Source organism: Streptomyces sp. NPDC049954, assembly GCF_040656295.1.
Lineage (GTDB): Bacteria > Actinomycetota > Actinomycetes > Streptomycetales > Streptomycetaceae > Streptomyces.
This window is the reverse complement of sequence record NZ_JBFALS010000006.1, coordinates 263,657-321,327: the sequence shown is the minus strand read 5'-3', so window position 1 is coordinate 321,327 and position 57,671 is coordinate 263,657. Positions and strand designations below refer to the sequence as shown.

Below are 57,671 nucleotides of genomic sequence, written 5' to 3'. Positions count from 1 at the left end.
GGCACGGAGGGGTCCTCGGTGACCGCCTCTCCTGCGGCCTCGTCCTCGGTGCGGCTCGCTGCATAAGGCGGTTCGACAGTCGCGGTCATGTGATCCGGCCCCTCCCTGGCGTCCCGGGCCGCGCGGCGGCGCCATGAACGAACGACGTGAACAAACGATCGGTACGGGAAGGCGTATGCCCCGTCCGGGGCGGCTGACCGCCTGAACACGCCCGTGAACCCGCACCCCTTCCCCCTAGGGCGGTCGTCCCGTCGTGCCGCGAAGCTCAGATCCAGCTCTGGAAACGCGCGGACAGGGTTCGGACGGCCGCGCCGGGGCCATCACCAGGGCACGCGGCACACGCGCGAAGAGGGGGAGATCACATGACGGCAGCGGGTACGGCGGCGGCGAGCGCGCGGCGTACGGGGGCGGGGGCCCGGCCGCCACGCCTGGGCGCCGGGATCGGGTGGCGGCCCGAGATCGCGGAGGCCGTGGAGCGGATGGACGGGGTCGACTGGGTCGAGGCCGTCGCCGAGAACCTGTGCCCCGGACACCTGCCCGAGTCCCTGCTGCGGCTGCGCGCCCGCGGGGTGACCGTCGTCCCGCACGGGGTGGGCCTCGGGCTCGGCGACGCGGAACGCCCCGCGGAGCACCGGCTCGCGGCCCTCGCGGAACGGGCCCTGACGCTCGGCTCCCCGCTCGTCACCGAGCACATCGCCTTCGTCAGGGCCGGCGGTCCGCGTACGGCGACGCCCGCGCTGGAGGCCGGTCACCTGCTGCCGGTGCCGCGTACCCGTGCGGCCCTGGACGTGCTGTGCGAGAACGTCCGGATCGCCCAGGACGCGCTGCCGGTGCCGCTCGCCGTGGAGAACATCGCCGCGCTGTTCGGCTGGCCCGGGGAGGAGCTGACGGAGGGGCAGTTCCTGTACGAGCTGGTGGAGCGTACGGGGGTGCGGCTGCTCATCGACGTCGCGAACCTGTGGACCAACCAGGTCAACCGGGGCGAGGACGCCGCGCGGGCCCTGGCCGAACTGCCCGTCGAGGCCCTCGCGTACGTCCACGTCGCGGGCGGGGTGCTGCGCGAGGGCGTGTGGCACGACACCCACGCCCACCCGGTGCCGCCCGAGGTCCTCGGCGTCCTCGCGGCCCTGTGCGCCCGCGCCGAACCGCCGGGCGTCCTCCTGGAGCGGGACGACGCGTTCCCGCCGCCCGCCGAACTGGAGGCGGAGCTGCGGGCGATACGCGAGACGGTGCGGGGCGCGGGGGCGCGGCGGGACGCGGAACCGGTACGGGCCAAGGTCGCCGGAGCCGTACCGGGCCCCGTCCGGGAGGCCGCGCCGGACGCCGTCGCCGACCCGGTGCGCACCGGACTCGGCCTCGCCCAGGCCGCGTTGCTGTCCGCGCTGGTGGCCGGCGCGCCCGCCCCGGAGGGCTTCGACGCCGCGCGGCTGGCCGTGCAGAGCCGGGCGCTCGCCGGGAAGCGGGCGGAGGTCGTCGCGAAGGTGGCGCCGGAGCTGCCGGTGATCCTCGGTCCCGCGTACCGCCCCGCGTTCCTCGCCTACGCCCGTCGCAAGCCGCTGACCGGCGGCTACCGGCGGGACGCGCTGGACTTCGCCGGGCACGTGCTGCGCGAGGACGACTCCCTGGGACGCCGGGCCAGGCGCCGCCTCGACGTCTGGTGGCGCGAGCGGTCGGGGCCCACTGCGCCACGCCCCGGACCGCGCGCGCTCCTGCGCGTGGGACGAGGCCGCCGGCCGCACGGGTGACTGAGCATCATCCGCGCCCGCTTCCCGCCCCCTTGCCCGTGCGGGCGGAGACCGAGCCGTTCAGCCGTGGTGGGCCGTTCAGCCGGAAGTCCCCGGCCGGAGCCGGTCCACCACGGCACGGGTCGCCCTCACGTACCGCTCCCGCTCCCGCGCCCGGTCCTTGACCGAGGGGCCCGCGATCCCGCTGTATGCCACGAGCCGGAAGATCAGCGCGCGGATCAGCATCTGCCGCCAGTGCGGATGGCCGGAGGCGCTCGTCAGCAGCCCGGGCGGGGGGTCGAACCACAGCAGTCCGTCCACGACCACGACGGCCTCGGCGAACAGCGGCGGCCGCCAGTACGGCGAGAAGTCGATCACCACGGGCGGTTCGCCGGGGGCGAAGAGCACGTTGCCGGTGAGGTCGCCGTGGACGAGTTGCGCCCCGTCCTGCGGCACCGGGCGCCTCAGCCTCAGCAGGGTGGCGAACGGCGCGGCGAGTTCCTCGATCACCTCGACGTCCTGTTCGCCCCACGCGACGCGGTCGGCCACGGCCCAGGGGTGCGTACGCCGGTCGAGGAACGCGGGCCTGGGCGCGCCTCGCAGGGCGGCATGGAACGCGCGGCCGGCGTCGAGCACCCCCGCCCAGTGCCCCTGCGGACCCGGCTCTCCCGGCAGGAACCGGGCGGCGGTCCAGCCGTCCACGACGCTGTGCCCCTGCGCCGTCCGCAGGGGCGGGGGCACGCGGAATCCCTCGCCGGGCGACAGGCTCTCCAGCAGGGAGGCCGCCCACTCCGACTCGTCCTCGTCCGGACCGGCGGGCTTGAACACGTATCCGTCGACGCGCACGCTCCGCCCCTGACCCCCGGGCAGCGGGACAGGATCGCCCCGTACGCCGAAGGCAGCGAGGACGGAGGCGGGCGGGAGCGGGCTGGTCCGGTTCGGCTGATCGGTCACCCCGGGCATCCTGCCGCCACCGCCCGCCCGGCGCATCCACGTTTCGCCCAGGCCCGGGCCCAGCACGAGGCGGTCAGGCCCGCCCAGACAACTTCACAAGACAACTGCCCACCTGAAACTGGACAGTCTGGACTGTCGGTTTTACGGTGGAGGCATGTCCGAGAGCAACGACGTGCGCGGAAGTGCATCCCGAAGCAACGAGCCCCCGCTGTCCGAGGCGGCGGTGCGGGCGGCGGGAGACGCCCGGGTCGTCTTCAGCCGGCTGCGCCGCAAACTGCGCGAGCTGGCCGCCGAGGGCGATCTCACCCCGGCCCAGTCCTCCGTCCTGATCCGGCTGGACAAGCACGGGACGGCCACCGCGAGCGCCCTCGCCGACGCGGAGCGGGTCCGGCCCCAGTCGATGGCGAAGATCGTCCTCGCGCTGGAGGGGGCGGGGCTGGTCGAACGCAACCCCGATCCGCACGACGGCAGACGGCAGCTCGTGAGCCTGACCGAGCGGGGTCGCGCGCAGCGCCTCGACACCCGCCGGGCCGGTACCGAGTGGATGGCCCGGGCGCTCCAGGAGCGCTGCACCCCCGAGCAGATCGAGACGGTCATCGAGGCGATGGCGCTGCTCGACGACGTGACCCAGTCGTGAGCCGGTCCCCCGTGCGCTTCCGCCTCCCGGGCCTTCGCGGCCGGCGGGCCTCCGGCCGGGCCGAGGGCTTCGACCGGAGGCTCGTCGCGCCGATGATCCTGGGTTCGATCCTGAACCCGGTCAACTCCTCGATGCTCGCGGTGGCCCTCGTGCCCATCGGCCGGGCCTTCGACGCACCGCCCTCGCAGACGGCGTGGCTCGTGTCCGCGCTGTACCTGGCGACGGCGGTCGGACAGCCCGTCATCGGGCGGCTCGTCGACTCCTTCGGCCCCCGCACCCTCTACCTCGTCGGCACCTCGCTGGTCGGCGTCGCCGGGCTCCTCGGGGTCCTGTCCCCCAGCCTCGCGGTGCTCGTCGTCTCCCGGGTCCTGCTCGGGTTCGGGACCTCGGCGGCGTACCCGGCCTCCATGTACCTGCTGCGCAGCGAGTCGGACCGTACGGGACTGAAGAGCCCGAGCGGCATCCTGTCGGCGCTGTCCCTCTCGAACCAGGTGATCGCGGTCGTCGGGCCGACCCTCGGCGGGCTGCTGATCGGCGCGGGCGGCTGGCACCTCGTCTTCGGGATCAACGTGCCGCTGTCGGCGGCCTGTCTGCTGCTCGGCGCACGGCGGCTGCCGAGGCTGTCGGCGCTGCGCGCGGCGGCGGCCGAGCGGGCGGCGGCCGGGGGCGGGCCGGTCCCGGCGGCGCCCGCACGGGAGAGCGTGGACGTGCCCGGCATGGTCCTGTTCGCCGGCACGCTCACGTCCTTCCTGCTGTTCCTGATGAACCCGGGGCTCGCGCACTGGTACCTGCTGGTGCTCGGCACGCTCCTCGGGACCGGCTTCGTCCTGCGGGAGCTGCGGGTCGCGCGGCCGTTCATCGACCTGCGGGTCCTCGGCGGCAACGCCCCGCTGCTGGCCACGTACGCGCGCGGACTGCTCGCCGCCATCAGCTCGTACTCCTTCCTGTACGGCTTCACGCAGTGGCTGGAGGAGGGGCGCTCACTGAGCGCCTCGGGCGCCGGGCTCCTGCTGCTGCCCATGTCGGCCATGGCGATCGTGGTGACGGCGGTCACCGGCCGCCACGCCGCGGTGCACGGAAAGCTCGTCGCGGGCGGGCTCGCGCAGGTGCTGGGCTGCGGGGCACTGCTGCTGCTCGGGCCCGGCTCCCCGGTGTGGGTGCTGGTCCTGGTCGCCGCGTTCATGGGCCTCCCGCAGGGGCTCAACGGGCTCGCCAACCAGAACGCGCTGTACGGGCAGGCCGATCCGGCCCGTATGGGCTCCTCGGCCGGGCTGCTGCGCACCTTCATGTACCTGGGCGCCCTGGTCTCCTCCGCCGCCAACGCCACGTTCTACAAGGACGGGGCGACGACCGGCGGAATGCACGAACTGAGCGCGCTCCTGGTCGGCGTGTCCGGTCTGCTGCTCCTCCTCACCCTCCTGGACCGGTCCCTGCGGCACGTCGGCAAGGACCGGGGCCGCGACCGGGCCGAGGAGAAGGCACCGTCGCGGACCTGACGGGGTGCCCCGCGAGGCCCCGGCCGCCCTCTTCCTCTCCACACCCCCGCTCACGAAAGGCTGTTCCATGACCGCCACCACGCTCGACCCCGCCACCGCGCTCGTCGTGATCGATCTGCAGAACGCGCTCCTGTCGGTGCCCGGCTCTCCGCACACCGTCGCCGAGGTCGTGGACCGCAGCGCCGAACTGGCCGAGGCCTTCCGGCGGCGCGGGCTGCCCGTCGTCCTCGTCCGGGTCGCCTTCGCGGCGGACGGCGCCGACGCGACCCCCGGGCGCAGCGAGACCGGCTCGCGCCACACCGTCCGGCCCGAGGGCTACGAACTGATCGCCGAGCAGCTGGCCGGGCACCCGGAGGACGTCGTCGTCACCAAGCGTTCCTGGGGCGCCTTCTACGGCACCGACCTCGACCTCCAGCTGCGCCGGCGCGGGGTCACCCAGATCGTGCTGACCGGGGTGGCGACGAGCGCGGGCGTCGAGTCCACGGCCCGCGCGGCGCACGAGCACGGCTACCACCTGACGCTCGTCACCGACGCCATGACCGACCGGGACCCGGACAACCACCGGCACAGCGTCGAGAAGATCTTCCCGCGCATCGGCGAGCGGGGCACCACCGCCGAGGTGCTCGGCCTGCTCGCCACGACCCATCCCGAGCGGACCGGGACCGGGCGGACCGGCGCCGGGCAGTCCTGATCCCGGACCGTCGCCGACCGAAGCGAGCCGGACGCGGACCCGTTGCGGGCCGAGGCGAGCCGGACGCGGACCGGCCCGAACCACGCACCGACCGACCCGAAGGAACCGCATGCCGACCCTCGCCCTCGCCCCGGGTGTCACCCAGATCCCGCTCGGCTCGCGCGTCAACGTGTTCGCCGTCGCCGGGGACGACGGGCTCACCCTCGTCGACGCCGGGATGGGCCGCAAGGCGCCCGGCCAGGTGCTCGACGCGCTCGCGGGACTCGGGCACCGCCCGTCCGACGTCCGGCGCATCGTGCTGACCCACGCGCACCCCGACCACGTCCAGGCCGTGCCGGAGCTGCGCCGGGCGACCGGCGCGAAGGTCCTGATCCACGAGGGGGACGCGGGCTGGCTGCCCGTGGGCCGGGTCCCCGCGGGGCAGCGCTCCACGCGGGCCGGCTCGCTCCTGGACCGGCTGCCGCTCGTGCACTGGACACCGTTCGAGGCGGACGGACTCCTCGCCGACGGCGCGGTGATCGAGGGCTCCGGCGGGCTGCGGGTCCTCCACACGCCGGGCCACACCCCCGGTCACGTCGTCCTGTTCCACGAGCCGGGCCGGACCGCGCTGGTCGGCGACGCCGTGTTCCACCGGGGCGCCCTGTCCTACGGGCCGGAGGCGATGGCCGCCGACCCCGCCCGGCGTCCGGCGGGCGCCGCACGCGTCCCCGCCGAGACCGCCGTCGTCGGCTTCTCGCACGGTACGGCCATCACCGGTTCCACGGGCGGTACGGGCGGCACGGGCATCGAGGAGTTCCACACCTTCCTCGGGCGCCGCTGACCCCCGCCCCGACCGGCGGCCGGGGGCGAACGCGCAGGTCACGTGCCGCACATCACCTCCCCTGTGTGAGGCGGGACATGGCTGGGGCCCCGGCCCGGGCGGTATAACTCGCTGGTGCTGTGGATACCGCTCCTGCTTCTCGCGTGCGGGGCGTCCGCCCTCGCCTCCGCCCGGCTCTGTCTGGCCGCCGTCCGGGCCGCCGACCCCGGCTTCCGGCTCACCGACCGGCGGGGCCGGCCCGGCGCCCGTCCCCTCACCCTCGCGGAGACGGCCTTCCTCTCCGGCGGACCCGCGCGGGTCGTGGAACTGACGCTCGTGGCGATGGCCAGGCGCGGCCGGCTGCTCCTCGCGCACACCGGCTGGGCCACCGCCGTCGTCCCCGACAGCAGCGATCCCATGGAGCGGGCCGTGCTCGGCGCGCTCGGCCCCGAGGGGCAGTACCCGGTGGCGGGGCTGCGGACCCGGCTCGCGGACTCCGAGGCGGTACGCGCCCTCGCGGCGCGGCTGACCGCCGCCGGGCTCGCCGTGCCCGAGGAGATTCGGTCCCGGGTGTACGGCGCGATGCGCCAGGTGCGGGCCAGTGTCCTGCTCGTCCTCTTCGTGGGCCTGGGCACGCTGCTCGGCGTCCCGCACCCCGGGCACTCCACCGCCGAACTCGCCGGGTGGTTCGGGCTGCCCCTCCTGCTCGTGGCGGGCTGCGCGCTGATCGGCCGGATCGAGGTCCTGCCGTACGCGCGCTGGGCGTCGCCGCTCGGCGAGGAGGCGCTCGAACAGGCGGCGGCCGACGCCGACACCGCGCTCGCCGTGCACGGGCTGCGCGTCGTGCACGAACCGCAACTGCGGGCGGCCTTCACCACGGTCGCCTCGGCCGACACGGTCTGACGGTCCTTTACTTCATACGACCACACCCGAAGTATCCCTTTTATCCTCCCGCTGCTTCCGCCGCTCGAAGGGATACTGATGAGAGCCCCCCTCCGTCACGGGCTGCTGTCGGCCGCCGCAGGTTCACTCCTGCTCGGCTCGCTCGCCACCCCGGCCGCCTCCGCCGCCTCCCCCCTCGCTCCGCGCTCCCCGGCGCTCCGTGCCCAGGCGCAGGGCACCGAAGTAGCCGCCCGGCGGGCCGCCAAGAGCGGTCTGGCCTTCGGGACCTGTCCCAAGGAGGAGCGGCTGCCCGCCGCCGTGCGCTGCGCGACGGTGCGGGTCCCGCTCGACTACGCGGACCCGGACGGCAAACAGATCCCGCTGACGGTGAGCCGTACGCCCGCGACCGGGAAGCCCGCGAAGAAGGACGGCCCGAAGCCGAAGCGGCAGGGCGCCCTCGTCTTCAACCCGGGCGGTCCCGGCGCCTCCGGCACGTACTTCCCGATGATCGGGGTGCTGCCCGAGTGGCGGAAGCTCGCGGCGGCCTACGACTTCGTGGGCTACGCGCCGCGCGGGGTCGGCCGCTCGGCGCCGCTGTCCTGCCAGGACCCGAAGACGTACGCGAAGGCGCCCAGCGACTCCCCCGTGCACCCCGACGAGGCGTACAAGCGCGAGCGGGTCAAGCGGGCGAAGGCGTACGCGCGGGGCTGCGCGCGGCGTTCGGGGCCCGGCCTCAAGCACTACACCTCGCTCAACAACGCGCGGGACCTGGAGGTGATCCGGGCGGCGCTCGGCGAGCGGCGGCTCACGTTCATGGGCGCCTCCTACGGGACGTACTTCGGGGCGCTGTACGCGACACTGTTCCCCGGCCACGTACGGCGCATGGTCTTCGACTCCGTGGTCAACCCGGACCCGCGGCAGATCTGGTACCGCAACAACCTCGACCAGTCCCTGGCCTTCGAGTCGCGCTGGCGGGACTTCCGCGTGTGGGTCGCGCGGCACGACGCCGCCTACCACCTCGGGACGACGCCCGCGCAGGTTCAGCAGGCGTACGACGAGGCGCGGGAGCGGGTGGCGAGGAAACCGGCGGGCGGCACGGTGGGCCCGGCCCAGCTCCAGGGCGCCTTCCTCCAGGCCGGTTACTACGACGACTACTGGCGTTCGCGCGCCGAGGCCCTGTCCCGCTTCCTCAAGGGCGACGAGAAGCCGCTGCTGAAGCTGGCCGCGCCGGTCGCCGGGGCGGAGAAGGAGAACGAGAACGGCACCGCCGTCTACACCGCCGTCGAGTGCAACGACGCGGCCTGGCCGACGGACTTCCGCACCTGGGACCGGGACAACACCGCGATCGCCTCGGTCGCGCCGTTCGAGACCTGGGACAACGCCTGGATGAACCTGCCGTGCGCCTACTGGCCCGCGCCCCGGCAGCAGCCCCTCGACGTGGGCACCCGCCCCGGGGCGCTGCCCCCGACGCTGATCCTCGCCGCCGAACGGGACGCGGCGACGCCGTACACGGGGGCGCTTGAGCTGCGGCGCCGACTCGGCGGGGCGGCGATCGTGACGGAGCGCGACGCCGGGACGCACGGCATCGCGGGCGGGGCGAACGACTGCGTCAACGAGGCCGTGGACGCGTACCTGCTGCGCGGCGAGGTCCCCGCGAACGGCTCGGCGAGCTGCGCCCCGCACGCGGAGCCGACGCCCGCCAAACCGGCCCAGGACAAGGACGCCGCCCCGCGGGACGAGGCACGGGAGCGGACGCGGGAGCTGCGCGTGCACCGCCCGGCCTGAGCCCGGCGGTGACCTGGTCAGATGTGAGGGCGCGGGGCGCCGGACCGGACGAGGAGTCCGGTCCGGCGCCCCGCGCCGTTTCCCGCGAGCCGACGGGGCCGGATCAGGCGAGGCCGGCGACCAGTTCGGCGACCGAGCGGCGGCGGCCGGTGTAGAAGGGGACCTCCTCGCGCACGTGGCGGCGCGCCTCGGAGCCGCGCAGGTGCCGCATGAGGTCGACGATGCGGTACAGCTCGTCGGCCTCGAAGGCGAGCATCCACTCGTAGTCGCCGAGCGAGAAGGAGGCGACGGTGTTGGCGCGCACGTCGGGGTAGCCGCGCGCCATCTTGCCGTGGTCGGCGAGCATCTTGCGGCGCTCGTCGTCGGGCAGCAGGTACCACTCGTAGGAGCGGACGAAGGGGTAGACGCTCACATAGTCGCGGGGCGTCTCGTCGGCGAGGAAGGCCGGGATGTGGGACTTGTTGAACTCGGCGGGGCGGTGCAGCGCCATGTTCGACCACACGGGCAGCAGGGCGCGGCCCAGCTTGGTGCGGCGGAACAGGTTGTACGCCTCCTGGAGTTCGTCGGAGGTCTCGGCGTGCCACCAGATCATGAGGTCGGCGTCGGCGCGCAGCCCGGACACGTCGTAGGTGCCGCGCACCGTGACGTCCTTGGCGGCGAGCTGGTCGAACAGTTCCTGGACCTCTTCGGCGTACCCGGCCCGGTCCTCGGGCAGCACGTCGCGGAGCTTGAAGACGGACCACAGGGTGTAGCGGATGACCTCGTTGAGGTCCTTGGCCTTCTTGCCCGCGTTGGGGGTCTTCTCGGCAGCAGCACTCATGCGCCCTATTGTCCCGCCTGCCCGGACGCGTCCGACGCCGGGCCCGGCAGCAGCGCGTCGACGGCCGTGTGGGCGCTCGCGACGCACGCCGGGATGCCGACCCCGTCGTAGGCGGCGCCGCACACCGCGAGCCCGGGGAGCTTCGCGACGTGTTCGCGGACGCGGGCGACGCGGGCGCCGTGGCCCACCGGGTACTGCGGGAGCCCGTCGTTCCAGCGGGTCACGAGGGAGGCGACGGGGCGGGCGTCGAGTCCGGTCGCGGTGCGCAGGTCGCGGCGTGAGACGTCGACGAGTTCGCCGTCCTCACGGTCGAGGTCGGCGGTGTCGCCGTAGCGGCCGACGGAGGTGCGCAGGACGAGCAGTTCGGGGTTCTCCTCGGCGATCCAGGCCCATTTCTGGCTCGCGAAGGTCGCCGCCTTGATGGTGCGCCCGTCGACGGGCGGGACGAGGAAGCCGCTGCTGTTGGCCGGGAGGGCGGCGGTGTCGGCGCGCCGGTAGGCGAGGGTGATCAGGGCCATCGAGGCGTACTCGACGGTGCGCAGTTCGGCGGCGGCGCCCGGGGACTCGTCGGCGAGCAGGGCGGCGGCCTGCGGGGCGGGCAGCGCGACGACGACGGCCTCGCTGTGCAGGGCGGTGCCGTCGGCGAGGACGGTGCGCCAGCCGTCGGGGGTGCGGCGCAGTTCGCGGACCGCGGCGCCGGTGCGGATCTCGCCGCCCCGGTCGCGTACGGCGCGGGCGACGGCGAGCGGCAGGGTGCCGATGCCGCCCTTGAGGCCCTGGAAGACGGGCCCCCCGGGCTGCTTCCCGGTGGGCGTGACGGACTGGAGGGCGCGGACGCCCTCGGTGAGCGAGCGGTGGGTGCGGGCCGCCTCGAACAGCTGGGGCACGGCCGAGCGCATCGAGATGCGGTAGGCGTCGCCCGCGTAGACGCCGCCGAGGAGCGGTTCGACGAGGCGGTCGACGACCTCGCGGCCGAGGCGGGCGGCGACGTACTCGCCGACCGCGACGTCCTCGCCGATCTCGGTGGCGGGCAGCGTCGCGTCGTCCTCGATGCGGCGCAGCCCCTCGTCGGAGAGGACGCCCGCGAGGGCGGAGGCTTCCGCGGGGACGCCCATGACGTGGCCCTTCGGCATGGGGCGCAGGGCGTCGCGGGTCCACAGCGAGGCGTTCGCGGTGGCCGGGGGCTGGAGCTTGTGGCCGAGGCCGGCGGCGCGGGCGAGACCGACGGCCTCGGGGCGGCGGGCGAGCATCGACTCGGCGCCGAGGTCGACGCGTACGCCCTCGATCTCGCCGGAGCGCAGTTTGCCGCCGAGCCGTTCGGCGGCCTCCAGGACGGTGACCTCGGCGCCCGCGTCGAGGGCGCGCAGCGCGGCGGCCAGTCCGGAGATCCCTCCCCCGAGGACGAGGACCCGTGCGGGGGCCCTGCCGGGTGCGGACGAAGTGGGTGCGCTGGCGGCTTCGCTCATGACCCCACTGTCTCAAAGGGCCTTGGCCGCCTTCCGCAGGACCCGGTGGAGCGGGGCGCGGGGGCGCGCGGTATTGCGGCGTCCCGGGGCGGCGACCGTCCCGAGTCCGGAACGTGACCGCTTCGGGACCGGCGCGGCCGATCGCGGGGCCCGCTCCGTGCGTCGCAGGAGTCGTCAGGCCCGGCAGGGCACGCACGACCTCGGGGGTTCCGCCATGTCCAGTCCGTCCTTTCCCATAACGCGCAGGCCCGTACCGGATGGGCCCGTCGGGTCACGGGTCCGCCGCCGGCCCACGGCCGTACTCGCCCCGGTGCTCGCCGCCGTCCTCGCGCTGCTGCTGGCCCTCGCGGGCTGCTCGGCGGGCCGCGACAGCGACGGGGCCACCGACTCCGGCGACGCCAAGGCCGCCTCCGACACCGGCCGCGGCGGGGGCCGCGCGGACGGGCGGGAGGCGGGCGCGGCGGGCGGCAAGGCCGCCCCCTCCGGTTCGGCCGCCTCGCGGGCCGCTTCCGCGCCGCAGGGCGTCCATCTCATTCGGACCGCCTCCCTCACGATGCGGGTGAAGGACGTGGCGGGGGCGCTGGAGCGGGCGCGCGAGACGGCGGCGGGGGCGGGCGGACTGGTCGGCGAGGAGGCCACCGACCGGGACGGCGCGGGCCGGGAGCGGTCCCGTGTGGTGCTGCGCGTCCCGCAGGAGGGCTTCGAGGAGGTCGTGGCGAGGCTCGCTCAGGGGCCGGGCACGCTGGTGCGGCGTTCGGTGAACACGAAGGACGTGACGCAGCAGGTCGTGGACGTCGACAGCCGCGTGAAGTCGCTGCGGGCGAGCGTCACGCGGGTGCGGGCGCTCATGGACGACGCGACGAAGATCAGTGATGTCACGGCGCTGGAGGGCGAGTTGAGCACCCGTGAGGCCGATCTCGAAGCGCTGCTCGCCCAGCAGGCCTCGCTCAAGGACCGGACCTCGCTCGCGACGATCACCCTGACGCTGTCGCGCACGGCGCACGTCACGCACGAGGCCCCGAAGGAGGAGGCGGGTTTCGTGTCGGCGCTCGGCGAGGGCTGGCACGCGTTCGGGGCGACGCTGCGGGTGATCGGCGTGGTCCTGGGCGCGGTTCTGCCGTTCGCGGCGGCGCTCGCGGTGGTGGCCCTGCTGACGCTCCTGACCCGCAGGTTCGTACGGCGCCGCCGCGCGGTCCCGGCCGGAGCAGAACCAGTCGCGACACGGAAGCCGGAGCACACCCCGGGCGAGTGAGCCGAAGGGCGCGTGGGTGTCGAGAGCGCCACCGCGCGCAGGCCCGACGAAGGAGGGCTGAGCACGGTGGCGCTCTCGACACCCACTCAGGCGCCCGGAGGCGAACCGAGCTTCCCAGAAAAAGGTGAGAGCGTGGCGGTATGAGTGAACGACTGGTCGTCATCGGCGGTGACGCGACGGGGATGTCCGCCGCCTCGCAGGCGCGCAGGCTCAAGGGCCCGGGGGAGCTGGAGATCGTCGCCTTCGAACGGGGGCGCTTCACGTCGTACTCGGCGTGCGGCATCCCGTACTGGGTGGGCGGGGACGTCGAGGGTCCGGACGCTCTCGTCGCGCGGACCCCGCGGGAGCACCGGGAGCGGGACATCGATCTGCGTACGGGGACCGAGGTGGTGCGGATCGACGTGGAGGGGCGACGGGTGCTGGCCCGGGTCGTGGAGTCGGGGGAGGAGTACTGGACTTCGTACGACAAGCTCGTGATCGCGACGGGGGCGGAGCCCTTGCGTCCCGATCTGCCGGGGATCGGCGCGCGCGGGGTGCACGGGGTGCAGACGCTGACGGACGGGGAGCGGCTGCTCGCGACGCTGGAGGGGGCGCGGGGCCGGCGGGCGGTCGTGGTGGGCGCGGGGTACATCGGGGTGGAGATGGCCGAGGCGCTGATCCGGCGCGGTTTCGACGTGACGATGGTCAACCGGGCGGCGGAGCCGATGTCGACGCTCGACCCGGACATGGGCCGTCTCGTGCACGAGGCGATGACGGGCATGGGGATCCGTCTGGTGCACGAGACGGCGGTCACGGGGGTGCGCACGGACGAGGAGGGGCGCGCGGTCGCCGTCCTGACGGAGGACGAGGAGTACCCGGCGGATGTCGTGGTGCTCGGTATCGGGGTGCGTCCTTCGACGGGTCTGGCGCGGGAGGCGGGGCTGCCGCTGGGGCCTTCCGGGGGGCTGCTGACGGATCTCGCGATGCGGGTGCGCGGGCATCACGACATCTGGGCGGGCGGGGACTGCGTGGAGGTCCTCGACCTGGTCGCGGGCGGCACGCGGCACATCGCGCTGGGCACGCACGCCAATAAGCACGGTCAGGTCATCGGCACGAACGTGGGCGGCGGGTACGCGACCTTCCCGGGGGTCGTGGGTACGGCGGTGAGCAAGGTGTGCGATCTGGAGATCGGCCGTACGGGGCTGCGGGAGAAGGACGCCCTGGCGGCGGGCTTCCGGTTCGTGACGGTGACCATCGAGTCGACGAGCCGGGCCGGTTACTACCCGGGCAGCGCGCCCATGACGGTGAAGATGCTCGCGGAACGCGGTACGGGGCGGCTGCTGGGCACGCAGATCGTGGGGCGTGAGGGTGCGGGCAAGCGGGTCGACGTGGCGGCCGTCGCGCTGACGGCCGGGATGACGGTGGAGCGGATGACGGCGCTGGACCTGGGGTACGCGCCGCCGTTCTCCCCGGTGTGGGACCCGGTGCTGGTCGCGGCGCGGCGCGCGGTGAAGGCGGTGCGCGGGGCGGAGGGCGCGGGCGGCGGGAGCTGAGCGCGCGGGCCGGCGGGGCGACAACGTGTCCCCGCGCGAGGTCGAGGAGGTCCTCTCCCGGCATCCGGACGTGGCCGAGGTCGTCGTGGTCGGGCTCCCGGACGAGCGGGTCGGCGAGGAGGTGTGCGCGGTCGTGGTGCCGGTGGCGGGCGCCGCACCCGCCCCCGCGGCGCTGGTGGCCTGGTCCAGGCAGCGGCTGGCCGGCCACAAGTACCCGCGCCGCGTCGGGACCGTCGGGGCGCTGCCGCTGGGCCCCAGCCACAAGGTGCTCAAGCGGGAGATGCGCCGCAGGTACGCGCCGGGCGCCGGGAACTGAGCCCGGCGGGGCCCGCGCCCCGGCAGGTACCGGAGGGGCGCGGGCTCCGGCCCCGCTCAGCGGCGGGTGCGCTCGTGCACGTCGGCCACCAGGGCCGTCAGGGCCTCCGGCGGGGTCGTGGGCAGGACGCCGTGGCCGAGGTTGAAGATGTGGCCCTCCAGTCCGGCCGCGGCCTCCAGGACCTCGGTGGTCTTCGCGCGGACCGCCTCGGGGCCCGCGAACAGGACGGCCGGGTCCAGGTTGCCCTGGAGCGCCTTGCCGGGGCCGACGCGGCGGGCCGCCTCGTCGAGCGGGACGCGCCAGTCGACGCCGACCACGTCGGCTCCGACCGCGCCCAGGTCGTGGAGCAGTTCGCCGGTGCCGGCCCCGAAGTGGATGCGGGGCACGCCGTAGCCGGCGACGGCGGCGAGGACCTTCGCGGAGGCGGGCGCGACGTAGCGGCGGTAGTCGGCCGGGGACAGCGCGCCGACCCACGAGTCGAAGAGCTGGACGGCGGAGGCACCGGCCTCGATCTGGACCTTGAGGAAGGCGGTGGTGATTCCGGCGAGCCGGTCCAGCAGATCGGCCCACAGCTGCGGGTCGCCGTACATGAGGGCCTTGGTCCGCTCGTGGTTGCGCGAGGGACCGCCCTCCACGAGGTAGCTCGCGAGGGTGAAGGGCGCGCCCGCGAAGCCGATGAGGGGCGTGGCGCCGAGTTCGGCGGTGAGCAGGCCGACGGCCTCGGTGACGTAGGAGACGTCGTCGGGGGTCAGCGCGCGCAGCCGGTCGAGGTCGGCGCGGCTGCGCACCGGCTCGTCGACGACGGGGCCGACGCCCGGCTTGATGTCCAGGTCGATGCCGATGGCCTTGAGCGGGACGACGATGTCGCTGAAGTAGACCGCGGCGTCCACTCCGTGCCTGCGGACCGGCTGCAGGGTGATCTCGGCGACCAGGTCGGGCCGCATGCAGGAGTCCAGCATCGGGATGCCCTCACGGACCTTGAGGTACTCCGGGAGGGAGCGTCCCGCCTGGCGCATGAACCACACCGGGGTGTGCGGGACGGGCTCGCGGTGGCACGCCTTGACGAAGGCGGACTCACGGGTCGCGGCGGGCGGTCCGAAGGAACTGTCGTTGGCACTCACGGCACCGAGTTTCCCATGCCGGGCCGCAACCGTGTCCCCCGCCCGGCCCGGGACGCCCCGTCCGGCCCCCGCACGCGGGCCGGCCCGCCCAGCCGTACCCGTCCGCTCCGCGCGTCCTCCCCCCGCGCGCCCGTCCCGCATGTCACTCGCGGGTGTCTCTCCCGACAAGGCACAGCGCTTCCCCTTAACCTTCCCGGCATGGCTGCGGCTCACGGACAACGGTCGGACGGTACGGACGGGCAGGACGGGAAGAAGGGGGGCGCCGCGGGAACGCCGGGCGCGGGGGCGGGCGGTGACGACACCCCGCCCGCCTTCACGGCCGCGGTCGAAGCGCTGCGCGCGGCCCGGCCCCGGCCGGAGATCGAGATCGAGCCGACGCGGGCCCCGCAGCGGCTGGCGCCCTTCGCGCACGCCGTGGAGGCCGCCGTGGTGGACGGCGAGGAGGACCTCGCCGACGGCAGGCTCGTGCTGCTGCACGATCCGGCCGGGCACGAGGCGTGGAAGGGCACCTTCCGGCTCGTCACCCTGGTCCGCGCCGAACTGGAGCCAGAGATGGCGGCCGATCCGCTGCTGCCGGAGGTGTGCTGGTCGTGGCTGACCGGCGCGTTCCAGGCGCGCGGGCTGGCGTACGGCGAGGCGAGCGGCACGGTGACCCGGGCCGGCTCGCACTACTTCGGCGGGATGCGGGAGCGGCCCCCCGCCTCGCAGATCGAGATCCGGGCCTCCTGGACCCCGCGCGAGGGCGCGAACGGGGTGCCGGATACGGCGGCGCATCTCGCGGCCTGGTGCGATCTGCTCTCCCAGATCGCCGGACTGCCGCCGGCCACCGCCCCCGGGGAGGCGGCGGTGGTCTCGCTGCCGCAGCGCCGCGGGCCGCGCGGTTCGTGAGACGGGCGCGGGATGCGCCACCCGGCGGCGGGCCGGGGGCGCGCGGGCCGGAGGCGGGCGCGGGGGCCCGCGACCGGGCGCGGGTTTCGGCCTGACGATTACGGATCGATTACGGACCGGTAGGGGGACAGATCTCGGCCGTTCACGAACGGATGACAGCGCACTCCTGGAACGTTCGAGTTCTCGTTTCGATCTTCTAATGATCGATCAGGTGTCCTAATCGCCCCGATTGTTACTCACCAGATCGTGATCATCCCCTAAAGCCGGGCACGAATGCTGCCGAAGACCACTTTGACCTTGTCAGCACGGTTTCGCCCCGGCTTCTTCCCCAGCCGGCCCCGTCCCGCCATCCCCAGCAGGAGGCCTGGTGTCCGTTCTTCTCGAGCAGCCCGCAAGCCTGGTCGCCTACCGCCCGAACAAGCCGACCGCGATGGTCGTCGTCGCCGATCCCCGTGTGCGTTCCACCGTGACCCGTCATCTCTGGGCGCTCGGTGTACGTGACGTGATCGAGGCTTCGTCCATCGCCGAGGCCCGTCCCCGCGTCGGCACCCCTCGTGACATCTGCGTCGCGGACGTCCACCTGCCCGACGGTTCAGGACTGACCCTCCTGTCCGAGACCCGCGCCGCGGGCTGGCCCAACGGCCTCGCCCTCTCGGCCGCCGACGACATCGGCGCCGTGCGCAACGCCCTCGCGGGCGGGGTCAAGGGCTACGTCGTCACCGGCACCCGCAACAACGTGGGTATGCCCGGCCGCCCCGGCGCCGCCCCCATCGGGGCCGGCGCCCGTATGCACCGCCGTCCTCCGGGGGCACCGAGCCACCCGGGCGGCTACCGCGAGCTGTCCGGCCGTGAGGTCGAGGTGCTCAGACTGGTCGCGGAAGGGCAGTCCAACAAGGCGATCGGTGTCTCGATGGGCCTGTCGGCCCTGACGGTCAAGAGCCACCTCGCCCGGATCGCCCGCAAGCTCGGCACGGGAGACCGTGCCGGGATGGTCGCCGTCGCCCTGCGCACCGGCATCATCCACTGACCGGCCCGGACCGGAAACTGACCGGTTCTGACCCTTCGTGTTACGCCGGAGGCCACCGACAGAACGTTCTGTCGGTGGCCTCCGGCGTAACACGGATAGTCTTGACAGGTGACCGACGCCCAAGAAACCGCAGCAGACAGTTCACTGCGAACCACCGGGGGCGCCCCTCCGGACGAGGGCGGCGTTACGCCTCAGGCGCAGCCGATCCCCCTCCTGGAGCCGCGCGAGGGCATCCCCCCGGTGATCGCCGACGCCGACGCCCTCGCCGAGGTCGTGGCCGCCTTCGCGGCCGGCAGCGGACCGGTGGCCGTGGACGCCGAACGGGCCTCCGGGTACCGCTACGGACAGCGCGCCTACCTCGTACAGCTGCGCCGCGAGGGAGCGGGCACCGCGCTCATCGACCCGGTGGCCTGCCCCGACCTCTCCGGTCTCGGTGCCGCGATCGGTTCCGCCGAGTGGGACCTGCACGCCGCGACCCAGGACCTGCCGTGCCTGCGCGACATAGGCATGATCCCCACCACGATCTTCGACACCGAGCTGGCCGGGCGGCTCGCGGGCTTCCCGCGCGTCGGCCTGGGCGCGATGGTCGAGGGCGTCCTCGGCTACACGCTGGAGAAGGGCCACTCGGCCGTGGACTGGTCGACCCGCCCGCTGCCCGAGCCCTGGCTGCGATACGCCGCGCTCGACGTCGAGCTGCTGGTCGACCTGCGCGACGCGCTGGAGAAGGAGCTGGAGCGGCAGGGCAAGCTGGACTGGGCCCTCCAGGAGTTCGAGGCGATCGCCACCGCTCCCCCCGCCCCGCCGCGCAAGGACCCCTGGCGCCGCACCTCCGGGATGCACAAGGTGCGCAAGCGCCGGCAGATGGCGGTCGTCCGGGAGCTGTGGGAGGCCCGCGACCGGATCGCGCAGCGCCGGGACGTCTCCCCCGGCAAGGTCCTCAGCGACGCCGCGATCGTCGAGGCGGCCCTCGCACTGCCCCCGAACGTGCACGCCCTCGGCGCGCTGCCGGGCTTCGGCCACCGGGTCAACCGGCGGCAGCTGGAGCAGTGGCAGGCGTGCGTGGACCACGCCAGGGAGCTGCCGGAGAGCGAGCTGCCGCAGCCGGGTTCGCCGCTGGCGGGCCCGCCGCCGCCGCGCGCCTGGGCCGACCGCGACCCGGTGGCCGCGGCCCGGCTGTCCGCCGCGCGGGCCGGGGTGATCGCCCGCGCCGAGGAACTGCGCCTGCCGCAGGAGAACCTGATCACCCCGGACACGGTGCGCCGGCTGTGCTGGGAGCCGCCGGCCGAGGCCGGTCCCGAGACGGTCGCCGAAGCGTTGCGCGCGCACGGCGCGCGGCCGTGGCAGGTCGAGCTGGTGACTCCGGTCCTGCTGAAGGCGCTGCGCGAACACGCGTGAAAGAGCTGTCCTCAAACGCCGGACGGGCTGGATGCATCCAGCCCCTCCGGGGGGTGTGGACAAGCGCCCGGCCGCGGGCCGGTGTGACCTTCGACGCTCCGCAGGACAGGGTGGCACAGTTTGGTTACCCGCAAGTAGCATGAGCCTGGCGACACGCTCCGGCGTGCCGCGTGGCAGCGCCATCCCGCACCCTGGAGGAGAGCCAACGTGCCTCGTACCATCCGGGACGTCGTCTTCGTCGACGGCGTCCGCACCCCGTTCGGCAAGGCGGGCCCGAAGGGCATGTACCACGAGACCCGGGCCGACGATCTCGTCGTCAAGGCGATCCGGGAGCTGCTGCGCCGCAACCCGGACCTGGACCCGCAGAAGATCGACGAGGTCGCCATCGCCGCGACCACGCAGATCGGTGACCAGGGCCTGACCCTGGGCCGTACCGCCGGAATCCTGGCGGGCCTGCCGCAGTCGGTGCCCGGCTACTCGATCGACCGGATGTGCGCGGGCGCGCTGACCGCCGTCACGACGACGGCCGGTTCGATCGCCTTCGGCGCGTACGACGTGGTGATCGCGGGCGGTGTCGAGCACATGGGCCGCCACCCGATGGGCGAGGGCGTCGACCCCAACCCGCGCTTCGTGTCCGAGAAGCTGGTCGACGAGTCGGCCCTGTTCATGGGCATGACGGCGGAGAACCTGCACGACCGCTTCCCGCACCTGACCAAGGAGCGCGCGGACGCCTACGCGGTGCGCTCGCAGGAGAAGGCGGCGAAGGCGTACGCGAACGGGCAGATCCAGGCCGACCTGGTCCCCGTCTCGATCCGCCGCACCTCCCCCGAGGCCGGGGAGACCGGCTGGGGCCTGGCGACCGCCGACGAGCCGATGCGCCCGGGCACGACGCTGGAGCAGCTGGCCGGCCTCAAGACGCCGTTCCGCCCGCACGGCAAGGTCACCGCGGGCAACGCGGCCGGACTGAACGACGGGGCGACCGCCTCGGTGCTCGCCTCCGAGGACTTCGCGCGCGAGAACGGCCTGCCGGTCAAGATGCGGCTGGTCTCCTACGCCTTCGCCGGTGTGGAGCCCGAGGTCATGGGCTACGGGCCGATCCCGGCGACCGAGAAGGCGCTCGCCAAGGCGGGCCTGTCGGTCTCCGACATCGGCCTGTTCGAGGTCAACGAGGCCTTCGCCGTGCAGGTGCTGGCCTTCCTCGACCACTACGGCATCGCCGACGACGACCCGCGCGTGAACCAGTACGGCGGCGCGATCGCCTTCGGTCACCCGCTGGCCTCCTCCGGTGTCCGGCTGATGACGCAGCTGGCGCGGCAGTTCGAGGAGCAGCCCGAGGTCCGGTACGGCATCACCACCATGTGCGTCGGCTTCGGCATGGGCGCGACCGTGATCTGGGAAAACCCCCACTGGGAGGGCAAGTGAGCACCACCGCTGAGCTGCTGAAGGGCGCGGCCGAACTGTTCCCGGGGGAGGTCGTGACCCAGGCGCACGTACGCCACCTCGACCTGCCGGGCGCGGGCCGTTTCGCCCTGATCACGCTGGACAACGGGCTGGACCACACGAAGCCGACCACCTTCGGCCCGGCCTCGCTCGCGAACCTGAACACCGCGATCGACCAGGTCGAGAAGGAGGCGGCGGCCGGGGAGATCGTCGGCGTCGGGGTCACCGGCAAGCCGTTCATCTTCGCGGTGGGCGCCGACCTCAAGGGCGTGGGCCTGCTCGGGCGCCACGAGGACGGGGTGGCGATCGCCAAGGGCGGCCACGACGTCTTCAAGCGGCTGTCGCACCTCGCGGTGCCGACCTTCGCGTACTACAACGGCGCGGCCATGGGCGGCGGTGTCGAGGTCGGTCTGCACTGCTCGTACCGCACGGTCTCCTCGGCGCTGCCCGCCTTCTCGCTGCCCGAGGTCTTCTTGGGGCTCGTCCCGGGCTGGGGCGGCTGCACGCTGCTGCCGAACCTGATCGGCGCCGACCGAGCGGTTTCGGTCATTGTCGAGAACTCGCTGAACCAGAACCGTCAGCTCAAGGGCAAGCAGGTCCACGAGCTGGGGATCGCCGACGCGATCTTCGAGGGCGCGGACTTCCTGGAGCAGTCGCTGCTGTGGACGGCCGCCGTCCTCAAGGGCGAGATCGTCGTGGAGCGTCCCGAGATCGACCGCGGCGAGGGCTGGGACCAGGCCGTGGCGCGCGGCCGGTCCATCGCCGACTCCAAGGTGCACGGTGCGGCCCCGGCCGCCTACCGCGCGCTGGACATCATCGAGGGCGCCAGGTCCGGTGACCTCCAGGCGGGCTTCGACGCCGAGGACCAGGCCCTCGCGGACCTGATCATGAGCGGGGAGCTACGCGGCGGCCTCTACGCCTTCGACCTCGTGCAGCGCCGCGCCAAGCGTCCGGCGGGTGCGCCCGACAAGTCGCTGGCCCGTCCGGTCAACAAGGTCGGCGTGGTCGGCGCGGGCCTGATGGCCTCGCAGCTCGCGCTGCTGTTCGTGCGCCGTCTTGAGGTGCCGGTCGTGCTGACCGACATCGACCAGGCGCGCGTCGACAAGGGCGTGGGCTACGTGCACGCCGAGATCGACAAGCTGCTCGGCAAGGGCCGGGTCAACCAGGACAAGGCGAACCGGCTCAAGGGCCTGGTCTCCGGCGTCCTGGACAAGGCCGAGGGCTTCTCGGACGCGGACTTCGTGATCGAGGCCGTCTTCGAGGAGATCGGCGTCAAGCAGCAGGTCTTCGCCGAGGTCGAGGCGGTCGTCCCGGCCCACGCGATCCTGGCGACCAACACCTCCTCGCTCTCGGTCACGGAGATGGCCTCGAAGCTCCAGCACCCCGAGCGGGTCGTCGGCTTCCACTTCTTCAACCCGGTCGCGGTGCTCCCGCTGCTGGAGATCGTGCGCGGCGAGCGGACCGACGACGCGGCGCTCGCGACGGCCTTCGGTGTCGCCAAGAAGCTGAAGAAGTCCGCGGTGCTGGTCAAGGATGCCCCGGCGTTCGTCGTCAACCGCGTCCTGACCCGCTTCATGGGCGAGATCCAGAACGTCATCGACGAGGGCACGCCCGTCGAGGTGGCCGAGAAGGCCGTCGAGCCGCTCGGTCTGCCGATGTCGCCGCTGGTGCTGCTCGAACTGGTGGGCCCGGCGATCGGCCTGCACGTCTCGGAGACGCTGCACGGCGCCTTCCCGGACCGCTTCACCGTCTCGCCGAACCTCAAGGCGGTCGTCGAGGCCGGCAAGCGCGGCTTCTACGTCTACGACTCCGGCAAGCCGGAGCTGGACCCGGAGGTCGCGGCGCTCCTGAAGCAGGGCGACACGGCGCTGACCGAGCAGCAGGTGCGCGACCGGGTCATGGACGCGGTGGCCGAGGAGATCGGCCTGATGCTCGCGGACGGCGTCGTCGCCGAGGCCCAGGACATCGACCTGTGCCTGATCACCGGCGCCGGCTGGCCCTTCCACCTGGGCGGCATCACGCCGTACCTGGACCGCGAGGGCATCGCCGAACGCGTCAACGGCAAGCGTTTCCTCCAGCCGGGCATCGCCTCGGTCCCGGCGGCCTGAGGCGCGGCACACCGGAGAACAGCGAAAGGGCGGGCCGCCCCGGGGGGTACCCGGGGCGGCCCGCCCTCGTGTCCCGCCGGGTGCGGGACCTGAAGGTCAGAGGCGTTTGGCGCTGCGCAGGGTGCGCGCGTAGTAGCCGTTGCCGTCCAGCCGGGAGGTGCCCCCCTTGTCGCCGATGGTGGGACCGTTGGCCTCCTCGCGGCTGGAGATGAAGATGAGGTGCCCGTCGGTGTCGCGCCCGAGGAACATGCCGATGTGATCGAGCCGTTCACCGGTGCGCTGGTCGAGCTTGAAGAACACCAGGTCGCCCGGTTGCAGGACGTCGATGGTCGTGGGGCGGTCCGCCGGGGTGATGCCTTTGAGCGGCAGGATGTCGGTGCCGACGCCGGAGCGGGCGATGCCGTTGGCGGTACGCGGCAGGCCGTCGCCGCCCTTGTCGGAGGAGGCCAGCGGATAGCGGGCCCGGTAGCCCCACAACAGGCGCATGAAGCCGGAGCAGTCGACGGAGCGGGCCCGTTCGGTCTCCGCGGGGATGGTCTGGCCGTCCCGGAACGTGTAGGGGATGCCGAGGTAGTCGTAGAAGTCCGACAGCTCCTGGCGCAGGTCGTTGCCCTCGCTGCCGTTGGGGTTGAGGGGGCCGAAGCTCGCGTCGCCCGCGTACGGCAGTCCCTCGTCGTCCTTCTTCACCGGGGCGCCGTCGACGTACTGGAAGGCCATCGCGAAGACGTCGTCCTCCTCGCTGCCGTAGTACTGCTTGAACCAGTCCTTGAACCACTTCTCCTTCTCGGCGCCCTTGCGCCACGCCTCAGGCATCAGGCGCACCCAGTCCTCGGTGACCACCCGGGACTTGGTGTTGACCGGTTCGGTGAAGGTGCGTGAGGGGCCGCGCAGCGTCGCGGTGCGCGCGCCGTCGGTGAAGGTGGCCAGCACCTGGCCCTTCTCGCCGCGCAGCACGGAACGGTCGGGGTTCTTCAGCCTCTCCCAGGTCTGGGCGCCGCCCTTCTGGCCGGCGCTCGACTCCAGGGCCGGGCGGTCGGTGACCGTCTGCACGACGGGGGCCTTGGCCTGCTCGTCGTCGCGCAGGGCCACGGTGAGGTAGGCGCTGGCGCCGAGCAGGGCGACCACCGTCGTGGCGTGCAGTACCGGGTGTTTCTTCTTCTTGGGCATGGCAGGGCTCCGGGCTCGGTCAGGCGGACGGCATGACGCCGAGGAGGATTCCGGCGGTGAGGACGACGTAGGCCATGAGCGTCACCGAACCGGTGGCGAGGATGGTCGCCCCCTTGGGCTGACGCAGCAGCTGATAGGCGATGAGGCCGGGCACGATGAAGCCCAGCGTCTGGTTCGCGTACATCAGCGGGTACTCCAGGGAGAGCACGATCATCACGGTGCCCTGGAGCAGCACGCCCATGAGGACGACGGCGGCGAAGAGCCGCTTGCCGTAGAGGATCACGAACTTCTGGAGCAGCAGGATCGCGGCGTAGGTGAGGACCGTGACGCCCACCATCATGGCGGCGCGCTGGAGGTCCTCGACCAGGGTCAGGGCGAGCCAGCCCGGGGTGATCATGCCGCCGGGTGACAGGTTGGTCGTCAGGTAGCAGACCAGGGAGAACATCAGGCCCAGGCCGATGCCGAGGGCGGCGATCTCCGGGGTGAGGACGGAGGGGATCAACGGGTCTCTCCTGGGCTGTGCCACGGCTGTTCGTCGGTGGGCGTAGGGGTGGGCGGAACGGGAGGACGCCGCGGCTCGAACATGCCGCGCGGGCGGTCTTCCGGGGCGGGGGCCGCTCGGTGGGGTTCGCCCTCGTGCCGCCCCTGCGGTCCTGGACCGTCCTGGTCGCGGGCGCCCCACGCCACCTGCTGCGGCACGTTCGGGACGTCGTGGCCGGGGGCGAGCGGCTCCACGTACCCGGTCTGCCGGTACTGCGGCGGCGCGTACTCCCGCTGCGGCTGGGTCCAGCGGTCCTCGAAGGCCGCCGGGTAGGGCGCGTAGGGGTCGATGCGCGGGGCGTAGAGCGCAAGCGTCTCGGCATGGCGCGGCAGCGGGTCGGGGCCCGGCCGCGTGCCTTCGGGCGGGCCTGCGGCGGACGGGTCCGACTCGTCCTCGTCCGGGGGCAGTTCCGCGAGGTGCTCCAGGAGTACCTCACCCTGTCCGTGGATGTTGCCGATGGCGACGAGTGAGGAGTCGGGGCCGAGCCAGCCGAGCAGTTGGCGCATGAACTCCTCGGGCTCGCGGCGGTCACCACCGAGGTCCACGGCCCGGTCCCGGTGGGAGAGCGGGATCGCGTCGATCGCGCTCTTGGCCGGATGCCCGATGACGAACACGTGCTCCGGGTCGAGTTCGGGGATGATCTCGCCCATCTGCCCGTTGCGCTCGACGCGGTCGGGACGGCAGTTGATCACGACGTTGAGCGGCCGGTGGATGGCGCCGAGGTCGAGCAGCTGGTTGATGTTCATCAGCGTGGACTCGGGGTCGTTGGCCGCGAAGACGTTCGCGAAGCGCAGCCGCTTGTCCTCGGGGGTGACGTAGCGCTCCACGGAGAGCACGCCCGGGTCCGGCGGGGCCTCGTACATGCCCAGGAGGGCGACGTCGCGGGCCACACCGAGGAGTTCGGCGACCTTGAGGGCGATGGCGACGTTCTCCTTGAAGGTGAACCAGCTGAAACCGCGCAGTTCCTCGTCGCTGACCGTCTGTGGATCGGCGTAGATCAACTGGCAGTTCCGTGCGTCGGCCTCCTCCTGGAGGATGTCGAAACGGTCCTGCTCGGCGGTGACGCAGATTCCGTCCTCGGGCATCGAGCGGCACAGCGAGCGGGCCACGTCGTCGAGCGTGGGGCCCATCTCGGCGAGGTGGTCCTCGCGGACGTTGCACAGCACGCCGATGGTCGAGCGGATGAGCTTGGACTGGTTGATCTCCTGGAGGGCCGGCATGACCGCCATGCACTCGATTACCAGCGCGTCGGGCTGGTAGGCGGCGGCCCGCCTGACGATGCCGATCTGCTCGACCACGTTGGCGATGCCGAACTTGCGGTAGACCGGCTCCTCCGTCGCGTCGGGGTGGATGAAGCGGGCGGCGGTCCCGGTGGTCTTGGCGACGGTGACGAGGTCCCCGCCGCGCAGCGCGCCCGCGCACAGCCGGGTGATGGAGGACTTGCCCCGGATGCCGTTGACCAGCACCCGGGTCGGTATCCGGTGCAGTGAGGCGTAGTGGCGCCGCTGTTCCACCACACCGGCCACCAGCAGCACGGCGCAGCACACGAGCAGCACGAAGTACAGGAAGAGCACGGTGGTTTCAGTTCCTTCCGGCGGGGGACGGCACGCCGTCCCGCCTGCGCTGCCGGGCCTGCGTCTGCTGGCGCAGGAGTTCCAGACTGCGGGTGACGGCGCCGACCTCGTCGTGGTGGCGCGGGAAGAGCACGGTGCGCCGGTCGCCGTCGGCCAGCGCCTCGGCCTGCTGGGCGAGCGCGCGCAGGGGGCGGACCACGACGATCTGGAGCCAGCCCAGACAGGCCGCCGCCGCGGTCAGCCCGAGGAGCCCGGCCAGCACCGTGCGCGAACGCACGCTGTAGGCCGGGATGGCCAGGTGCGAGGCCGGCTGCCAGCTGACGACGCTCCACCGCAGGGCCTTGGCCGCACCGCCGCCCGCGAAGGGGGCCGCGGCGGCGATCTCGATCCCGTCCTCGCCTCCCCGGTAGAGGACGCCGTTGGCGTGGGCGCTGAGTCCGGCCTTCTGGCTGGTGCCCTCGACGAGGGTGTCGAGGCGGCCGGCGGGCAGCCGCTGGAACGCGAGGTAACCGTCGTTGCCACCGATCACCCGGCGGTCCTCGTCGACGATCCGTACGGTGCCGAGGCCGGGGCGTTTGAGCAGCGAGTTCAGGAAGTCGATGCGCAGCTCGCCGACCACGGCCGCGCCCGCCCGTCCGGGTATCTCGGCCGTGCCGACGATGACGGGCTTCTTGCCGGTCGTGGACAGCAGTCCGAGGGGCTTGTCGGAGGGGCCGTGTCCCGTGGTGTGCGGGTCGGCGCCGGTCCGCGCGAGGACCCGGCCCGAGTCGTCGAGGACGTAGAGCGATTCGTAGCGGTGGTGTTCGGCCATGGTGCGGCTGAGCACCTGGGACATCTCCGCGGGCGGGGTGCGGTCCCCGATGAGCTGGGCGACGGAGGCGAGGTCGGCGTGCCCCTCGTTGAGGGCGCGACGCACGCGGTCGCTGAGGGTGTCGGTGCGTTCGCGCTGGTCGCTCACGAGTTGCTGCGGGACGACGACGGTCTGTCCCGGCCGGTTCAGCAGCAGCATCAGCGGCAGGGACCAGGCCAGCAGCAGGAGGGCGCACACCACGAGAAGAGTGCGGGTGCCGAACCGGTGACGGGCGGGGCGTATGTCGGTGTCGGACTCGCCGCGCAGCTGCCGGCGTATCCGCTCCAGGGCGGTACCGATCCGGGCCGCCTCACCGCGCCGCGGCACCCTCACCGGGCGGGCGAGGTCGCCGCGGGTCAGGCGGCGGCTCTCCAGGAAGAGGCGCAGCAGCGGGCGTTGCACGGTGGCGAGCAGGACGGCCACGGCGAGCGCGCCGATCACCAGCAGCGCTCCGGCCGCGAGCAGCCCGAACGCGGGGTGGGCGCGGGCGGCGTTGTCCTCGGCGACCTGTGCGACGGCGACCACCGACAGGCCCAGTCCGGTGGCGACGGTGGTCTCCCCCGGCTGGGGCGCGGCGAGGGAGGCGTATCCGGCGACGGCGCGCTCGCCGGAGCGGACACCGCCCAGGGCCCAGCCGCTGACCCCGAGGAAACCGCCGGACCCGGGCTCCTTGGTGGTCGAGGGCTTGCGCCGGGCCTGCGTCGCGGCGGTGCGCGCCACGGCCTTGAGCTGCTTGGTGCTCCAGGCCGCGTCGGAGCGCTGCCGGTCGGTGCGCAGTTGCTCGGGCTGGGGGATACCGTCGCTGCTGAGGACGGCTCCGCGGGGATCGACCACCGCGATGGAGCGGAACTTGCCGAGGCTGATCCCGGGGAACTTGAGGCTGCTGGAGGCGACCATCAACTGCTGGGGCTTGCCTGCCCAGTTGAGCAGGGCGAAGGCGAGGAGCCGGGTCTCGCCGTTCTGGAGACGGACCATGCGGGGGGCGAGCCCGTTCTCGTCGCCGAGGGTGTGCAGGTCGACCGCCGTCAGGGGCAGGTTCTCGCCCCGGGCGGCCAGGAGCTTGCCGGAGGAGATCTCGACGACGGCCGTCCCGGTCCACTTCTGGTAGACGCTGCCCAGCTTGTCGAGCACCGTGTCGGCGTCGACGGGGCGGCCCGCGTTGAACAGGGCCGCGGACCGGTCGAGGTCGGTGACGCTTTCGTCGATCGAGGCGCGCAGGGCGATCGCGCCGTCCTCGGCGAAGTGCTGCTGGGAAACCCGGACGGCCTTGGGCAGGCCGGTCTGGTCGACCCGGCCGAGCGTCAGTGCGGTGACGCCGGCGAGCGCGAGGAGGAGGACGGACAGGACCGCGATGGGAGGACGGATGCCTCCCAGGAGGGACATGTCTGCCCTCCGACGGACCTTGTGCCGCCGCTTCACAGCCGAAGCGGCCAACGCGTACTCCTCTCCACGCATGACAAGTCGCCATGTGGGGTAATCGATGAATGGTCTGTACCTAAGGGCGAGATTTGAGCACCCGGTGTGGTTAGACACACAAGTTGTGCGCATGGTTGTACATGTTGTGAAGAGAAATGACCACGCTGCTCGCCGGCCCCCCGGGGGCGGCATCGAGACCGCGGGCCCGCCACCCAGGAGGCTCCCCGGTGACGGGCCCGCGGTCCACGCCCGGGCGTGTCAGCCGGGGAGCGTCTCCAGCGGGCGCAGACCGTCGGCGTCGGCTCCCCGGTTGAGCATCGTGCCCTCGGTCCGTTCGAAGGCGAGCCGGTAGCGGGCGCGCTGCCGGCCGCTCAGCTCGTGGTGCGCGCGCAGTTCGGCCGCGGCGTCGTACAGGCGGTGGTCGCTCGGGGCCCCCTTGGCCGGGGCGTCGTCGCCCCGGTCCTCCGGGACGACCATCACCGTCGGCACGTAGCGGGCGCGCACGCTCCAGTGGCCCGCGCGCTCGGAGAAGTCGAACCAGCCGATCACCCCCTCCTCGGTGACCCCACTCGGTACGTCGTGCCGGGCGATCTGGTTCCCGAGCCCGTAGGCGATCCAGGTCCCGTCGACCTTCTCCATGGGCTGCACCACGTGTGCGTGATGACCCACGACCAGATCGATGGACGTCTCGCGGGCGATGCGGCGGGCCAGTCGCACCTGGGCACCACTGGGTTCGGCGTGGTACTCGCGGCCCCAGTGGATGCTGAGGACGACGACCTCCGCCCCGGCCGCTCTGGCGCGCTTCTCCGCCGCCTTGATGGCGTCGAAGTCGGTGCGGTTGGCGAGCCACGGGGTGTCCTCGGGGACCTCTCTCCCGTTGAAGCCGAAGGCGTAGGAGAGTTGAGCGACCTTGACCCCCTTCACCTCCAGCACGAGCGGCTTGTCCGCCTCGGCGGCGCTGCGGGCCGAGCCGGTGTGCCGCAGACCTGCCGCGTCCAGCGCGTCCAGCGTCCTCCGCACTCCGGCCCGGCCGTGGTCGAGGGTGTGGTTGGAGGCCGTCGAGCAGGTGTCGTAGCCGACGTCCTTGAGCGTCGTCGCGATCTGCGGGGGAACCTGGAAGTCGGGGAACCCCTCGTAGGGCCCGGCCGGTTCGGCCGCGACCGGTTCGAAGTGGCAGATCGCCAGGTCGGCCTTGCTGATCACGGGCTTGATCCCGGCCATCATCGGGCCGAAGTCCAGTCCGTTCGCACCCTTCCCGGTGGCCTTCGCGTCCTTGCGGGCCTGCTCGGTGAGCTGCGGGTGGATGAGTACGTCCCCGGCGGCGGCGAGGCTGAAGTGCCGCCCCAATCCCGCTTCTTCGGCGTCGTCCTCCGTCGGGCCGCAGGATGCCGTTCCCATGAGTACGGCCGTCGCCAACGCGAGCACCGTCCACGAACGGCGGGAAGAGGGTCTGTTCACAAGGATAGGTTTATACAGCCATGACAACACATCGGACAAAGATGGTCGCCATTGTCATACTCCTCGTGCTCTTCACGTCATGTGCTGCCATCGTTCTCGGATCAAACATGCTGACCTCCCGCCCGCCGCACGCGGGAGTGGAGCGGCGGCCTGCGACAGCCGTGGACCTGGAGCAGCGCATAGCCTCGTTCACCGGCCCCTTCGGCAAGGACACGGGCTACACCGGTCCCACGCGCTCCGAGCGGGAGACCGTGGCCGCGGGCCTCGGCCTCCTCCTCGACGGAAAGCGGGAGGCGGCCCGGACCACCCTCGCCACGACCGGGTACGTCCTTCGCGTGCTGACCGACCGCTATAGCGGCCGCCGTTACGCCGAACTGGCCGAGCGCCTCCCCACCGGGCGGCGGGCGCGTGGCTGGGGCCGGGTCTACGTGGATCTCGACCGGTCGGCCCGCTGGTCGGTGCAGGTGCCGCACCCGGTGGCGGATCTGCGCACCGAACGGATCGGGGTGGCGGTGCTGCGCGAGACGCCGGGCGGAGTCCTCGTCCTGGCGGGAGCGCACCGTGCGGCCGGCGAGGGGAGGGAGGCCGACGTGGCCCACCGCGAGGACACCGTCTTCCAGGCGGTGTGCGCGCTGCTGACACGGCGCGGCATTCCAGGAGTCCAGCTCCACGGTTTCGCCGACGCCTCCTCCCCCGGGGACGACGTGGTGCTCTCCCCGGGCCGCGGCGAGGACGGGCTCGCGCAGGCCCGACGGCTGAGCGGCGCGCTGGCCGGCCGGGGCTTCGAGGTGTGCCGCGCCTGGACCGTGCCGCGCTGTCCGCTGGCGGGGCGGACCAACGTCCAGGGCCGCTACGCCGCCGAGGCGGGGGTGCCCTTCCTCCACGTGGAGTTGAGCCACCGGCTGCGCACCGACCCGGGTCTGAGCGCCGCGTTGGTGGCGACGCTCACCACGACGGTCACCTCGGCACCGCCGCGCGAGGACGCGCACGCGCACCCGGCGGGCGCGGCTCACGTCCGACGAGAGGCGCACGCCTGAGACGAGGGCCCGTGTCCCGCCCCTTCCCTTCTCCCTGGCGAACCGACGTCAACACGAGTGCAACCATCACCCCTCGAAAACGTGTCTATAGTGCAGTCCCATCACTCCGACCCTGGGCCGGCCGCCTCCCCCCACCCGAGCCCTGCCCCGTGTGACCAGCGGGCGTCGCAGAAGAGGAAGCCCAGGCATGACCGAGACCGGAACCGAGACCGGAGGCCAGAACGTACCTCCGGCCTCCACTCACCGCAGGCGCAAGAAGACCGGCAGACGCCACGTCGGGCGGTGGATCCTGCTCAGCCTGCTCGTGATCGTGCTCGCCGCGGGCGGCACCGGATGGTGGTACTTCGAGCACCTCAACGGCAACATCAAGGGCGTCGACATCAACAAGGCGCTCGGCAAGGACCGGCCCGAGAAGGCCGCCACGGCCTCGAACGCCACCAACCTCCTGGTGCTCGGCTCCGATTCACGGGCCGGGGACAACGGCAAGCTGGACGCGGGCGACGTCAGCGGTGCCCGTTCGGACACGGCTCTGCTCGTGCACATTCCCGAGGGCCGTCAGCAAGCGGTCGCCGTGAGCATCCCGCGCGACACCCTGATCGACCGTCCCGAGTGCGTCAAGCAGGACGGTGGGACGCTCCCCGCCGCCCACCGCGTCATGTTCAACTCCGTCTACTCGGTGGCCGGTCCGGCGTGCGTGGTGAAGACGGTCGAGAAGATGTCGGACGTCCGCATCGACCACATGATGGAGATCGACTTCGCCGGTTTCCAGGGGCTGGTCGACGCGATAGGCGGGGTGACCGTCACGACCGACGAGGACATCCACGACAGCAAGAGCGGCTTCGACCTGCCCCAGGGCACCCACAAGCTCGACGGCGCCGAGTCGCTGAAGTTCGTCCGCACCCGCTACGGGCACGGTGACGGCAGCGACCTCGGACGCATCGGTCTGCAGCAGCAGTTCCTGCTGGCACTGCTCAGCGAGGTCAAGAAGCAGGACCTGCTCGGCTCCCCCACCAAGGCCATCAAGATCGCCAACTCGGCGACCAAGGCGCTCACCACCGACGAGGACCTCGCCTCGATCACCTCACTCGCCGAGTTCGCCCGCAGCATGCGCGGCATCGACCCGAACACGATGGACACCATCATGTTGCCGGTCGCCTACGACGCTCAGGACCGCAACCGCGTCGTGCCCGCCCAGCCGCAGGCCGGCCAGTTGTGGAAGGCGATCCGGGAGGACGGCGAGATCCCCGAGTCCGCCAAGAAGTCGCCCGCGAGCGGCGGCTGACAAGCCGTAGCGACACGAGCGGCGGTACAGCGGTGAGGGGCCCGGTCCGAGGACCGGGCCCCTCACCGCTGTGCGTGACCGGGCCCGGCCCGGCTCAGACAGTGATCGACGGCGCCAGCACGAGACCCGGGTCACTGTTCTGCCGGGCAACCCGCAGCCTTCCGTCCGCGCCCAGAGTCGTGAGGACGACGCGGCCGTGCGCGTCCACCGCGAGGCCCGGCTGTCCGATGCTCTCCTCACCGGTCGGTGCCCACCACACACCGCCCTGCTCGTTCTCGGTGCCGCACGCGGCGAGCAGTATCTGCCCGAAGGCGTCCCGGTAGGCGAAGACCGTGCAGTCGTACCCGTCGAGCGGCGCGCGCACCACACTGACCGGCCCTTCGGCGGGCGCCCCGCCCAGCGGCAGGAGCCAGCCCCCCGGCCGGTGGCCGACCACGCCGCCGTTGTCGGGGTCGGTCCAGTAGTAGGTGACCCGGCCCTCGCCGGTCTCCAGGGCGGTGAGGCTGTCGGGGACGACCGACAGCGGGATGTCCGCGGCTCGTTCGAAGGCGACGCCCGGGCGGGGACGCACCCAGTGTCCGGCCGGTCCCTCCCCCGCGCACAGCACCTCCAGGGGGCCCGCGCCGGTCGCGACGGCGGCCGGAGCGCCGTGCAGGCGGCTGCCCTTGAGGTCCTTCCACGCCGCCCACTTGCCGGTCTTGTCCTCCCAGCGCACCATGAGCCCCCGGCCCGCGTTGCGGACCAGGACGTGCACGGTGCCCGCAGTGTCCACCACCACCGCCGGCGCCCCGATCAGCGCCTGGCGCTCCGCCTCCTGGTGCGGCGAGCCGAGGGAGCGGAACGGGGACAGCGGCCGCCCGCTCTGGTACTGCACCGCGTGCACGAGGTCCGTGGTCCCGGGCGCCCCCTGCCGCGGCACGGAACGGCGGCCGACGAGGTGCGCGTACCCGTCGCCGCCCTGCCCGACCGTCAGATCGGTGAGGTGCGGGCCGGGGAAGTGATCGGGGCCCGACCACTCGGGGCCGCCCGGCCGGGTCTCCGTCCACCGTGACACGCCTTCGGCGGTCAGCGCGTAGGCGGTCAGCCGGCCGTCCTTGCCGCGCAGCAGCCAACGGCCCCGCGGCGTCCTGAGCGGGCCGGGGTCCGTTTCGGCCACCGGTCCCGCCGTCCGGGAAACCGCGCCCTGTGCCGCCTTGTCCGCTCTGGCCCGCATGATGTGAGGTCGTCCTCCCGTGGTTCCGGCCGGGCTGCTGGCCCGCGCCGTGCCCGCGCGTCGGCAGGCGGGACAGCGCTCATCATAGAATCATCACAACCCGCGCCCCGGGGCGGGCCGGTACCGCCTGCACCCCGTTCCGGCCCATCATGAACGCATGGAACAGCCTCCGGAACCCTCGCATCCGCACCGCACGCTCGTCGTGGACGGCGCCAACGTGGTCGGTTCGGTCCCCGACGGCTGGTGGCGCGACCGGGCGGGCGCCGCCCGCCGGCTGCGCGACTCCCTCGTACCGTACGGCGGCGCGGGGCTGCCCGGCTGGCCCGCACCGCTGGACGTGGTCCTCGTCGTGGAGGGCGCGGCGCGCGGGACCGAGAGCGTGCCCGGGGTGCGGGTGCTCGCGGCGCGGGGCAGCGGGGACGACCGGATCGTGCGGGCGGTGGCCGAGGCGCCCGGTCCCACCCTCGTCATCACGGCCGACCGTGAACTGCGCCGCCGGGTCGAGGCCTTGGGCGCCGAGTGCGCGGGGCCGCGCACGGTGCGGCCGTGAACCGCCCCCGCGCTGTTGCCCGTACGCCCGCCGCCGCCCCGTGGCTCAGGGACGCTTCGCGGGCTCCGTGTCGAGCCTGCTGTGGGAGCGGCCGTACGTGAAGTAGACGACGCAGCCCACGACCATCCAGACGACGAACCGCAGCCAGGTCTCGGAGGGCAGGTTGAGCATGAGCCACAGCGAGGCGAGGACCGAGGCGATCGGCAGCCAGGGCACGAGCGGGGTGCGGAAGGAGCGGTGCAGGTCGGGCCGGGTGCGGCGCAGCACGATCACGCCGAGAGCCACCACCACGAAGGCGAACAGGGTGCCGATGTTGACGAGTTCGGCGAGTTCGTCGATCGAGGTGAATCCGGCGACGGCGGCGACGATCAGCCCGAGCAGAAGGGTGGAGCGGTAGGGCGAGCCGAAGCGCGGGTGGACCCGGGAAAAAGCCTTGGGCAGCAGTCCGTCCCGGCTCATCGCGAAGAACACGCGGGTCTGGCCGAGCAGCAGGATCATGCAGACCGAGGTGAGGCCGACGGCCGCGCCGAAGCTGATGAGCCCGGCCCAGAAGGGGTGTCCGACGGACTTGAAGGCGTCGGCGAGCGGGGCGTCCACGCTCAGTTCGGTGTACTTCTGCATCCCGGTGACGACGACGGACACCGCGACGTAGAGCACGGTGCAGATGATGAGGGAGCCGAGGATGCCGCGCGGCACGTCGCGCTGCGGGTTGCGGGTCTCCTCGGCGGCGGTCGCGACGACGTCGAAGCCGATGAACGCGAAGAACACGACGGCGGCGGCGGTGAAGATGCCCATGATCCCGAAGTTGGACGGGGTGAACCCGGCGATGACCTGGATGAGGGGGGCGGCGAGTCCGCTGCCGCCCTCGCTGGGCTGGGAGGGCGGTACGAAGGGGTCGTAGTTGGCGCCGGTGACCAGGAAGGCGCCGACGACGATCACGATCAGCACGACGGTCACCTTGACGGCGACGATGACGTTGGTGACCCGCGAGGACAGCTTGGTGCCGGCCACGAGGATGCCGGTGAGGACGAGGACCAGGAGCGCGGCGAGCAGGTCGAAGCCGAACTTCCCGCCGTGGGTGCCGCTGAGCGCCTGGGGCAGATGGAAGCCCGCCGAGTCCAGGAGCGAGCGGATGTACCCGGACCAGCCGACTGCCACCACCGCCGCCCCGAGGGCGAGTTCGAGGATCAGGTCCCAGCCGATGATCCAGGCGGGGAACTCCCCGAGGGAGGCATAGGAGAAGGTGTAGGCCGAGCCGGCCACCGGCAGCGTCGAGGAGAACTCGGCGTAGCACAGGGCGGCGAGCGCGCACACCACCCCCGCGACCGCGAAGGCGATGGCCACCGAGGGCCCGGCGTTCTGCTTGGCCACCTTCCCGGTGAGGACGAAGATTCCGGTGCCGATGACCACGCCGACGCCGAAGACGGTGAGGTCGAGCGCGGAGAGGGATTTCTTGAGGGCGTGCTCGGGCTCCTCGGTGTCCTTGATGGACTGCTCGATGTTCTTGGTGCGGAAAATGCTGCGGTTGCTCACGGGCGTACCTCCCACGCTCGGCGTCCTCGCATGATCGGGAGAGCGATGGGCCACGTATGCCCCCGAACCCGCAGGTTCACGCGAACGGGCCGCTGTCACCACCCGCAAGGGGTGGTGACAGCGGCCCGGAGGTGCCGGTCGCGGCGGTTACGGAGGAGGGGCGGTCAGTCGCGCGCGCTCTCCACCGAGGAGGACTCGGGCTGCTCGTAGCGGCCGTCGAGCCGCGAGACGAGGCCGGTGACCTGGCGGGCGATGTCGGGCGCGGTGAGCCCGATCTCCGCGAGCACCTCCTTGCGGGAGGCGTGGTCGAGGAAGCGCGGCGGGATGCCGAAGTCGCGCAGCGGCAGGTCCACGCCGGCGTCGCGCAGGGCCTGGGCGATCGCTGAGCCGACGCCGCCGACCCGGCTGTTGTCCTCGACGGTGACGACGACCCGGTGGCGTTCGGCGAGCGGGGCGAGGGCCTCGTCGACGGGCTTGACCCAGCGCGGGTCGACCACGGTGGTGGAGATGCCCTGCTTGTCGAGGAGGCCGGCGACCTCCAGGCACATCGGGGCGAGCGCGCCGACGGAGACGAGGAGCACGTCGGGCTCGGCGGTGCCGGGCTCGCGCAGGACGTCCATGCCGCCGACCCGGTCCACGGCGGGGACGGCGGGGCCCACGACGCCCTTGGAGTAGCGCACGACGGTCGGCGCGTCCTCGACCTGGACGGCCTCGCGCAGCTGGCCGCGCAGCTGCTCGGCGTCGCGCGGGGCGGCGATCCGCAGGCCCGGCACCACCTGGAGCAGCGACATGTCCCACATGCCGTTGTGCGAGGCGCCGTCGTCGCCGGTGACCCCGGCGCGGTCCAGGACGAAGGTGACCCCGCACTTGTGCAGGGCGACGTCCATGAGGACCTGGTCGAAGGCGCGGTTGAGGAAGGTCGCGTAGACGGCGAAGACGGGGTGCAGTCCGCCGGTCGCGAGGCCGGCCGCGGAGACGGCGGCGTGCTGCTCGGCGATACCGACGTCGTAGACCCGTCCGGGGAAGGCGTCGGCGAACTTCTTGAGGCCGACGGGCTGGAGCATCGCGGCGGTGATCGCGACGATGTCCTCGCGCTCCTTGCCCAGGCGCACCATCTCGTCGCCGAAGACCGAGGTCCAGCTCGCCGCGGCGGTCTTGACCGGCAGGCCGGTGTCGGGGTGGATGGGGCCGATGCCGTGGAAGCGGTCGGCCTCGTCGTGCTCCGCCGGCTCGTAGCCGCGGCCCTTCTGGGTGAGGCAGTGCACGATGACCGGGCCGCCGAAGCGCTTGGCGCGGGTCAGCGCGGACTCCAGGGCCTCGATGTCGTGGCCGTCGATCGGGCCGACGTACTTGAGGCCGAGGTCCTCGAACATGCCCTGCGGGGCGATGAAGTCCTTCAGGCCCTTCTTCGCGCCGTGCAGCGTCTCGTAGAGCGGGCGGCCCACGACGGGGGTGCGCTCCAGGAGGTCCTTGCCGCGGGTCAGGAAGCGCTCGTAGCCGTCGGTGGTGCGCAGGGTCGCCAGGTGGTCGGCGAGGCCGCCGATGGTCGGCCCGTAGGAGCGCTCGTTGTCGTTGACGACGATGATCAGCGGGCGGTCCTTGGCGGCGGCGATGTTGTTCAGCGCCTCCCAGGCCATTCCGCCGGTCAGGGCGCCGTCCCCGATGACGGCCACGACGTGGTCGTCCTTCTTGAGGACCTGGTTGGCCTTGGCCAGTCCGTCGGCCCAGCCGAGGACGGTCGAGGCGTGGCTGTTCTCGATGACGTCGTGCTCGGACTCGGCGCGCGAGGGGTAGCCCGAGAGGCCGCCCCTGGTGCGCAGCTTCGAGAAGTCCTGGCGGCCGGTGAGCAGCTTGTGCACGTAGGACTGGTGGCCGGTGTCGAACAGGACCCGGTCCCGGGGGGAGTCGAACACCCGGTGCAGGGCGAGGGTCAGCTCGACCACACCGAGGTTGGGCCCCAGGTGGCCGCCGGTCTTGGAGACCGCGTCCACCAGGAAGGTCCGGATCTCCTCGGCCAGCTGGTCGAGCTGCTCAGGGCTGAGCCGGTCCAGATCGCGCGGTCCCGTGATGCGGGTCAGCAGCGGCACCCGTGCCTCCTTGCAGTAAGAGCTGTTCGAGCTTTCCGAATCCAGTGAGTCTAGGCCCTGCCGTCGGTCCGGCGGGTGCCGGGGAACATCGACGCCGGGCGAGGTGCGTCACGCGCGAGCGCGTGTCACGGTCATGATCCACCCCGGTGGCGGCGGGCGCACGCGCCGGTGCCCGGCCTCCCGCGTGGGGAGGCCGGGCACCGGCGGTGGGCAGAGGGCCGTGGGGGCTCAGGCGCGGCCCGCGGACTTCTGGGTCTTCCGGGTGACGGAGTCGATCACGACGGTGGCCAGCAGCACGCCACCGGTGATCATGTACTGGATCGGGGAGGCGACGCCTTCCAGGGCCAGACCGTTCTGGATCGAGCTGATCACCAGGACACCGAGCAGGGCGTGCCAGGTGCGGCCCCGGCCACCGAAGAGGCTGGTGCCACCGATGACGGCCGCCGCGATGGCGTTCATCAGGAGGTCACCGGTACCGGCGCCCTGGTTGGCCGTGGCGATCTTGGAGGCGAGGAAGAGCCCGCCGGCCGCCGCGAACCCGCCCGCGATCGCGAAGACGGAGATACGGATCAGCGTGACGTTGATGCCGGCACGACGGGAGGCCTCGACGCTGCCACCGAGCGCGAAGATCTTGCGACCGTAGGAGGTGCGGCGCAGGACGAAGTCCGTGATGATCACCGCGGCCAGGAAGATCACCAGCGCGAGCGGGGTGCCCTTGTACTGGTTGAGCATGATGGCGACGGCGAAGGCCAGCACGGCCAGCAGCGCGCTGCGCAGGATGATCTCGCTCAGCGGCCGGGAGGGCACGCCGACCGCCGCGCGGCGCCGGGCGTCCAGGAAGGAGCTGAGGAAGAAACCCGCCACCGCCACGACCGCGAGGCCGTAGGCCACCGCCACGTCGGAGAAGTAGTAGGTGGTGAGCTTGACGATGAGACCGTCGGGGTTGAGGTTGATCGTCCCGTTGTCGCCGAGGACCTGGAGCATGAAGCCCTGCCAGAACAGCAGGCCGGCCAGGGTGACGGCGAAGGCGGGGGCGCCGATCCGGGCGAAGAAGAAGCCGTGGATCGCGCCGATCACCACGCAGGTGACGATGGCGATGAGGATCGCGAGGCCGTCCGAGACGCCCTTGTTCACCGAGAGGACGGCGGCCAGGGCTCCGGCCACACCACTGACGGAACCGACCGACAGGTCGATCTCGCCGAGCAGCAGCACGAAGACGACACCGACCGCGATGAGCCCGGTACCGACCATGGTGATGCTCATGGCGGTGAGGTTGCCCGCGGTCAGGAAGCCGCCGTTGAGGCTGGCGAAGATGATCCAGATGACCACGAGACCGGCGATGACGGGCAGGGTGCCCAGCTCGCCGCCGCGGATCTTGCGCTTGAAGTCGGATACGTAACCGCCGAAGCCCTGTTCCCGGACCAGCAGGCGGGGGTCGACGGCGGTGACCGCGGCGGCGGCCGCGTCGGGGTTGCCGATGCTGTCCTTGACGCCGTCGGTCTTCCCGGTGTCCACGGAGGTGTTGTCGGTGCTCACTTCTGCACTCCCACGCTACGGGCCGCGCGGCGGGTCACGGCGTTCTCCGTGGCTCCGGTGATGGCGGAGATGATCTCTTCCTGCGAGGTCGTCTTCACGTCGAAGACGCCGTTGTTGCTGCCGAGGCGCAGGACGGCGACCTTGTCGGCGACCGCCTTGACGTCGGCCATGTTGTGGCTGATGAGCACGACCGCGTGGCCCCGCTCGCGCAGCCGCTCGACGAGGTCGAGGACCTGGGCGGTCTGCTCGACGCCGAGGGCGGCGGTGGGCTCGTCGAGGATGACGAGCTTGGGCTCGCCGAGCATCGAGCGGGCGATCGCGACGGTCTGGCGCTGACCGCCGGAGAGCGAGGCGATCGGGATGCGGACGCTCGGGATGCGGATCGACAGCGTGGTGAGCAGTTCGCGCGAGCGACGCTCCATCTCGACCTCGTCGAGGATGCCGCGCCTGCGCAGCTCCCGGCCGAGGTAGAGGTTGCCGACCACGTCGATGTTGTCGCACAGCGACAGGTCCTGGTACACGGTGGCGATACCGAGGGCCTGGGCGTCGTGCGGCTTGTTGATCGATACGGGCTTGCCCTCCCACTCGATGACTCCGTCATCGATGGGGTGCACACCCGCGATCGTCTTGACCAAGGTGGACTTTCCGGCTCCGTTGTCGCCCACCAGGGCGACCACTTCACCGGCGTGGACCTCAAGCTCGACATCGGTGAGCGCCTGGACGGCACCGAATCGCTTGGAGACCCCGCGCAACGCCAACACGGGCGCAGCGGACACGTGAACCATCTCCTTCGCCGCCTGACCGGCGGGGATGCCGCGCCCGGGGGGTGTGGGCGCGGAAGGGGTAGAGCAGAAAGATTGGGGCCACCGGGTGTTCCGTCCGGCATCCCGCCCCCGTAGCGGGACAGTTGACGGGGCGGGATGCCGGACAGGTCTCGGGTGGCACGGGCCGGGCGCGCCTCGCGGCGTGCGCCGGGCCCGGGAGGACTACTTGAGGCCGAGCTTGTCGCAGGCGGCCTTGTAGTTCTTCGTGCAGATCTCGCTGAGCTTGTAGAACTTCTCCTTGAGCACGGTGTCCGTGATGTTGTCCTTGGTCAGCGAGACAACCGGGATGATCTTGCTCGGGACGGCCTTGGTGGTGGCGCTGTCGACCTTGTCGGGAGCCAGGGAGCCCAGGTCCTCACCCTTGCCGACCTTGACGGCCAGCTCGGCGACCGTGTTGGCCTCCTGCGGGTAGGACTTGTAGACGCTCATGAACTGGTCGCCGGAGATGATGCGCTGCACGGCGCCCAGCTCGGCGTCCTGGCCGGTGACCGGCGGGAGCGGGCTGATACCGGCGGCCTTGAGGGCGGTGATGATACCGCCGGCCATGCCGTCGTTCGCGGAGTAGACACCCACGATGTTCTTCTTGCCCAGGGCCGAAATGGCGCCCTCCATGTTGGAGTTGGCGTTCTCCGGCTTCCACTCCTTGGTGTCGTACTCCTTGCCGACGCTGACCTTGCCGTCGAGCGCGGAGTGCGCACCCGCCTTGTAGTCGGCGGCGTTCGGGTCGGTGGCCGACCCGTTCATCATGACGATCTTGCCCTTCTTCGCCTTGTCACCCAGCTCCTTGAGCAGGGCCTCGCCCTGGGCGACACCCACGGCCTTGTTGTCGAAGGAGGTGTAGGCGGAGATCGGGCCCTCGGCCAGGCGGTCGTAGGCGACGACCTTGATGCCGGCGTCCACGGCCTTCTGCACGGAGCTGCGGATGGCCTTGGCGTCCACCGCGTCGACGATCAGCACGTCCACCTTGTTGGTGATCATGGTGTCGACCTGCTGGGCCTGGACGCTGGCCTCTTGCTTGGCGTTGTTGTAGATGACCGAGCCCTTGCCGTTGGTCAGTTCCTTGACCTTGGCGGTGATGAGGGGCTTGTCGAACTTCTCGTAGCGCGCGGTCTGGTTCTCCGGAAGGAGCAGACCTATCTTCAGCGCGTCGCCCTTGCTCTTGGCCGGGGCAGAGGCGTTGTCGTCGCCCTTCTTGCCGTCGTCCGACTCCTTGGCGCTGCCACAGGCGGCGAGGGAAACGGCCATTGAGGTGGCGGCGAAAGCGATGGCCGCACGACGCATGCGCGTGTTCATTTGGAACCTCCCTGACGAGGCCGCGTCGCTGCGGCCGAGGTGGCTGGAAGTCAACTCGGCTCACAGGTCGGCGTCAAGGAGTAAATACTTAACGAGATGGCAACGGTGTCATGCGTTCTCTAAGTGAAGGCAGGTGTAGAGGACTTCACGGACCCATCCAAAAGGGTCGAATCGCCCATTTCACTCAGGGCGAGGGCGAGGGCGCCCAGGACCTCCGCGCGGCCCCCCAGGGCCCCGGGAAGGACCCGCAACTGCCGCCCGGCGCTGGGGATCGCGTAGCGCCCCACGGACTCCCTGATGGGCCCCAGGACCAGCTCCCCGGCCTCCGCGAGGTCGCCGCCGAGGACGACCCGGCGGGGGTTGAGGAGATTGCAGAGATTGGCCACCCCGCTGCCGATGTGCCGGCCCACGTCGCCCACGACGCGGCGGCAGCCGGGATCCCCCTCCCGCGCCAGACGCACCATCCGCTCCAGGGTGAGATCGGCGCCGTGGCTGGAGTGCAGCAGCGGCAGGACGTACCGGGCGGCCGTGAAGGTCTCCAGGCAGCCGCGGTTGCCGCAGCGGCACACCGGCCCGGACTCGTCGAGGGTGATGTGCCCGATCTCGCCCGCGGTGCCGCCCGGGCCCCGGTAGATCCGCCCGTCGATCACCAGCCCGGCGCCGACACCGCTGGCGACCTTGATGTACGCGAGGTCCCTGACGCCGCGGCCGGCGCCCCACACGAGTTCCCCGAGCGCCCCGAGGTTGGCGTCGTTGTCGACGTGCACGGGGACGCCGAGCCGCCCGCTCAGCTCCTGCGCGGGACGGGTGCCCGTCCAGCCGGGCAGTATGGCGGTGGAGCCGAGGGTCCCGCTCTCCACGTCGATCGGCCCCGGCACGCCGAGCCCCACGCCCGCGATCTTGGAGGCGTCGACCCCGCTCCTGGCCACCAGCCGGGAGACGACCTCTTCGGCCCGGTCCAGGCCCTGGGCGGCCGAGGCGTCCACGTCCAGCGGCTCGGACTCCTCCGCGAGCACCTGGTGGGCGAGGTTGCCGAGGGCGACCCGCAGATGCGTGTGCCCGAAGTCGACGCCGATCACGATGCCCGCGTCACCGCTGAGCGAGACGCTGCGCGCGCGCCGGCCGCCCGCCGAGGTCGGCGTCACCTCGACGGTGCCGCCCTCGCGCAGTTCGCGGACGATGTTGGAGACGGTGGCGGCGGACAGGCCGGTCGTCCTCGCGATCTCCGCCTGCGTCAGCGAGCCGGCGAGCCGCACCGCCCGGACGACGCGTTCCAGATTGGCCCGGTGCAGAGACGACTGCGACCCCGGAGTCTCCATTGACCCATCCACTCCTGCCCTCAACCGGACGGCCCTGACGGCCCGTCCGCGACCGGTCACCCGGAGTGACCCCGGTCACGTACAAGTTGTGAACTCCAAACTCCGCTGTCCGGGTTACCGCAGTCAAGTCCTTGACCCAGGCCGAAACCGAGGGGGTATGTGGCGATGTGGTGCGCGTCGGGAGGATTCGCCGGGTCAGGGGGCGGCGGCGGGGGGCGTGCGAGGACCGCGCGCGAGGGCGCCCGGTGCGCGTCCTTTCGGGACGCGGCACCGGGCGCCGTCGCGGTCGCGGTGAACGCGGTCGCCGCGGGGCCTACTTGAGCGCCCCCGCGGTGAGGCCCGACTGGACCTGGCGCTGGAAGACGATGTACGCCGCGAGCACCGGGAGCATCGCCATGACGAGCCCGGCGAACAGCCCGGACCAGTCGCCCTTGTAGCCCTGGCTCGTGGCGAGGGCCACCAGCCCCTGCGTGAGCACCTTCTTGTCGGGGTCGGTGTTGAGCACCGTGGGCAACAGGTACTGGTTCCACTGCCCGAGGAAGTTGAAGATCCCGACGCTGATCAGCCCGGGCCTGGCCATCGGCAGCATGACCTGGAAGAAGGTCCGGGTGTGCGAGGCCCCGTCGATGAGCGCGGCCTCGGCGACCGAGGTGGGCAGCGTCCGGAAGAAGGAGGTCAGGAAGAAGACCGTGAACGGCAGCGAGTACGCGATGTAGACCAGGACCAGCCCGTGCGTGGTGTTGAGCAGTCCCAGGTTCTTCATGACGAAGAACAGCGGGACCAGCGCCAGGATGATCGGGAAGCTCATCCCGCCGACGAACAGGAAGTAGATGAACCGGTTGCCGGGGAACTCGAAGCGGGCCAGCACGTAGGCGCACATCGAGCCGAAGAGCAGGGTGCCGACCAGCGAGAAGAACACCACGATCACGGTGTGCAGGAAGTAGTCGCTCATGTGCGCCTGGGTCCAGGCGCGCGACCAGTTCTCGAAGTGCAGCTTCTTGGGCAGCGACCAGGGCGAGTTGAAGATCGACCCGTCGTCCTTGAAGGAGGTCATGACCGCCCACAGCAGCGGCATCACGACGAGGATCGCCCAGATGATCAGGACGCCGTGCGAGAAGACGTTCAGCACGCCGCCGGACTTGCCCTGGCGCCCGCCCGCGTCGGTCTTCGTGAGCGGGGCACGCGGCCCGGGGACCTTGTCGGCGGGGACCGCGTCGGCGGGCGGAGGGGTGTCAGTGGTCTTCATCAGAACTCCAGCCGTTCCCGCCGGCCCAGCCGCATCACGATGGCCGAGAAGATCAGCGTGATGATCAGCAGGGCGACGCCGATGGTGGTCGCATAGCCCGCCTGCCCGTCGCGGAACGCCTTCTGGTAAACGAGCAGCGGCAGCACGGTGGTGGAGTCGGCGGGGCCGCCGGGGCCCACCGACATGATCTGGACGACGGCGAACGCCTCGGCGCCCAGCGAGAGGATGCCCATGTACACCCAGCCGGACTGCACGGTGTCCCACAGCAGCGGCAGGGTGATGCGGAAGAAGGTGGTGAAGCGGCTCGCCCCGTCCAGCAGCGCGGCCTCGTAGTAGTCCTTCGGGATGGAGGCCATCCCGGCGGAGAACAGCACCACGAAGAAGCCGACCTGGGTCCACACGAGGACGGCCATGATGCACCACAGGGCGAGGTTCGGGTCCCCGAGCCAGTTCGGCTGGACGCTGCCCAGACCGATCCCGCGCAGCACCGAGTTGAGCGCCCCGCTCTTGGGGTTGTAGGCGAACTGGAAGAGCAGCGCCACGATCGCGATGGACAGCACCTGCGGGAAGAAGTAGACGATCTTGTAGAAGGCGGAGCCGCGGACCCCCGCGATGGCGGCGCCCTTGCGGCGCCGGCCGCCCACGTTGACCATGAAGGCCAGGAAGAGCGCGATCGCGAGGACGACCACGGGCAGCAGGAGCACGTACGTGATGCTGTGCTGCGCCGACTTCCAGAAGGTGTCGTCGTCGAACATCTTGGTGTAGTTGTCGAAGCCCACCATCTTGAACTCGGGGCTCAGGCCCGTCCAGTCGGTGAACGAGTAGTAGATGGCCTGGATGAACGGCCATATGACAAAGACCGCGTAAATCGCCAGTGGGACGATCAGGAAACCGGCGATGAACCGGTACTTGCCGTGCTGCATGTGTCTACCGACCCCGAATCTGCGGCGGGTTGCGCCGTGCTGCTGCCGACGGGAGCCGGAGGCCGCTGCCCTCGCGGGGCGGCGGCCTCCGGACGGGACGATCCCCTAGCGGTGCTTGTAGTGCGTCAGGGAGCTGTCCTTGGCGGCCGCGTCGGCGTACTGCTGGCACTTCTTGATCGCCTCGGCCGGGGTCATGCGGCCGGCCATCATCTCGCCGAGCACGCCGACGCCGATCTTCTGCTTGTTCAGCTCGACGTACCAGTCCTGCAGACGCGGGTTGAGCACGTTGTCGCCGGCCTTGGCCAGGGAGTCGATCCCGGACTGGAGGGCGGTGGACAGTTCGAGTCCGTCGGTGCCGCCGTTGTAGGCCGACAGCGACTTCACCTTGGTGGTGAAGTTCTTCGAGGAGGCCTCCGACAGCATCAGGCGCAGCTGCTCCATGCCGCCGTCGGGGTTCTTCGCGTTCTTCGGCACGATGAACGGCTCACCGCCCGAGGCCCACAGCGTCCCGAAGGGCAGCTTGTCGGAGCTGTCCAGGCTGGAGGGCGCGGCCACCTTCATCTGGAAGTCCTTGGGCGTGGTCTTCGCCGCCTCGTTCTCCACCCAGGAGCCGTTGGGGAGGAACAGCGCCTTGCCCTTGGTCCACTCGGTCTGCGACTGGATGTGGTCGAGGCCGGGCGTGCCCTTGAGGACGTAACCCTTCTTGTACAGCTCGTAGTACGCCTCGAAGCCGGCCTTGACCGCCGGGTCCTTCCAGGCGTTCGGCTCCAGGTTGTCGATCTTGTCGAGGACCTCGCGGCCGCCGATCTTGCCGATGAAGGGGAACAGCGAGAACGGCAGGTAGTACGGGTACTTGCCCGCGTACGTCCAGCCGGCGACGCCCTTCTTCTTCGCCTTGGCGCAGACGCTGAGCATGTCGTCCCAGGTCTCCGGGTACTCCACCTCCAGCTTGTCCAGGGCGGTCTGCGAGTACCACACGCCGTACACCGTGTAGGCGTAGTTGAAGACGTAACACGCCTCGCCGTCGTACTGGCCCATCTCGACGATGCCGGGCCGCAGGGTGTCGCGGACCTTCTTCTTCGGGTCGTCGGCCGAGGGGGCGTCCAGCAGGGCGGTGAGGTCGGCGAGCTGCTTCTTGCCGACCAGGACGCCCATGTCCATCTGCTCGGCACCGGAGTTGTCGATCAGGTCGGGCGGGGTGCCGCCGTTGAACCGCGGCTGGAGCTCCGACTGGATCTTCTGCGTCGGGGTGAACTTGACCTTGGCCTTCGGGTGGTTCTTCTCGTAGAGCTTGACCGCGTCCTCGGCGTACTCGGTGCCGAAACCGCCGTCGAACAGGACGAAGTCGAGGGGGGCGCTCGCGTTGACGCCGAGCGGGTTCTTGTCGCTCTTCTCCCCCTTGTCGACCTTCTTGTCCTCCGAGCCGCTGTCGCTGCTCGCGCAGGACGACAGGAAACTCATGGTGGGCACGGCGACGATGCCGAGTGCCGCGGAACGCTTGATCAGATCACGCCGGCCGACACCTTGGGGGCGCGCTGCGGAAGATCCCATGCTCAAGTCCTCGCCTTCTTCAGGACTCAGGCGGTGAACCGGACCTTCCCCGGCACCGCGGTGAAGTGAAGCTGGGGTCGTGCTGGAAGCTGCTGTGTCGTGTGTGGCGGAACGCGTACGGGACCGCTTTGACGGGACGTACGCGTACGCCGAAGGCGCGACGGAACCGGCCCGGCGCCGTGCGCCGGCCGTCTCCCCCGTTCCCCCTGCCGACCCGGCTGCGGAACACGGCCGGGCGGACGCCGACAGGTATAGTCCACTTCCCGTCACAGGGGCAAGATCGAGAGCCTCATCGGCCGCCAGTCTTTCCCTAGTTGAGACCTCACGGAAACGGGAGGGCCCGACTCCTTTCCCCAAGCTCCCAGCACAGAGCCACTTTTCCGTAATACCGGCCCAGAAGATTGTTCCCGCCCGGGACGAACTCCGTTGCCCGGCCGGAGGTATGGCGATCGTGGGCAGGCACAGCAGAAGAAAGGGACAACGACATGATCAAAGGTCTGGACAAGATCGAGGTCATCACCCTGTTCGTCGAGGAACTGCCCGCGGCGAAGGAGTTCTACAGCACGGTCCTCGGGCTGCCCGTCGTGTACGAGGACGCGGTCTCGGCGGTGGTCGGCTTCGAGAACCTGATGATCAACCTGCTCCGGTCGAGCGAGGCGGACACCCTGGTACGGCCGGTCGGGGTCGCCGGGCCCGGCACGGGGGCCCGGGCCCTGTTCACCTTCGCGGTGCAGGACGCGGACGCGGTGTGCGCGGAGCTGGAGCGGCACGGCGTGCCGCTGCTCAACGGGCCGGTCGACCGGCCCTGGGGGCGCCGCACGGCGGCGTTCGCCGACCCGGCGGGGAACGTGTGGGAGATCGCGCAGATCCTGCCCTCGTCGGCGGAGTAGGAGTCGGCCGGAGGTGGGCGGCGGGCGGCTGGCGGCTGGCGGCTGGCGGCTGGCGGCTGGCGGCTGGCGGCTGGCGGCTGGCGGCTGGCGGCTGGCGGCTGGCGGCTGGCGGCTGTTCGCCGTAGCGGGTACTCCGAGAGGGAACGGCTCCGGGCAGCCGTCGCCGGCGCCCGGGGCCGAGCCCGCCGGTCTCCCGTACGTTCCCGTAGGCCGCTGACAGCGCGCAGGGCCCCCTTCCACGTACGGAAGGGGGCCCTGGGTGTGGTGCGTCCGTGCAGCGGTCCCGCCCGGGCCGCGTGGCGCGGACGGGACCGGTCCGCCTACTTGCGGATCAGGGAGCGCAGCACGTACTGCATGATGCCGCCGTTGCGGTAGTAGTCCGCCTCGCCGGGGGTGTCGATGCGGACGACCGCGTCGAACTCGACGCCCGTGTCGGTGGTGACCTTGACGGTGCGCGGGGTGGTGCCGTTGTTCAGCTCGGTCACGCCGGTGAAGGAGAAGGCCTCCTCGCCGGTCAGGCCGAGGGCCTCGGCGCTCGCGCCCTCGGGGAACTGGAGCGGGAGGACGCCCATGCCGATGAGGTTGGAGCGGTGGATGCGCTCGTAGGACTCGGCGATGACGGCCTTGACGCCGAGCAGCGCGGTGCCCTTGGCGGCCCAGTCGCGCGAGGAGCCGGAACCGTACTCCTTGCCCGCGAGGACGACCAGCGGGGTGCCCTGGTCGATGTAGTTGCGCGAGGCGTCGTAGATGAAGGAGACGGGGGCGTCCTCCTTCGTGAAGTCGCGCGTGTAGCCGCCCTCGGTGCCCGGCGCGATCTGGTTGCGCAGGCGGATGTTGGCGAAGGTGCCGCGGATCATGACCTCGTGGTTGCCTCGGCGGGAGCCGTAGGAGTTGAAGTCACGACGCTCGACACCGTGCTCGGTGAGGTACTTCCCGGCCGGGGTGTCGGCCTTGATCGCACCGGCCGGGGAGATGTGGTCGGTGGTGACCGAGTCGCCGAGCTTGGCGAGCACCCGGGCGCCGGTGATGTCCTCGACCGGGGCCGGCTCCATCTCCATGCCCTCGAAGTACGGGGGCTTGCGGACGTAGGTGGACTCGCTGTCCCACTCGAAGGTGTTGCCCGTCGGGATGGGCAGCGCCTGCCACTGGGCGTCGCCCGCGAAGACGTCGGCGTAGGACTTGTTGAACATGTCCTCGCCGATGGCGTTGGCCACCACGTCGTTGACCTCGGCCTCGGTCGGCCAGATGTCGGAGAGGTGCACCGGCTTGCCGTCCTGGTCGATGCCCAGGGCGTCCTTGGTGATGTCCACCTTCATGGAGCCCGCGATGGCGTACGCGACGACCAGCGGCGGGGAGGCCAGGTAGTTCATCTTGACGTCGGGGTTGATCCGGCCCTCGAAGTTGCGGTTGCCGGAGAGCACCGAGGTCACCGCGAGGTCGGCCTCGTTGACCGCCTTCGAGACCTCCTCGGGCAGCGGGCCCGAGTTGCCGATGCAGGTGGTGCAGCCGTAACCGACCAGGTTGAAGCCGACCTTGTCGAGGTAGGGGGTCAGCCCCGCCTTGTCGAAGTAGTCGGTGACGACCTTGGAACCGGGGGCGAGGGTGGTCTTGACCCAGGGCTTGCGGGTCAGGCCCTTCTCGACGGCCTTCTTCGCCACGAGCGCCGCGGCGACCATGACGTAGGGGTTGGAGGTGTTGGTGCACGAGGTGATCGCGGCGACGGTGACCGCGCCGTGGTCGATCTCGTACGTCGAGCCGTCCTCGGCGGTGACCAGGGTCGGCTTGGTCGGCACGCCGTTGTGGACGGCCGGGGAGTCGGAGGCCGGGAAGGACTCCTCGCCCGCCTCGTCGATGCCCACCTCGGAGACGTAGTTGCGTACGTCGGTGGCGAACTTCTCCTTGGCCTCGGCCAGGATGATGCGGTCCTGCGGGCGCTTGGGGCCGGCGATGGAGGGGACGACCGTGGAGAGGTCGAGCTCCAGCTTCTCGGAGAAGTCGGGCTCGGCGGCCGGGTCCAGCCACAGACCCTGCTCCTTGGCGTACGCCTCGACCAGCGCGACCTGCTGGGCGTCGCGGCCCGTCAGGCGCAGGTAGTTGAGGGTCTCCTCGTCGATCGGGAAGATCGCGGCGGTGGAGCCGAACTCGGGCGACATGTTGCCGATGGTGGCGCGGTTGGCCAGCGAGGTGGCGGCGACGCCCTCACCGTAGAACTCGACGAACTTGCCGACGACGCCGTGCTTGCGCAGCATCTCGGTGATCGTGAGGACCAGGTCGGTGGCGGTCGTGCCGGGCTTCAGCTCACCGGTCAGCTTGAAGCCGACGACGCGCGGGATGAGCATCGAGACCGGCTGGCCCAGCATCGCGGCCTCGGCCTCGATGCCGCCGACGCCCCAGCCGAGCACACCGAGGCCGTTGACCATGGTGGTGTGCGAGTCGGTGCCGACGAGGGTGTCGGGGTACGCCTGGCCACCGCGGACCATGACGGTACGCGCGAGGTGCTCGATGTTGACCTGGTGGACGATGCCGGTGCCCGGGGGGACGACCTTGAACTCGTCGAAGGCGGTCTGGCCCCAGCGCAGGAACTGGTAACGCTCGCGGTTGCGGCCGTACTCCAGCTCGACGTTCTGCGCGAAGGCGTCGTTGGTGCCGAACTTGTCGGCGATGACCGAGTGGTCGATGACCAGTTCGGCGGGGGCCAGCGGGTTGATCTTCGCCGGGTCGCCGCCCAGCTCCTTCACGGCCTCACGCATGGTGGCGAGGTCCACGACGCAGGGGACGCCGGTGAAGTCCTGCATGATCACGCGGGCGGGGGTGAACTGGATCTCCTGGCTCGGCTGCGCCTGGGAGTCCCAGTCGCCGACGGACCGGATGTGGTCGGCGGTGATGTTCGCGCCGTCCTCGGTGCGGAGCAGATTCTCCAGCAGCACCTTGAGGCTGTAGGGAAGGCGAGCAGAGCCCTCGACCTTGTCCAGCCTGAAGATCTCATACGACTCGTCGCCCACGCGCAGCGTGCTGCGGGCGTCGAAGCTGTTCGCCGACACGACAGTCTCCTTCATTTTGGTGCGCGTACTACCAGCAATGCTGCCGCCACATCACCCGCTCCGTCAGCTAAGGTAAGGCTTAGTTAGGGAACCCTTACCGGTGGGCGGCCGCGGTGCGCCTCGGCAGATATCTCGATGTCGAGATAACTCTAGTACACCCGGCGCGCCCGGTCATGCCCCGGCCCGCCCCCGAACGCCCCGCGACGCACCGGGGGCGGGGCGTGGCCCGGGGTCCCGCGCCTGCCGGTCCATGCCGGTCGGCGACGTGTCGCGGTGGGTTTCGCGGCCGCTCAGAGGGTGGGCGGCCCCGCTTCCGCGCGGCGCAGGACCGGGGCGAGGCGGTCGAGGCCCGCGCCGGTCTGGAGCTGCCGTTCGTCCCACCAGGTGGCGCCCAGATCGGCGAGCGGGCCGATCAGGTCGCGCGCGGCGGCCGGGTCCTCGCCGGGGCTCGCCCCGCCCAGTACCAGGTCGAAGGGGGCGGAGGCGGGCGCCTCGCGGTGCCGGTGCAGGTAGGCGACGAGTTCGCGGACCTCGGCCAGGTCCGGGACCACCCCGTGCCGGGCCGATTCGAAGAGGGGCACTGCGCCGTCCCAGCGAGCGGCCCGCCGCATCGGGGCCCGCCGCGGCCAGAAACCGCCGATCCACACGGGCGGGCGGGGGCGCTGGACGGTGGCCGGCAGCAGGGTCACGTCCTTGACCACGTAGTGGCGCCCCTCGTGGTCGACGCGCTCCCCGGACCAGTACCGGCCCAGCAGGTCGAGGCCCTCGTCCAGCATCCCGGCGAGGACGACCGGGTCGGTGGACTCGCCGAAGCTGCCGTACTCGTCCTCCAGCGGTCCGCCCAGACCCGCGCCGAGCACGACCCGGCCGCCGCTCAGGACGTCGAGCGTGGCCACCTGCCTGGCGAGCTGCTGCGGACGGCGGCGGGCCACGGGCGTGACGAGGGTGCCGAGCCGGAGCGTGGACGTCGCGAGGGCCGCCGCCGTGAGCAGCATCCACGGGTCGGCGAAGGGCACGCCCCGGCGGGCCTCCTTGTCGTGCACGAGATGGTCCCAGACGAACAGGCCGTCCCAGCCCGCCTGTTCGGCCGTCACGGCCAGTCGTACGAAGTTCCGGACGTCGGCGAAGTCCCCGAAGTTGGGGACATTGAGGGAGAAGCGCATCCGCGCATCGTGCCCCCGGGCCGGTGGGTGGGCAACGGCTTTCCCGGCGGGCCGGTCCGCGAGGCCCCGGACGGGCGCGGCCGGGGCGTCGCCCTCCCGTACCCGGGTACGGGAGGGCGAGGCCCCGGACCGGCCTACGAGTGGCTCACCGACAGCCCGGAGACGCGCACCTCTCCGTAGTTGCCGTCCGCGCACGGCGCGGAGTTGGAGCAGTTGGCCTGTGTGTAGGCGCCGGCCTTGAAGTAGTTGCCCGAACCGGTGTAGGCGATGGTCGTCTGGAGCGTGCCGTCGCAGTACGCCTTGATTTGGCCGCTCGCGACGACGAACTGCGCTCGTCCGGAGGTGACTTCACAGCGGCCGCCTTCGGGCACGACTCACCAGCAACGGCCGTCCGGGAGGCCGGGGAGGCCCGGCGCGGAAAGGTGCAGGACCTCGTACCGTTCGCTTCCGGGCTCCTCGGGGGCCACGGGGTCCGTCCACAGGACGAAGCTGATCAGCCGCCAGCCGCTGAGGTCGAGCGCGAGGGCGGCCGTGTGCACGCCGGGCCGCCCGGCCAGTTCCGCGGTCGCCGCGAGTGCCCGCTCGGTACGGCTCTCCAGTCCGCCCTCCGCCTCGCGGGGCAGCGCGGTCACGGTGCGACTCGCGGAGCGCGGCGCCCCGGTCCGTCCGGGTCCGGCGACGCAGGCCAGTCCGGTCGCCTGGAGGACGGGCGGCCGCCCGAAGTCGCGGACGATGTTGTGGAATCCGGCGCCCCCGGCGAAGAACGCGGCCATCGCCCCCGGGTCGGTCCACAGGTAGAAGGGGGCGTAGACGTTGACCGGCCCGCCGTTCACCCCGCACTCCCTGATGACGTACGCCTTGAGGCCGAGGCCCGCGCGGGTGTCGAGGACCGCTCCCCCGGCGGCGACGCGCTCGCGGATGATCCCCATGTCGTAGTCGGCGGGGAGCGTGACCTCGTACTGCGTCGCGTACATCGGATTCCTTTCGGCGCGTGCGCGCGGGGCGGGCGGTGCGGATCGTACGGGGGCGGGGCGGATTCAGTGCGTCGCGCGGGCGCCGAGCAGCGCCAGGACGCCGCCCACGGCGCGGTGGAACGGCTCGGCCGAGTCCGCCGCCCTGGCCAGGACGTAACCGCCCTGGAGGACGGCGACGACGGCAGCCGCCGTGTCGGCCGGGTCGAGGGCGGAGTCGAGCGCGCCGTCCTCCCGGGCCTCGGACAGGAGCGAGGCGATCCGCTCGCGCAGCCACGCGAAGGTCTCGTCGACGGGGGCGCGCAGTTCCGGGTCGGCCATGAGGTCCGGGTCCTGTGTGAGGCCACCCACGGGGCAGCCCTTCAACACCTCGCGCTCGCGCAGGAGATAGGCGGTGACCCGCTCCAGGCCCGTGCCGGGAGAGCGGAACCTCTCCTCGGCGGATTCCCGCATCTCCTGCGCGGTGCGGCGTACGGCGGCCAGCGCGAGGTCACGTTTGCCGCTGAAGTGGTGGTACATGCTGCCCTGGCCCGCACCGGCCCGCTCCAGGATGGCCTTCGGGCTGGTGCCGACGTAGCCGCGTTCCCACAACAGGGCGCGGGTGCTCTCGATCAGGCGGTCCGCCGTGTTCATGAGACCTACTGTACATACCAGTAGTTACATTCCTCCGGGCGGCTGGACGTCGGCCGGTACGAAGACCCCGGAGCGCGCGGCGAGGGCGACGGAGCGCGCGGCACGGACGGCCGCGGCCTCGTCGAGCGGGTCGCCGGTGGTGAGCAACCGGTAGTAGAGCGGCGCGGAGACGGCCCTGATCACCTCGGCCGCGTCGGTACCGGCCGGGACCTCGCCGCGCTCACGTGCCGCCAGGACGCACGGGGCCCACTCGGCGACGCGCGTGGCGTAGAAGCGGTGCAGCGCCTGCGCGGTGCGCGGGTCGCAGGTGGCGGCGGCGATCACGGCCTGGAACAGGGGGCCTTGACGCCGGTCGGAGAGGGTCCTGACGACCAGGCGCGCGTTCGCGAGCAGATCGCCCTCCAGGGAGCCGGTGTCGCTGCGCGGCAGGGACTGTTCGGCCATGTCCGCCAGGAGGTCGGCGATGAGCCCGGTCGGGCTCGACCAGCGGCGGTAGACGGTCGTCTTGCCGACCTCGGCACGGCGGGCGACCTCCGCGAGGTCGAGCCCGTCGAAACCGTGCTCGGCGAGGGCGTCCCCGGCGGCCTCCAGGACGGCGGCCCGCACCCGGGCCGTCCGGCCACCGGGGCGGACGGTTCCCGGCTCCTCGGGGCGCGCGGAGTCCGGTCCGTCACGGTGCGCGGGCGCGGAGCCCCGGTCGCCCCCCGCCCCCTCGGCACCGGCGGACGCGCGCTCTTCGATCGGCATAACGGGTCTCCAGTTCCATTACGAGCCTTGATGCTGCTACGGTTACCTCACCTTAACGGAACCCTGAGCCCGTTAATGCGTCCGCCTCCGGCACGTCCTGCCGTCGGCCTCCACTTCTCCTCCTGCTTTCAGCCTCCCGTTCCCAGCCTTCAGGAAGGGCTTCCATGTCCACCTCCGTACACGAATCCCCCACCGGCGAGGTCCGTCGCGACCGGGCGCCGCGGATGACGGGGCGCCAGCGGCTCGTCCTCGTCCTGCTGCTCGGCGCCCAGTTCATGATCGCCGTGGACTTCTCGATCCTGAACGTGGCGCTCCCGGTCGTCGGCGAGGGACTCGGCTTCCCACTGGCCCGGCTCCAGTGGATCGCCACCGCCTTCGCGCTCGCGGCCGCCGGCTTCACGCTGCTGTTCGGCCGCGTCGCCGACCTGCTGGGCCGCAAGCGCGTCTTTCTCTCCGGGATGGCGGTACTCGGCGCGTCCTCACTGCTCGGCGGCCTCGCGACCGGCCCCGGCATGCTGCTGCTCGCCCGTGTCCTCCAGGGGCTCGCCACGGCGGCCGTCACCCCGGCGGGCCTCGCGCTGCTCACCACGTCCTTCCGCGAGGGACCGTTGCGGGAGAGAGCCCTCGCGCTCAACGGGGCTCTGATGTCGGCCGGTTTCACCGCCGGGGCGATCCTCGGCGGACTGCTCACGGACCTGCTGTCGTGGCGGTGGGCCTTCTTCGTCAACGTCCCGGTCGCCGCACTCGTCCTGGTCCTCGCCCCTCGTGTCGTCCAGGACGCGCGACCGGCCGGACGCGGGCGGCTCGACGTACCGGGCGCGCTCACGGTGACCGGCGGCCTGCTCCTGCTGGTCCTCGGGCTGACCCGGGCCGGCGAGAGCGGCTGGACGGACGCGGCGACGCTCGGCAGCCTGTTCGCGGGGCTCGCGCTGCTGGTCGGCTTCTGGCACCTGGAGCGGCGCTCGGCCCATCCGCTGGTGCCGGTGCGCGTCCTGCGGCGACGCAGCGTGGTGTGGGGCAACACGGCCGGACTGCTGGCCTTCGCGACGGAGACCTCACTGGTCTTCCTGCTCACGCTCTACCTCCAGGAGGTCCTCGGCTACTCGCCGCTCGCCACCGGCCTGGCCTTCGGCGTGCTGGGCCTGGGCACCGTGCTCGGGGGGACGCTGGGCGGGCGGGTCGTCGGACGCTTCGGGACCCGGCGCGCCATCGCGGGCGGCGGCCTCCTGCAGGCGGCGGCCACCCTCTCCCTGATCCTGCTCGGCACCTCGCCCTCGTGGCTGTGGCTGCTGCTCGTGGCGACCTTCGTCGGCGGCGTCGGCAACATGCTGACGATCGTCGGCTTCATGGTCACCGCGACCTCGGGCCTGCCGGACGAGGAGCAGGGGCTCGCGACCGGGCTCGCCACGATGACCCAGCAGATCGGCATCACCCTCGGCATCCCGGTCATGAGCGCGGTGGCCACGGCCCGTACGACGGCCCTCGGCGACAGCGGCCCGAGCGGGGTGCTGTCCGGGGTGATCCTCGCCGTTCTGGTCAACTCCGGCCTGGTCCTGGCCGGTTCACTGGTCCCCGCACTGATGCTGCGACGCCGGGCGGCGCGCGACGGCGCGTGAGGGGCGGCGGACGCGGCGCCTCACGGAGGCGCCGACACCTCGCGGGCGGGGGCCGGCATCCCGGGCGACGGACGCCTCGGGGAACACCGGCCCCCGCCCGCGACACGCCGCGCCCGCCCGGGACATACCGGCCCCCGTTCGGGCAACACGGTAAGCAGCCGACGCGCGGCGGGCAGCGGCCCGGCGACGCGGTGACGAGACCGGGGCCCGGCCCCGGAGGAGACGAGGAGCGATCATGGCCCTGACCTTCCGCAAGAGCTTCCGCGTCCTTCCCGGACTGCGCCTCAACATCAACCGCCGCTCGTGGTCCGTGACTTCGGGCGGCGGCAAGGGTCCGAGGCATACGACGAGCAGCACCGGCCGGCGGACGACCTCGATGGACCTGCCCGGCCCCTTCGGCTGGCGCAAGACCACCCGCAGCAAGAGCCGCCGCGGCTGAGCGCTCCCCGGCGGGGCGCCGAGTCGCGGACCGTCGCCCCACACGCTTCACTGGACTCACCGCCACCCCCACCCCGGAGAGCGCGGTCATCTCATATATGAGATAGCCTGCCGTCATGGCAGATGACTACCTCGTACGCATCGGCAAGCTCATCCGTGACGCCCGTCAGCATCGTGGCTGGTCACAAACGCAGCTCGCCGAGGCGCTGGCAACGAGCCAGAGCGCCGTCAACCGCATCGAGCGCGGCAATCAGAACATCAGTCTTGAGATGATCGCACGGATCGGCGAGGCGCTGGACAGCGAGATCGTCTCCCTCGGCTACTCCGGCCCGATGCACCTGCGGGTGGTCGGCGGACGGCATCTCTCCGGCTCGATCGACGTGAAGACGAGCAAGAACGCGTGCGTGGCGCTGCTGTGCGCTTCCCTGCTCAACAAGGGCCGTACGACGCTGCGCAGGGTCGCCCGGATCGAGGAGGTCTACCGGCTCCTCGAAGTCCTCGGCTCCATCGGCGTCAAGGCCCGCTGGATCAACGACGGCAAGGACCTGGAGCTGGTCCCCCCGGCCGAACTGGACATGGCCGCGATCGACGCGGACGCGGCGCGCCGCACCCGCTCCATCATCATGTTCCTGGGCCCGCTGCTGCACCGCATGGACCACTTCAAGCTGCCGTACGCGGGCGGCTGCGACCTCGGTACGCGCACCATCGAGCCGCACATGATCGCGCTGCGCCGCTTCGGCCTGGACATCACGGCGACGGAGGGGCTGTACCACGCCGAGGTCGAGCGGGCCGTCTCCCCCGAGCGCCCCATCGTCCTGACCGAACGCGGGGACACCGTCACGGAGAACGCGCTGCTGGCCGCGGCGCGCAACGACGGAGTGACCGTCATCCGCAACGCCTCCTCGAACTACATGGTCCAGGACCTGTGCTTCTTCCTGGAGGCGCTGGGCGTACGGGTCGAGGGCATCGGCACGACGACACTGACGGTGCACGGGGTGCCGGACATCAACGTCGACGTCGACTACTCGCCCTCCGAGGACCCGGTCGAGGCGATGAGCCTGCTGGCCGCGGCCGTCGTCACCGAGTCGGAACTGACGATCCGCCGGGTGCCGATCGAGTTCCTGGAGATCGAGCTGGCGGTCCTGGAGGAGATGGGCCTGGACCACGACCGCTCCGCCGAGTACGTCGCGGACAACGGCCGCACCCGGCTCACCGACCTCACGGTGCGCCCCTCCAAGCTGGAGGCGCCGATCGACAAGATCCACCCGATGCCGTTCCCCGGCCTCAACATCGACAACGTGCCCTTCTTCGCGGCCATCGCAGCCGTCGCCCAGGGCAAGACCCTGATCCACGACTGGGTCTACGACAACCGCGCGGTCTATCTCACCGACCTCAACCGCCTCGGCGGCAGGCTCCAGTTGCTCGACCCGCACCGCGTCCTGGTCGAGGGCCCGACCCGCTGGCGCGCCTCCGAGATGATGTGCCCGCCCGCCCTGCGCCCCGCCGTGGTCGTCCTGCTCGCGATGATGGCCGCCGAGGGCACCTCGGTCCTGCGCAACGTCTACGTGATCAACCGCGGCTACGAGGAACTGGCCGAACGCCTGAACTCGGTCGGCGCGCAGATCGAGACGTTCCGGGACATCTGATGCACAGATGCCGCCGCACCCTGTCCGGACTGCTACTTAGCGGACCAGACCAGGGTGCGGCGGCATCTCTGGGACTCCTCTGGGACTTTGCCGAAAGCGGGCTGCGGGCCGCCCACCACCAGCCTCTGCAGCCGAACACGGTCAGGTGAAGGTCGCGTCGACGGCGGCGCGCCCGGCTGTTCCTGAGCGAGGGCGCCATCAGCAAGTACACGACCATGATCTTCGCCAAGCTCGGCCTCGCCACCGATGACGACACCAACCCCCGGGCCCGGGCGGTCCTCGCCTGCCTCGGCGCCGAGGAACCGAACGGCGAGTGACGGACCCCCTTCCTGAACAGCTCCTGAGCGCTTCCGGAGTGCCTCGGCTCAGTGCTGGTGCATCCCGCACCAGCACTGAGGCCGCCGACTGCCTCGTCACGCGACTCTCCGCGTTCGGGCCGCCTGACCAACCGCACACGGCCCCGCCATACCGACACGGAGGGACAAACCGTCTGTCCTGCGTCGAGGTGCAGGTGACGCAGAGGTCGAGGTCGACGTCGACCTCATTCGTCCACCGGCGAGCCGGTGAGCGGGTCGGGTCCAGCGCCGTGCGTCTCCAGCAGCACGCGGAACGAAGCAGCGCTTCAGGGCCGACGGCGCGGACGCCACCGCTTGGCCGGCACCGACCGAGGCCCGGTGACGAAGAACGCCGCGAGCACGGATGCGTGGGCGGGGGGGGGGTGTGCGGGGACGCGGGGGGGGAGGGGGTTTGCTTGGGGGGGGGGGTGGGAGGGGGGTAGGGGCGCGCGGGGGGC

Annotated in this window: 47 protein-coding genes and 1 pseudogene (1 of these 48 cut by a window edge); 22 read left to right on the top strand and 26 right to left on the bottom strand. The window is 71.9% G+C overall.

The window, feature by feature from the left end; all coding sequences use genetic code 11:
* Window positions 1–89, bottom strand: the 5' portion of a protein-coding gene (locus AB0J21_RS15855; RefSeq protein ID WP_363146520.1) for a phospholipase D-like domain-containing protein. 1,177 nt of this gene lie to the left of the window's left edge; the window shows 89 of its 1,266 coding nt (coding positions 1–89); it begins with the start codon at window positions 87–89; its stop codon lies beyond the left edge, outside the window.
* Window positions 90–362: 273 nt separating this feature from the next.
* On the opposite strand from AB0J21_RS15855, the gene AB0J21_RS15850 reads away from it, so the two are divergent.
* Window positions 363–1,745, top strand: coding sequence for a DUF692 domain-containing protein (locus AB0J21_RS15850; RefSeq protein ID WP_363146519.1), 1,383 nt, complete (start codon window positions 363–365; stop codon window positions 1,743–1,745).
* Window positions 1,746–1,823: 78 nt separating this feature from the next.
* On the opposite strand, the gene AB0J21_RS15845 is transcribed toward AB0J21_RS15850, so the two are convergent.
* The gene (locus AB0J21_RS15845; protein WP_363146518.1) at window positions 1,824–2,678 is read right to left on the bottom strand and encodes an aminoglycoside phosphotransferase; all 855 of its coding nucleotides are present in this window, start codon (window positions 2,676–2,678) and stop codon (window positions 1,824–1,826) included.
* Window positions 2,679–2,832: 154 nt separating this feature from the next.
* Here AB0J21_RS15845 and AB0J21_RS15840 point away from each other — a divergent pair, with 154 nt between their 5' ends.
* From AB0J21_RS15840 to AB0J21_RS15815, 6 genes are all read left to right on the top strand, one after another.
* Window positions 2,833–3,315: a MarR family winged helix-turn-helix transcriptional regulator gene (locus AB0J21_RS15840; protein WP_363146517.1), complete on the top strand. Its 483-nt coding sequence runs from the start codon at window positions 2,833–2,835 to the stop codon at window positions 3,313–3,315.
* An 11-nt stretch (window positions 3,316–3,326) separates the two neighbouring features.
* Window positions 3,327–4,811, top strand: coding sequence for an MFS transporter (locus tag AB0J21_RS15835; protein WP_363146728.1), 1,485 nt, complete (start codon window positions 3,327–3,329; stop codon window positions 4,809–4,811).
* 67 nt (window positions 4,812–4,878) lie between these two features.
* Window positions 4,879–5,502: a hydrolase gene (locus AB0J21_RS15830; protein ID WP_363146515.1), complete on the top strand. Its 624-nt coding sequence runs from the start codon at window positions 4,879–4,881 to the stop codon at window positions 5,500–5,502.
* Between the two features lie 109 nt (window positions 5,503–5,611).
* Window positions 5,612–6,322, top strand: coding sequence for an MBL fold metallo-hydrolase (locus AB0J21_RS15825; protein WP_363146514.1), 711 nt, complete (start codon window positions 5,612–5,614; stop codon window positions 6,320–6,322).
* Window positions 6,323–6,436: 114 nt separating this feature from the next.
* Window positions 6,437–7,204, top strand: a complete 768-nt coding sequence (locus tag AB0J21_RS15820; RefSeq protein WP_363146513.1) for a TIGR04222 domain-containing membrane protein — start codon at window positions 6,437–6,439, stop codon at window positions 7,202–7,204.
* Between the two features lie 78 nt (window positions 7,205–7,282).
* Window positions 7,283–8,968 (top strand): alpha/beta hydrolase, encoded by a 1,686-nt coding sequence (locus AB0J21_RS15815; RefSeq protein WP_363146512.1) that lies wholly within the window; start codon window positions 7,283–7,285, stop codon window positions 8,966–8,968.
* A gap of 103 nt (window positions 8,969–9,071) precedes the next feature.
* On the opposite strand, the gene hemQ is transcribed toward AB0J21_RS15815, so the two are convergent.
* Both hemQ and hemG read right to left on the bottom strand, forming a co-directional pair.
* On the bottom strand, window positions 9,072–9,788 hold the full coding sequence (gene hemQ, locus AB0J21_RS15810) for a hydrogen peroxide-dependent heme synthase (protein ID WP_363146511.1): 717 nt from the start codon (window positions 9,786–9,788) through the stop codon (window positions 9,072–9,074).
* Window positions 9,789–9,793: 5 nt separating this feature from the next.
* Window positions 9,794–11,254 carry a protoporphyrinogen oxidase gene (hemG, locus tag AB0J21_RS15805; RefSeq protein ID WP_363146510.1) on the bottom strand — a complete coding sequence of 487 codons (1,461 nt, stop codon included), beginning with the start codon at window positions 11,252–11,254 and terminating at the stop codon, window positions 9,794–9,796.
* A 310-nt stretch (window positions 11,255–11,564) separates the two neighbouring features.
* Here hemG and AB0J21_RS15800 point away from each other — a divergent pair, with 310 nt between their 5' ends.
* The 3 genes and pseudogenes from AB0J21_RS15800 to AB0J21_RS15790 all read left to right on the top strand — a co-directional run.
* Complete coding sequence (locus AB0J21_RS15800; protein WP_363146509.1) at window positions 11,565–12,506, top strand: DUF4349 domain-containing protein; 942 nt, start codon at window positions 11,565–11,567, stop codon at window positions 12,504–12,506.
* A gap of 140 nt (window positions 12,507–12,646) precedes the next feature.
* Window positions 12,647–14,038, top strand: a complete 1,392-nt coding sequence (locus AB0J21_RS15795) for an FAD-dependent oxidoreductase (RefSeq protein ID WP_363146508.1) — start codon at window positions 12,647–12,649, stop codon at window positions 14,036–14,038.
* A 10-nt stretch (window positions 14,039–14,048) separates the two neighbouring features.
* Window positions 14,049–14,354: pseudogene (locus AB0J21_RS15790) on the top strand (long-chain fatty acid--CoA ligase); the annotation flags it as partial.
* 56 nt (window positions 14,355–14,410) lie between these two features.
* Here AB0J21_RS15790 and hemE read toward each other — a convergent pair.
* Window positions 14,411–15,475, bottom strand: coding sequence for a uroporphyrinogen decarboxylase (gene hemE / locus AB0J21_RS15785; RefSeq protein ID WP_363146507.1), 1,065 nt, complete (start codon window positions 15,473–15,475; stop codon window positions 14,411–14,413).
* A gap of 198 nt (window positions 15,476–15,673) precedes the next feature.
* On the opposite strand from hemE, the gene AB0J21_RS15780 reads away from it, so the two are divergent.
* The 5 genes from AB0J21_RS15780 to AB0J21_RS15760 all read left to right on the top strand — a co-directional run bounded on the left by AB0J21_RS15780 (window position 15,674) and on the right by AB0J21_RS15760 (window position 22,333).
* Complete coding sequence (locus AB0J21_RS15780) at window positions 15,674–16,363, top strand: DUF3000 domain-containing protein (protein ID WP_363146505.1); 690 nt, start codon at window positions 15,674–15,676, stop codon at window positions 16,361–16,363.
* 367 nt (window positions 16,364–16,730) lie between these two features.
* Window positions 16,731–17,390, top strand: coding sequence for a response regulator transcription factor (locus AB0J21_RS15775; RefSeq protein ID WP_363146503.1), 660 nt, complete (start codon window positions 16,731–16,733; stop codon window positions 17,388–17,390).
* Window positions 17,391–17,498: 108 nt separating this feature from the next.
* Complete coding sequence (locus tag AB0J21_RS15770; RefSeq protein WP_363146502.1) at window positions 17,499–18,785, top strand: ribonuclease D; 1,287 nt, start codon at window positions 17,499–17,501, stop codon at window positions 18,783–18,785.
* 207 nt (window positions 18,786–18,992) lie between these two features.
* Entirely contained in the window at window positions 18,993–20,207 is a 1,215-nt protein-coding gene (locus AB0J21_RS15765; protein ID WP_363146501.1) for an acetyl-CoA C-acyltransferase, read from the top strand.
* Window positions 20,204–22,333 carry a 3-hydroxyacyl-CoA dehydrogenase NAD-binding domain-containing protein gene (locus tag AB0J21_RS15760; RefSeq protein ID WP_363146500.1) on the top strand — a complete coding sequence of 710 codons (2,130 nt, stop codon included), beginning with the start codon at window positions 20,204–20,206 and terminating at the stop codon, window positions 22,331–22,333. The genes AB0J21_RS15765 and AB0J21_RS15760 overlap by 4 nt, the downstream gene beginning before the upstream one ends.
* A gap of 96 nt (window positions 22,334–22,429) precedes the next feature.
* Here the strand turns inward: AB0J21_RS15760 and AB0J21_RS15755 are convergent, their stop codons facing one another.
* The 5 genes from AB0J21_RS15755 to AB0J21_RS15735 form a co-directional block, all read right to left on the bottom strand.
* A complete protein-coding gene (locus AB0J21_RS15755) occupies window positions 22,430–23,500 on the bottom strand; it encodes a hypothetical protein (protein ID WP_363146499.1) in 1,071 nt (356 codons plus the stop codon).
* A gap of 19 nt (window positions 23,501–23,519) precedes the next feature.
* Complete coding sequence (locus AB0J21_RS15750) at window positions 23,520–24,002, bottom strand: poly-gamma-glutamate biosynthesis protein PgsC/CapC (RefSeq protein WP_363146498.1); 483 nt, start codon at window positions 24,000–24,002, stop codon at window positions 23,520–23,522.
* Window positions 23,999–25,615 (bottom strand): poly-gamma-glutamate synthase PgsB, encoded by a 1,617-nt coding sequence (pgsB, locus tag AB0J21_RS15745; RefSeq protein ID WP_363146497.1) that lies wholly within the window; start codon window positions 25,613–25,615, stop codon window positions 23,999–24,001. Before pgsB ends, AB0J21_RS15750 begins: the two co-directional genes overlap by 4 nt.
* Window positions 25,616–25,622: 7 nt before the next feature.
* Complete coding sequence (locus tag AB0J21_RS15740; protein ID WP_363146496.1) at window positions 25,623–27,848, bottom strand: HAMP domain-containing protein; 2,226 nt, start codon at window positions 27,846–27,848, stop codon at window positions 25,623–25,625.
* Window positions 27,849–28,139: 291 nt separating this feature from the next.
* Window positions 28,140–29,339: a CapA family protein gene (locus tag AB0J21_RS15735; RefSeq protein ID WP_363146495.1), complete on the bottom strand. Its 1,200-nt coding sequence runs from the start codon at window positions 29,337–29,339 to the stop codon at window positions 28,140–28,142.
* 107 nt (window positions 29,340–29,446) lie between these two features.
* On the opposite strand from AB0J21_RS15735, the gene AB0J21_RS15730 reads away from it, so the two are divergent.
* On the top strand, window positions 29,447–30,376 hold the full coding sequence (locus AB0J21_RS15730; RefSeq protein ID WP_363146494.1) for a hypothetical protein: 930 nt from the start codon (window positions 29,447–29,449) through the stop codon (window positions 30,374–30,376).
* Between the two features lie 187 nt (window positions 30,377–30,563).
* Window positions 30,564–31,658, top strand: coding sequence for an LCP family protein (locus tag AB0J21_RS15725; protein WP_363146493.1), 1,095 nt, complete (start codon window positions 30,564–30,566; stop codon window positions 31,656–31,658).
* 94 nt (window positions 31,659–31,752) lie between these two features.
* On the opposite strand, the gene AB0J21_RS15720 is transcribed toward AB0J21_RS15725, so the two are convergent.
* Window positions 31,753–32,871 carry a hypothetical protein gene (locus tag AB0J21_RS15720; protein WP_363146492.1) on the bottom strand — a complete coding sequence of 373 codons (1,119 nt, stop codon included), beginning with the start codon at window positions 32,869–32,871 and terminating at the stop codon, window positions 31,753–31,755.
* A gap of 157 nt (window positions 32,872–33,028) precedes the next feature.
* On the opposite strand from AB0J21_RS15720, the gene AB0J21_RS15715 reads away from it, so the two are divergent.
* Window positions 33,029–33,421, top strand: a complete 393-nt coding sequence (locus tag AB0J21_RS15715; RefSeq protein WP_363146491.1) for an NTP pyrophosphohydrolase — start codon at window positions 33,029–33,031, stop codon at window positions 33,419–33,421.
* A 45-nt stretch (window positions 33,422–33,466) separates the two neighbouring features.
* On the opposite strand, the gene AB0J21_RS15710 is transcribed toward AB0J21_RS15715, so the two are convergent.
* The 9 genes from AB0J21_RS15710 to ngcE form a co-directional block, all read right to left on the bottom strand.
* Window positions 33,467–34,954 carry an amino acid permease gene (locus AB0J21_RS15710; protein WP_363146490.1) on the bottom strand — a complete coding sequence of 496 codons (1,488 nt, stop codon included), beginning with the start codon at window positions 34,952–34,954 and terminating at the stop codon, window positions 33,467–33,469.
* Window positions 34,955–35,118: 164 nt separating this feature from the next.
* Window positions 35,119–37,041 (bottom strand): 1-deoxy-D-xylulose-5-phosphate synthase, encoded by a 1,923-nt coding sequence (gene dxs / locus AB0J21_RS15705; protein WP_363146489.1) that lies wholly within the window; start codon window positions 37,039–37,041, stop codon window positions 35,119–35,121.
* Window positions 37,042–37,269: 228 nt separating this feature from the next.
* Window positions 37,270–38,577 (bottom strand): sugar ABC transporter permease, encoded by a 1,308-nt coding sequence (locus AB0J21_RS15700; RefSeq protein ID WP_363146488.1) that lies wholly within the window; start codon window positions 38,575–38,577, stop codon window positions 37,270–37,272.
* Complete coding sequence (locus AB0J21_RS15695) at window positions 38,574–39,362, bottom strand: ATP-binding cassette domain-containing protein (protein WP_363146487.1); 789 nt, start codon at window positions 39,360–39,362, stop codon at window positions 38,574–38,576. Before AB0J21_RS15695 ends, AB0J21_RS15700 begins: the two co-directional genes overlap by 4 nt.
* 201 nt (window positions 39,363–39,563) lie before the next feature.
* Window positions 39,564–40,694, bottom strand: coding sequence for a substrate-binding domain-containing protein (locus tag AB0J21_RS15690; protein ID WP_363146486.1), 1,131 nt, complete (start codon window positions 40,692–40,694; stop codon window positions 39,564–39,566).
* 119 nt (window positions 40,695–40,813) lie between these two features.
* The gene (locus tag AB0J21_RS15685; protein WP_363146485.1) at window positions 40,814–42,013 is read right to left on the bottom strand and encodes an ROK family transcriptional regulator; all 1,200 of its coding nucleotides are present in this window, start codon (window positions 42,011–42,013) and stop codon (window positions 40,814–40,816) included.
* Between the two features lie 313 nt (window positions 42,014–42,326).
* On the bottom strand, window positions 42,327–43,259 hold the full coding sequence (locus tag AB0J21_RS15680; protein WP_363146484.1) for a carbohydrate ABC transporter permease: 933 nt from the start codon (window positions 43,257–43,259) through the stop codon (window positions 42,327–42,329).
* Window positions 43,259–44,182 carry a sugar ABC transporter permease gene (locus tag AB0J21_RS15675; RefSeq protein WP_363146483.1) on the bottom strand — a complete coding sequence of 308 codons (924 nt, stop codon included), beginning with the start codon at window positions 44,180–44,182 and terminating at the stop codon, window positions 43,259–43,261. The genes AB0J21_RS15680 and AB0J21_RS15675 overlap by 1 nt, the downstream gene beginning before the upstream one ends.
* Window positions 44,183–44,287: 105 nt before the next feature.
* A complete protein-coding gene (ngcE, locus tag AB0J21_RS15670) occupies window positions 44,288–45,733 on the bottom strand; it encodes an N-acetylglucosamine/diacetylchitobiose ABC transporter substrate-binding protein (protein ID WP_363146482.1) in 1,446 nt (481 codons plus the stop codon).
* Between the two features lie 485 nt (window positions 45,734–46,218).
* Here ngcE and AB0J21_RS15665 point away from each other — a divergent pair, with 485 nt between their 5' ends.
* Complete coding sequence (locus AB0J21_RS15665; RefSeq protein ID WP_363146481.1) at window positions 46,219–46,623, top strand: VOC family protein; 405 nt, start codon at window positions 46,219–46,221, stop codon at window positions 46,621–46,623.
* Window positions 46,624–46,943: 320 nt separating this feature from the next.
* On the opposite strand, the gene acnA is transcribed toward AB0J21_RS15665, so the two are convergent.
* The 6 genes from acnA to AB0J21_RS15635 form a co-directional block, all read right to left on the bottom strand.
* On the bottom strand, window positions 46,944–49,664 hold the full coding sequence (gene acnA, locus AB0J21_RS15660) for an aconitate hydratase AcnA (RefSeq protein ID WP_363146480.1): 2,721 nt from the start codon (window positions 49,662–49,664) through the stop codon (window positions 46,944–46,946).
* A 290-nt stretch (window positions 49,665–49,954) separates the two neighbouring features.
* Window positions 49,955–50,827, bottom strand: a complete 873-nt coding sequence (locus AB0J21_RS15655) for an LLM class flavin-dependent oxidoreductase (protein WP_363146479.1) — start codon at window positions 50,825–50,827, stop codon at window positions 49,955–49,957.
* A gap of 134 nt (window positions 50,828–50,961) precedes the next feature.
* Window positions 50,962–51,198: a polysaccharide lyase family 7 protein gene (locus tag AB0J21_RS15650; RefSeq protein ID WP_363146478.1), complete on the bottom strand. Its 237-nt coding sequence runs from the start codon at window positions 51,196–51,198 to the stop codon at window positions 50,962–50,964.
* 3 nt (window positions 51,199–51,201) lie between these two features.
* A complete protein-coding gene (locus tag AB0J21_RS15645) occupies window positions 51,202–51,801 on the bottom strand; it encodes a DUF4865 family protein (protein WP_363146477.1) in 600 nt (199 codons plus the stop codon).
* A gap of 63 nt (window positions 51,802–51,864) precedes the next feature.
* Window positions 51,865–52,431 carry a TetR/AcrR family transcriptional regulator gene (locus tag AB0J21_RS15640; RefSeq protein WP_363146476.1) on the bottom strand — a complete coding sequence of 189 codons (567 nt, stop codon included), beginning with the start codon at window positions 52,429–52,431 and terminating at the stop codon, window positions 51,865–51,867.
* Between the two features lie 24 nt (window positions 52,432–52,455).
* Window positions 52,456–53,178 (bottom strand): TetR/AcrR family transcriptional regulator, encoded by a 723-nt coding sequence (locus AB0J21_RS15635; RefSeq protein ID WP_363146475.1) that lies wholly within the window; start codon window positions 53,176–53,178, stop codon window positions 52,456–52,458.
* A 164-nt stretch (window positions 53,179–53,342) separates the two neighbouring features.
* Here AB0J21_RS15635 and AB0J21_RS15630 point away from each other — a divergent pair, with 164 nt between their 5' ends.
* The 3 genes from AB0J21_RS15630 to AB0J21_RS15620 all read left to right on the top strand — a co-directional run bounded on the left by AB0J21_RS15630 (window position 53,343) and on the right by AB0J21_RS15620 (window position 56,878).
* A complete protein-coding gene (locus tag AB0J21_RS15630) occupies window positions 53,343–54,794 on the top strand; it encodes an MFS transporter (RefSeq protein ID WP_363146474.1) in 1,452 nt (483 codons plus the stop codon).
* A gap of 235 nt (window positions 54,795–55,029) precedes the next feature.
* On the top strand, window positions 55,030–55,233 hold the full coding sequence (locus AB0J21_RS15625; RefSeq protein ID WP_363146473.1) for a DUF4236 domain-containing protein: 204 nt from the start codon (window positions 55,030–55,032) through the stop codon (window positions 55,231–55,233).
* A gap of 115 nt (window positions 55,234–55,348) precedes the next feature.
* Entirely contained in the window at window positions 55,349–56,878 is a 1,530-nt protein-coding gene (locus AB0J21_RS15620; protein WP_363146472.1) for a UDP-N-acetylglucosamine 1-carboxyvinyltransferase, read from the top strand.
* The last annotated feature ends 793 nt before the right edge of the window (window positions 56,879–57,671 follow it).

Coding starts and splice junctions, on each gene's coding strand:
- AB0J21_RS15850 (WP_363146519.1), top strand. CDS start 363: ATGACGGCAGCGGGTACGGCGGCGGCGAGCGCGCGGCGTACGGGGGCG.
- AB0J21_RS15840 (WP_363146517.1), top strand. CDS start 2,833: ATGTCCGAGAGCAACGACGTGCGCGGAAGTGCATCCCGAAGCAACGAG.
- AB0J21_RS15830 (WP_363146515.1), top strand. CDS start 4,879: ATGACCGCCACCACGCTCGACCCCGCCACCGCGCTCGTCGTGATCGAT.
- AB0J21_RS15825 (WP_363146514.1), top strand. CDS start 5,612: ATGCCGACCCTCGCCCTCGCCCCGGGTGTCACCCAGATCCCGCTCGGC.
- AB0J21_RS15815 (WP_363146512.1), top strand. CDS start 7,283: ATGAGAGCCCCCCTCCGTCACGGGCTGCTGTCGGCCGCCGCAGGTTCA.
- hemQ (WP_363146511.1), bottom strand. CDS start 9,788: ATGAGTGCTGCTGCCGAGAAGACCCCCAACGCGGGCAAGAAGGCCAAG.
- hemG (WP_363146510.1), bottom strand. CDS start 11,254: ATGAGCGAAGCCGCCAGCGCACCCACTTCGTCCGCACCCGGCAGGGCC.
- AB0J21_RS15795 (WP_363146508.1), top strand. CDS start 12,647: ATGAGTGAACGACTGGTCGTCATCGGCGGTGACGCGACGGGGATGTCC.
- AB0J21_RS15780 (WP_363146505.1), top strand. CDS start 15,674: ATGGCTGCGGCTCACGGACAACGGTCGGACGGTACGGACGGGCAGGAC.
- AB0J21_RS15755 (WP_363146499.1), bottom strand. CDS start 23,500: ATGCCCAAGAAGAAGAAACACCCGGTACTGCACGCCACGACGGTGGTC.
- AB0J21_RS15740 (WP_363146496.1), bottom strand. CDS start 27,848: ATGTCCCTCCTGGGAGGCATCCGTCCTCCCATCGCGGTCCTGTCCGTC.
- AB0J21_RS15730 (WP_363146494.1), top strand. CDS start 29,447: ATGCTGACCTCCCGCCCGCCGCACGCGGGAGTGGAGCGGCGGCCTGCG.
- AB0J21_RS15725 (WP_363146493.1), top strand. CDS start 30,564: ATGACCGAGACCGGAACCGAGACCGGAGGCCAGAACGTACCTCCGGCC.
- AB0J21_RS15720 (WP_363146492.1), bottom strand. CDS start 32,871: ATGCGGGCCAGAGCGGACAAGGCGGCACAGGGCGCGGTTTCCCGGACG.
- AB0J21_RS15715 (WP_363146491.1), top strand. CDS start 33,029: ATGGAACAGCCTCCGGAACCCTCGCATCCGCACCGCACGCTCGTCGTG.
- AB0J21_RS15695 (WP_363146487.1), bottom strand. CDS start 39,362: ATGGTTCACGTGTCCGCTGCGCCCGTGTTGGCGTTGCGCGGGGTCTCC.
- AB0J21_RS15690 (WP_363146486.1), bottom strand. CDS start 40,694: ATGAACACGCGCATGCGTCGTGCGGCCATCGCTTTCGCCGCCACCTCA.
- AB0J21_RS15685 (WP_363146485.1), bottom strand. CDS start 42,013: ATGGAGACTCCGGGGTCGCAGTCGTCTCTGCACCGGGCCAATCTGGAA.
- AB0J21_RS15680 (WP_363146484.1), bottom strand. CDS start 43,259: ATGAAGACCACTGACACCCCTCCGCCCGCCGACGCGGTCCCCGCCGAC.
- AB0J21_RS15675 (WP_363146483.1), bottom strand. CDS start 44,182: ATGCAGCACGGCAAGTACCGGTTCATCGCCGGTTTCCTGATCGTCCCA.
- ngcE (WP_363146482.1), bottom strand. CDS start 45,733: ATGGGATCTTCCGCAGCGCGCCCCCAAGGTGTCGGCCGGCGTGATCTG.
- AB0J21_RS15665 (WP_363146481.1), top strand. CDS start 46,219: ATGATCAAAGGTCTGGACAAGATCGAGGTCATCACCCTGTTCGTCGAG.
- AB0J21_RS15655 (WP_363146479.1), bottom strand. CDS start 50,827: ATGCGCTTCTCCCTCAATGTCCCCAACTTCGGGGACTTCGCCGACGTC.
- AB0J21_RS15645 (WP_363146477.1), bottom strand. CDS start 51,801: ATGTACGCGACGCAGTACGAGGTCACGCTCCCCGCCGACTACGACATG.
- AB0J21_RS15640 (WP_363146476.1), bottom strand. CDS start 52,431: ATGAACACGGCGGACCGCCTGATCGAGAGCACCCGCGCCCTGTTGTGG.
- AB0J21_RS15635 (WP_363146475.1), bottom strand. CDS start 53,178: ATGCCGATCGAAGAGCGCGCGTCCGCCGGTGCCGAGGGGGCGGGGGGC.
- AB0J21_RS15630 (WP_363146474.1), top strand. CDS start 53,343: ATGTCCACCTCCGTACACGAATCCCCCACCGGCGAGGTCCGTCGCGAC.
- AB0J21_RS15625 (WP_363146473.1), top strand. CDS start 55,030: ATGGCCCTGACCTTCCGCAAGAGCTTCCGCGTCCTTCCCGGACTGCGC.
- AB0J21_RS15620 (WP_363146472.1), top strand. CDS start 55,349: ATGGCAGATGACTACCTCGTACGCATCGGCAAGCTCATCCGTGACGCC.